The organism is Paenibacillus sp. 01T443 (assembly GCF_056398325.1).
On the sequence record NZ_JBFTPE010000010.1, the window covers coordinates 230,686 to 288,356 of the forward strand.

Consider the following 57,671-nt stretch of genomic DNA (forward strand, 5'->3'; position numbering starts at 1 on the left):
GTCTGCCAATGGCTGTTAAATTTGTCTATGTCTTGATATTTGTCCTTCAGCCTATTAACCAAACGCCCTTTGATCGCTGCTTTGCTAGCCTTCAGCTTCGGAACATGGGAATAAAACTTATGGTACTCGTATTCGTTGTCGATGAAGTACCCGATCAGCAGCGGATCATCCTTGTTTGGCTTGAGTACATTTGCTAACGTCTTATCGAGCTTTGCTTCCGCATCCGGCGCAAAAATGTCGAATATCGAAATCCCGCCAATATCAGCCCAGTTCATGCTCGTAAGCGGAAGCATCCGCACGTAAGGCAATTTGGTTTCATTGCTGTATTTTTCAGGCGAATAGCCACCCGCACTGTTAAAACCCCATTTTCTGATGCGCTCGGCCGCTTCCGAATAGATAGCATGCTCGGTTGGAACTTCCCCTGTTTTCCGGTATTTGTTCGCCAGATAGAACGAGAAGTTATCTGACCCCATAAATGCCGATTTATATTCCTCTTGATTAGAAGGCATCGATTCGAACAGTTCCTCCCGACCCTTTACCATCGTATAGGTTTCATTGGCTGTAAGACCGTTCACCCCTAAGCTGAAAAAGAGATTGCCTCCCGGAGTTGTCATCACTTTGCGGCTTCCTATCTGTTGAATTGTAAAAAATCCCGTTTTTTTCAACCCGTATTTTGCCGCGCTGCCTTCCAGGCCACCGTATTGGTCACGGTCCGAAGGCGGTGTTAAACCGCTGTAATAGGAGGCGTCTGCCGCGGCATCCGCTTCAAGCTGCTGTTCATTTGTCACCTTCCCGGAAAAATTCGCCGAGGTCAATTGACCGAACCTGTCCACTTTAATTAGGTTGCTTGCGTTGAGCGTATATTTGCGGATGGGGCTTGGCTCCATACCATCCTTGACCGCATAGGTTTCCAGCACGTTATAACCTGTGAGTTGAAGCGGTTCGGAATAGGGCTTGAAGCCGAACCCATTATTCAAACGGTAAAAAACCTTTGCCTCGCCCGGAGCCGATAACTGCACATCGTGCAATGTTTCGGCGCTTCTGGTTGACTTAATGTCCACGGAAGAGGTGCTTCGATTTAAAATCACATTTGAAACTTGAGGCGACCAAGACGCAGCCGATCCGTGCAGCTCGATTTTCAAATACCTCGTACCCGCCGGCAGTGACGAAGCTTCGTAAGCATAATTCTGCCAATTGCCTACTGGATGGCCTACCGAATAGGCTTTAGCAGAAATTTCGGAATATTCCTTTCCATTCTCCGAAACGAAGATCCGATTTTTCTCAATGGCCTTTCCAGTAAAAAAGTAGCTGTAGACCATAAAGGAAGAAATATCGTAATCCGTATGATAAATGATGCTCCCCGGCTTATTTGAAGTACGCACCATACGGTTTGAATCGTTGCCGAATAAATAGGGATTACTTCTCAAAATATAAATACCCGATTTGCTGTAAAGCTGTTTAAAATTTTCGAGCGTGTCATTCATTCCGACTGTCGTATCCAAAGAGCCATCCGGCACATACCGGTAGGTGGAAACCCTGCTGGCCGCTGATTTGCCCGATGCCGAATGGTTTACGGCGGAAATCTTTATCAGAAGTTCATTCACCAATTTGATCGGTGAAGTATAAAGCTTGCGTGTAAGAGATGTTCTGGGGTCGCTGCCGTCCGTAGTGTAATACACGGTATCGCCAGCAGTTGCTCTTTCCAACATGACCATACTGCCGTAAGGGACGGACCCCGAAGGCAGGTTGGACCTTACGCCCAATGAACCATTCAGCACCGCTTTCCCAATTACCGGTGATTTAGCGATATCGCTGCCAGTGTATTGTATTTTCAAATATCTTGCATCACCACGAAAGTTCCGTACTTCATATACGACAAAATTCATGTTATCCGCGTCTTTGTAAATTTGCGGAGTCACTTCCTCGTATTCTTGTCCATCGTGGGAAACATAAAAATTCGGATGATTGTAAGGCCCTTTGTCCGCACGATAGTACGTGTATAAGGAAAAATTCCTGAGAGGACCATCCGACCGGTACGTCATGTATTCGTTAGATCGAAAGCTTCGAATCACCCGGGTAGGATCATCGGTAGCCTCAGATACTTGTAGAGAAAGAGTATCCGAATGTTTGTAAACGTGACTCCAATCCACAAGATCATCAACTACTATTTCAGCAGAAGTAGAGTTGTCTGCAAAAACGTGTATCGGCACAAGGGTTATAAGTAAACTTAAAATCAAAAGAAAATAAAGCGATGTACTATTTTTCTTTATGTTTGCTATCCACTCCACCACTTTTCTCCTTTCTCTAAATGTCTAGTTATAGGTTCGCAATACACCGCTGATTAAACCGTTATTGTATATAATTTTGCTGATATTACGGAAAATCCGATGCTTATCGAAGAAAAAAATGATCGTCAACAGCAGAAACACCGGAATCTTCAGGACGGATTTGACGATAATGCCTTTTTTCCTCTCCGAGCTGACTGCACTGCTCACACCCTGCCAATAAATCCTTCGCAGCAGCCATTTTCTGCTAACTCTGCTGCGCGGAATTTTGTGCCGCACCCAGGCATGAGGTGTGTAATAGACGGTATAGCGGCTGCGGATTCGGTCAATGAGCTCGGCTTCCTCGCTTGAAAGCAGGTTACTTCCCACTCTGCCCAGATCCTCGCGAAAGGGTTTAAGCGAATTGAAGACGGATTTGCGGAAAGCCACATTGGCTCCGAATGGTATGGCCGGCTTTTGCATTTCTACAATTTCATTGGAATAATCCAAAATGGTATAGAGCGTCCGGTTTTCCGGCAAAAGCCAGGTCGGCTCCGCCCCTTCCCAAGCGGGTTCGATTCTGCCGCCTACGCAGCCGATCCGGCGATCGGTCTCAAATAAGGAGACAATTCCACTGATCCATTCCTTGGAAGCCATTGCATCATCGTCTAAGAACAGCACATACTCGCCCTTCGCTTCGCGAATCGCACGATTCCGGGCTACGGAGAGCCCCAGCCGTTCTTCATAAACATATATAATCGGGATGCTTGTCATCTGATTGACTTCTTGAACAACCTGTTTGGTATTGTCGGTGGACCTGTTGTCAACCACAATCACCTCAAAAGCATCCGTAAAGTTTTGCCGTAAGAGACTTAAAAGCGCTTCTCTCACATCCTCAGCTCTGTTATGGGTGCAAATCGCTACCGTCGCTTTCATGCATTCACCTCGTACCGTTTTGTTCCGGTGTAAACTTTTATCATTTTCCCGGCTATCCCCTGCCAGTCCAGTTCTGCCAATTTTTTTGAAATGTGCTTCTCTACCTCGTTCATATTCATGTTGACCGACATCGCCAGCGCCTTGCGTAAGCCGTCCGGGTCAGCAGGATCGTATAAGATTCCGCATCCATCGGAAACATATTCGCTGAGCGAACCGAGCTTGGGCGCAATGACCGGCTTATAATGAGAGAGAGCCAGAATCGCGCTTCCGGAAGTCGTAATCTGGTTATAAGGCAGCACCATAACATTACCCGCCCGTAAGTAGTCGACAAGTTCGTGATCATCCACAAAATGAGGATAAACTTTGATTCTGCCGTCATTAATCGGATCGATGTAATCCAGTTTATAACCGTCATCCACTTTTCCGGCTATCAGCAGTCCAGCCGACTCCAGCTTCAGCGATAAAAAAGCTTCGACTAGCTTTTCAACTCCTTTATAAGAGTTGATTCTGCCGATAAATAAGAAAAGGAACTGTTCCGGCGGAATGCCGAACCGCTTACGGATATCCGTCCCTTTGCCGACATAGGCATCTAAGTAATGGCCATGCAGTGTGACGATCAGCTTATCAGCGCTCATCCCGAACGTTTCGATAACTTCTCGTTTTACCGCTTCACTCATGACGAATCCTTTGTTGCAGACTGACAAAATAAACTTTCGCATCATATAATCCCATTTCGTTTTGCCCGTCGAATGCGGCCAAACATTGTGAACGGTCCAAAATAACCGTACACCCCGGACTTTCAAAAACAATAGAAGTCCGGCAAATAACAGAGACTTCACAATCGTTAAGGGGAAATTGGATGACTGATAGGAGTAACTGGGCCAATGCATATGGACAATGTCTCCCTTTGCAGGTTTAAGGGTGTTCTTTGTATCGTAATGTTCTACCTGCAGACCATTATCCTCGATGGACTTTGTCAGCAATTCGGAGTATTTGTTATATTCGCTAACTTTTGGCCACATATATACTGTTGGGTTACCCATCCATTCCACCTGCTCTTCCAGCTCTTTTAATGATGTTTTTTTCTCTCAGACGTTCGATCAAAAAGCGGAAATCGTCTTTATCAAAAAGCATGCCGGCGAACCGCACCTTAAATACGACCCGCATCGCGGCTATCGTGATCAGCATTCTCACCAGCGCACCGATTAATAAAGCAAGGGCAATTCCGTTTAGACCGTATAAAGGAGTAAATACAAAAAATAGCCCGATCGTAATCGCAAGTGCTATAACTTGCCGGATTAGCACGAGACCAGGACGACCCAATGCGTTAAACGAAGCTGCTAGAATCCATGAGCCGCCCCCGAGAATGCATTCAAAAGAAAGAAGATAAAAAGCGGTGCTGGCCTCCAGAAAATCCTTACCGAATAAAATACCCATCAGGAATCTGCCGATGAATATACTCGGTACAACCACAATCGTCATCAGGATAAGCGACAATCGGAAAGCCCTGCCAACCGTTGAGATAATCTTGTCCTTGTCCAGCCCTGTCAATTTCGGAAAGATGACATTCGAGATGGCCATCTGAACCGTATTGAACACGCGGGACAGCGCATAAACGACGCTATAGAGACCGAAATCCCGCGGCGTGAGCATCGACAAGATAATGATTTTGTCAAACTGCGAATACAAGGTTCCCAGCAGCTCAACGCCAAATACTCTGCTTCCGTAACCGAACAATGATTTTGCCGCTGCCCAATCAACCATACTTTTTAACCAATCGATTTTCAGCTCGCTCCTCAATTGGAACAAAGACAAAATGACGACCAGCAGCGTCGTGATCAGGTAAACGAACGAAGCAGCGTGGATATTCAGCACTCCAGTCATAAAGAGTACTAAGATGCCCGCCAAATTAAAAAGCGGAACAAACAACCTCACACCGTTATAGATTTTGAAGTTGTCCGTGCTTTGCGCAAGCGCCGCAATCAGATTGACCGCAAGCAGCAGCGGCAGCGTAAGCACTGTGTACCATCGGGCGGTCTGAATGACGTCTACAGAATAGTTGTCCAGCCAAGCCGGAAGATAAATCCATGAAATCACGCCGACAATTATGCTGACCGAGAGTTGGAACAGAAAGCCTGCCCTGATGTATTCCGCTCCTTTGCCGGCAAGCTGCTTCATGTTGTAAATAAGGGAAGTGGAAAGTCCGAATCCAACAATCCCTACTAAGAAGGTCGGCCAGAACAGAACCGCTGAAAATTCCCCTTTGCCGGCGACGCCGAACATTCTTGCCGTCACGATGGAGGTCAGCGTGGTGATGACCATCACCATAAAATTGGTTGCGCTTGTGCGCATAATCGTTTGAACAAGACCATTCCCTTTTAATACTTTACGGATTGCCAATTGTGCCATAGACTACCTTCCCACATCGGCCTTTATTTTTTTTCCATTTGAAAAAGTCTTCTCCGATTGTGCAGTACCGATTACCTGAGTCAGTACCGATTTATATAATTCCGTATACCGTTCAAGTTGCGATTGTTTGGTGAAATTGCGGCTATGTTCCAGACATTGTCTTTGAATCGTTCGTTTTTCTTCAGCCGAGAAGGAATAATATTCCTTCAACTTATCTTGAATCGCTCCTGAACTTCCCGGTGCAAACAGATGACTGCGATTCAATACGACGTCCGGAATTCCTCCTACTGCAGAGGCGTATACGAGCGTGCCGACTTGATAGGATTCGATGATGACCCGCCCGAAAGGCTCTTCCCAAATAGAGGGAACCACTGTGACATCTACCTGGGCCATAAGCTCCCGCGCCTCTTTCGGCTTCACTTTACCGGTGAACACGATGCGGCCGTCATTCCGGCACGATTCCGAAAGCTCCTCTTTCAGCTTGCCTTCCCCGCATACATATAGCCGCTCAACCATCTCTTTCGGTAACGAGCGGACAGCATCGATTATTTCACGAACACCCTTCTCCGGTTCGATTCTGCCGAAATAGCCAATACGCAGCGCCTTACGCTCGTAATCTTTCTCTCCCGCGGCGATGTCGCCATCCACTACGTTCGGAATGACCAGCTTTTGAGCATTCGGAAACAATCCCGCCGCTTCCGTATGACGCTTTAAAATATGTGAAGATATACCGACAACCGCGGATACCCGTTTGCTGAATCCAAGAGAAGTCAGCTTGTATAACCCCGCAATCAGTGGATTGGATATCGGCGAGCTGACAGGCGAGATGAGCGAGTAATCTCTTAATGTATGAACGATCGGTACACCCGCTTTGAAGAAAGCAGTCCATATCCCAGCCCCGAAACCGGACAAATTCTGAGTATGAACCAAATCAGGTTTGATTTCCTTCAATAGCTTCGTCACAGTCGCGATTTGCACAGGATTATAAAAATCGAGAAGTCTGCGAGCCACTTTATGCAACGTGCCGTGGTTTTCCGAATCGCCGATCCAATACAAATTGTTGTAAGGAACACGATGAACCGTAACCCCATTAATCAACTCAGACGTTATACCGGCGTTTCTCTTTTGCCCTCCAGTCGTAAGCACGTGCACATCAGCTACTGTATTAAGCGTTTCGGCTAAGATTTGAGTCGATATTTCCGCACCGCCAATAATATGAGGGCTGTACAAACTATTTACAATAACGATCTTCATGCCTTTCGTCTCCATTCGCTATAGATGGGTCTAGCCGGAATTATCGGACCTTTACCCCTAACGGGCATACGCACAGGCATTCCGGTACGTATGGTTTCCGTTTCGAACCCCCCCCCGCGGATGAACCCGAACAACAACCAGAAATCCAGAAAAGCATATGAATCAAAATTCATTACGAGTGCGATGCATAACGCAAAAGCGAATTTCGAATACGAATTTGCCCCACAGCTGCGAAAAATCGAAACCAGAAATCCTCCAAAAAGGATAACCCCGATAAGGCCTTCCTCAGCGAACACCTTCGACACCATATTTCTTGACGTTGCGTCATAGGGATTAATAAATACCAGATCATGCACTTCACTGAATTTCAATCCGCTGCTGAAATACTGCTGTAGGAGGGAGGCAAATTCCGTATAATAAAAGCCGCCGCCTACTCCAAAAATCGGATGTCTGGCAAATTCTAAAAAACCGATGGCCGGAAACACCAGCCTGATAAAAAATGAATTATCATTATTTATTAATTGTTTGAAATCGAACTGAAACCGCTGCGTAAAATAGCCGCTTACCTTGAACGTTTCGATCAGATAAGGCACGCCTACAACAACAACAAAGGCGCAGACTGACAGAACGACCAGCATCCGTCCCCTGTTCTTGTTCGTTACCAGTACATAAATAACCAGCGCAGTCAGAAGCACGGTGTAAGCGTAAGCGGAGAAGGATAGTACCATAAGCAGCACAACAGCGATAAGCAGATACATCTGCTTTCGGAATCCCTGTTTATACAAGAAGAACATGATTAGCCCGCCGCTCAGCATATGGATCGCCGCCCATGAAGGCTCGCCCGACAGCATCTGAATTCTCCGGAGGTACACTTTATCCGCGAATAGTCCCGTAAAGGCTCCGGAAAATCCGTTGCGGATGAAAAATGCATCGACTAGCTGCAGAAAACCGGCTGCAAGCGGAGGAATAAAGGCTATAGCAATACTTTTAGCGATGCCGCTTCTAATCTCCGGATCTTCTTTCGCTTGTTCAGCGACATATACCGTTACCCGGTACATAGACAAACCAAACAGAAGCGTGATAATATGCGACGCACTGCTGGCGATATCACCGTTTCTCGTTGCCACAAGCAAAGAATGCCCAATGCTGTACATCACGAATATGAGTAAGAATGCATCCCCCTTCTTGAACCTGAAGTCGGTAAACAAGAGGAGGACGGAAGCAAGGAACATCGGAAACATGGATACAGGCCTATAGACCGAGAATGGGATATATGGCAAGCTGTCGTACGTCAAGAGCATCAGGGATAACATAAATAGCGCAATAACAAGATTTCGAATAACCAACACCTGCTCTTTGCGCAATTGCCCTACGATAGAATCAACTCCAGATTTTTACGGGTCACGGAGCTGCTGAAATGATGGGTCACGTAACGGATCGAATTGCGCGATACTTTTTCGTTTATCTCATCGTTGTCCAATAATAGGAGTACATTTTGTACCATCTCCTCATCCGTTTCACAGACGAACAGATCCTCATGATTGATTGCATTGATGCCTTCACTGCCGATCGGATTGGTTACGACTGGTACTCCCCAAGACATAGCCTCGACGATCTTCGTTTTAATTCCTGTGCCAAAAAGCAGCGGAGCGATCATTAGAGCGGCATCGCTTACGACCCGCTTAACGTTATCCACTTCGCCGGTTACGATAATGTCAGGATAGTCCTGCTGCAGCTTAAGCACTTCGGCAGACGGACTTTTTCCGACGATATAGAACTTTGCTTTCGGTGCCTGCTGCTTTATCCTGGGCCATATCTTCTCACAGAAATAAACGACGGCGGAGCTATTGTGCGGGATGTCCATTTTCCCTACAAAGACGATCTTGTTCCTGTCGTACGATCGAGGATTCCCCGTCATTTTCCTATCCGGGTCGAATCTCATCGGGATGCCAAGACAAGAGCGATGACTGACAATTTGCCGGAAGGTCTCCGCTTCTTTGGGAGAAGTAAAGATAAGATGTTCGAAATTTTGGGCTGCATGTTTCTCGTACTTGTGCAGCAGCTTGCTTTCGAAAGCGACAAGCCATTTTTGAATGAACTTCAAATTTGCAAACCGCTTGATACCGGATGGGAGCTTGTCCGAGAAGCCGCCGAATACGGACGGAATGTACTGAAACCATTGAAGCTGCCGTTCATAGCGCAATGACAGAAGATCATCGTAGCTGAGCACCTTTTGTCCGATTCCGTCCGTAACGTATTCCGCTACACGCACCATATCGTAAAAGATGAATTCCGGCTGCTCTTCCTTGATCATTTCCTTGATCAGCCGATGTGTTCTCCGGGAGTAATAAACGGATACTTGCAGCGGCCACCTACGCATTAACAAGGAATAGACCAGGACATTGAACAGTTTTTCGGCCATACCGGGCAGTTGCAGACATACCAAGCGAGAAATCGCATCCGGCTGATCCTTCAGGTACTTCTTGTCATCAACAAAAGACAAGTTCACGATCTGACATTCGGGATAAATATCTTTGATTTGATAAATGTATTGCTGAAGCAGGTTTTTTCTGCCGTCCGTATTTGGAAATGGCAGCCGGTTCGTAATAAACATCATCTTTTTCATTCATTTTCCGCCTTAGAAAGCATCTTTTGCCCCAAGGAGCACTTTGAATGTCTTGAATATGATTTTCAAGTCAAACCCAACGCTCCGATTTTGGATGTACTTCAAGTCCAGCTCAACCATTTCTTTAAAACTTAATTCATTACGGCCGCTTACCTGCCAAAGTCCTGTACAACCAGGTTTAACCGTTAAACGCAGCTTGTCGTAATCTGTATACTCCGCAACTTCCCTTACAAGAGGAGGTCTTGGGCCAACCAAGGACATTTCGCCCCGGAGCACGTTGATCAGCTGCGGGAGCTCATCAATGCTTGTTTTCCGTATGAACTTCCCGATTTTAGTAATGCGCGGATCGTTCTTCATCTTGAACATAGCGCCTTCAATTTCATTCTGAGCGAGCAGATATTTAAGCTTTTCTTCCGCATTGCTAACCATGGAGCGGAATTTATACATCCGGAACGGCTTCTCGTTCTTGCCGATCCTTGTTTGATAGAATAATACGGAGCCTTTCGGATCCTCAAATTTAATCAAAATAGCAATGATAACAAACAGCGGACTTAACAGAATCAATCCAAACAGCGAACCGGTTACATCAATGGTACGTTTGAACACCGAATTCAGGGAAAACCTATAGTCATTAGGAGTGTTCAATACCACTTCATCGCGATACTGCGGATGCATGGTTATTCACCTCCTATGCCTATTAATTGTTTCCCAAGCTCCCGTTCCAACAATTCTCCAAGCTCGCTTAAGAGCTGATGCCGAAGTTCGTTATTCCGGAGCGCAAAATCGACATTTGTCATAATAAAGCCGAGTCTTTCACCCACATCATAGCGCTTGCCTTGGAAGTCATAAGCGTAAACGCCTTGATCCATATTCAGCTTTTGAATCGCATCGGTCAGCTGAATTTCTCCGCCTGCGCCAATCTCTTGCTGCCCTAAATAATTGAATATTTCCGGAGTCAGAACATAGCGGCCCATAATAGCCAAGTTCGATGGAGCCTGTCCTTTCGGCGGCTTCTCCACAAAACGGTTCACTTGATAAAGACGGTCTATCGTCTCGCCAGGATCGACAATACCGTACCGGTCTGTCTGATCCGCATGAACGGTTTGAACGCCAATGACCGAACGTCCGGTACGCTCATACTGCTCGATCAGCTGCCTTGTGCATGGAACGTCGGCCTCTACGATATCATCGCCAAGCAGAACAGCGAACGGTTCGTCTCCGATAAAATTACGGGCGCACCATACGGCGTGACCGAGCCCTTTCGCTTCTTTTTGCCTTATATAATGTATATTTACATTGGAGGATTTTCTGACTTTTTCTAAAATATCAAGCTTCCCTTTACTCTCGAGCGTATATTCCAGCTCAAACGCAATATCAAAGTGATCTTCGATCGCACGTTTACCTTTACCAGTCACAACGATGATGTCTTCTACCCCTGATTCAATGGCTTCCTCTACGATGTACTGAATGGTGGGCTTATCAACGATTGGAAGCATTTCTTTCGGCATCGCTTTCGTCGCCGGCAAAAACCGGGTACCAAGTCCTGCAGCAGGAATAATGGCTTTTCTCACTTTTTTCATTTGATTTCACCCTATCCTATTTTTTTTTTTATTCGCATTGTACCGAGATGCTAAAAATGCGAGCTATGCTTTCCTTGTCTGAGAGCATAGCTCGGATTTTTAGAAAAAAACCCGAGGTAAAATAAAGATTGCTAGGGCATTTAACCCTTCCTCACGTCACGCTCTTGACGATAAACGTCTAAGGTCCTTTGACCCACAGCATGACCGAGTGCCTCCGGTGATAGAGGTGCAGGAGGCATTACCTTCCAAACCAACTAGCTATTATTCGGTATAATGCCGTTAAGCCTCGTTGCTAGCTCCGTAATAGTAGGAATAGGAATCCGAATGATTTCGGTTAATGTTATTGAGAACAACGCCGATAAGATTGGCTTGCACATGCTCGAGAGAGGTCTTCGCCTTGAGCGCAACTTCTTTTTTCACTTTTCCCGAATCGATGACAAGAACGACGCCATCGCTTTGGGTCGCAACGATTTGAGCGTCCGTTACGGACATGATCGACGGTGTATCGATGATGATCACGTCATAGGTTTCCCTCAACTTCTCAAGCAGCGCCCCCATATGATCCGACGATAGCAGCTCTGATGGATTAGGCGGATTCGGGCCTGCGGCAATGACCGACAGATTCTCCGTATTCGAATGCTGGATGACATCCTTCAGCTCTTGTTGATGGAACAAGGCGGACGTCAAGCCTTTATGGTTGGATAGTCCAAAAATGTGATGCTGCGCCGGTTTTCGCAAATCCGCATCGATCACCAGCACCCGTTTGTTTGCATGAGCGAAAGAAACCGCCATATTGGCGCATGTTATGCTTTTCCCTTCGCCCGGTTGGGATGAGGTGACCATAATGATCTGCAGTTTATGGTCGATCGTCGAAAACTCGATGTTGGTCCGCAGCATCCGATAACCTTCGGATATTGGCGAATTTGGATTTCTTTCCGCAATAAGGTTCCATTTACGTATCAAGCGAGACATTGCTTCCCCTCCCGGATCTTGGTGTTAGCGTGGCTTTGCTGCCCCGATCTATGGCATCACTCTCTTTAAACTTCGGAATCGATGTCAGTACCGGAACCCCCAGCAGCATCTCGATGTCTTCTTCGTTCTTGATCGTGTCATCCAAATATTCCAGAAGGAAGGAAATGCCTACGCCCGCCATTAAAGACAATATGAATGCGACGGCAATATTCATAATCGGATTCGGAGCCATCGGGCCATGCGTCTCTTTCGGATCGGCTTTGTCCAAGACGGAAACATTGTCAACCTTCATCAGCTCAGGAACCGATTTTTGAAATACGATCGCAACGGCGTTGGCGATATTGGCTGCCTTCTCATAGGAGTCTTCCCGGGCGGTTATGGTCATGATCTGCGTTTCATTAGCCGAGCCGACGGTTACCTTGCCAGCGAGCTCTCCGTACGTCTTAGCAAGTTCCGGATACTCATTGATGACTTTTTTCATCATACGTGGCGTTTTAATGATTTCTTTGTAGGTTTTGATGAGTCCGATCGTGGAGTTAATGGAGCCTACGTCTATGCTTGGTTGCATCGAACTGCTGCCCTTGTAATCGTTGACGATAAGTGTAGCGGAAGCTTGATACTGCGGTTCGATGAAGTTGAAGGAGTAAATGCCGATGGTCAGACAACTTACTGAAATAATTAAAGCAATCCATAAAAGTCTTCTTTTGATGATCATCCAATATCGTTTTAATTCCAACTTGGTTCCTCCGTTACTAGTTAAGTCATTTTGCCATTTATGTTTGTGATAAATTATTCCTAGTGAATACTAATGTTTTTAAGTTATTCAAAACGCGAACTTTTGGGCACGGTTAATTCAGAGAAGCACCCAGTCCGATGCTTCCAATCATGTTTATGTAACTCTGCTATGTAACTGCTTATCTACTTATATTCATAAACTCATCGACCGTTCCGCCATTCATGACGTGCTCCATCATATCTTCCGAGCAAGCCTCATGTCCCACCTTCTTGAGCAACAGCGATACAAGTTCAGCCATGTCAACGGGTTTGTTCCTTGGCGTATATCCAGTAACCATAAGAAGCTCAGCTAACGATCTCGAATCCTCTTGTCTCTCCTGATTCATTAGAGAAGGATCTTCAGATAGTATTTTCAAAAATTGCTTCAGCCGTACTCGCTTCTGCTCCACATTCGAAACATTCATCTTTGACACCCTCCATTTTTCAACCCTCTCGTTCACTTAAGATTGCTACAAATCGACAAATAACACAAGCTTCATTAAGAGGTTTTAATATTAGTAAAATATAATTTTTGCTATAGCATTTGATTTTTCGCCTAACTGGTTTCAGGAGTCATGTTAGCCTTGCTTCCACCGTGAATCTAAGTATGACACAGATTTTTGATATTCTTGAGGGAATAAAGACATGTTGTCGGTTAGACATTCCTGCTCATTTTCAAAATGGTTTTCATAAGCACGGACTCCTAATTTATCGAATTAGGCAATTTTAACTTTTCTCATTATCAGTGCCTGAATAGATGAATTTGTCATTTGGAAGCGCTTTATGTATGTTTACAAATATTACTTCTTCAGACTCATTCAGTTTATAGTTAAACTAACTCTTTTCCTTGTAAAATAAAGGTTTTTGACTGTTCATCACTATGTCTTTCATTCAAATTTCATTAATAATTACGCTCTATTTTTAATAAAATAAGGGACTATTGACCAGTGTCCTAGAAAAGTAGGACCCAAAAACACCATTCGACAACATTCGCATTTGCTTGTTTCATGATCATTTTTGTACATGAAAACGTCTTTTTTATCTCTATGTAATAAAAAAACAAGCATTTCCGCAAAAAACGGATCTGCTTGTTTCCAAAAATTTCCTTATTGATGTTCGAAAAAGGTCTTTTTAGCTTCTCTTCCACGCATTACTTATTTTGAAAATAGGAAAATAGACGACTCCATACCCCCCGGGATGAAAGCGCTTCGACAAGCCTCCTGCCGAAAGTCTTATTTCCGATTACGTACTGCGCATTGTTTAGAAAAAAACTCACCCACGCCTCTCCCATACTCTCATGGATAGCATCATAGACCTCGCGCAGCCGAGATCCTCTGCGCTCCAGATGATGCGCGTCCGACGAAACGATGTGAATGATAACCCGATACTCGCTGGTTACCATCTGCTCATCGTCTTCATATTCGTAGGGAAACACTTGGTGTTCTAGATGTTTTACTGCTCGTTTTGTTTTAAAATAACGATGCATATCAAGTTTTTCATGCATACTGTCTTCTTTCAGGTAGCTAATGCGATTGATCACATAAACTTCATCATTTTTTGAAAAGAGAAAGTTACAAATGCTGTACGAGCGTTGCATTACTTCATTAAAGTATGCTTTTTCCTCAAGGCCGCTTATTCCAAGTTCAAATCTTATCCAGTATTTTTGCTTGAACAATTGATTAACTACATTGGTTTTCATGTGCTGTCCCTTCACTAACAACGTCGATGTCAGGGTTAAAATGTGGAAGGTCGCCCAACCCGCAATAGATGGTAAAATTCATGTTTTCCGGGGCTAATCCGATGATCGCATATTTAAAATTGCCTTTTCAATTTGAACATACAGAGATTTGTTTTGTTGCAGCATCCAAATGAAAAGGATGAAGGAAATAAAAATTAAGAGAATTATGATGGTTGGGTAAAGAGCCTTATTAGTCTTCATTTTCTCCTCTTTTACAGGGAATAGTAATCTGTTGAAACGTTGCTGACTGAAAGCATACAATCGAAGCGTTCCACTCCCGGATACTTTTCCCCCAAACTCGTATCGAGAAACCATTTTTTCTATAGAAACCAACAGCATCTTTATCGGTTTCCGCCTTTATTCTTACGATTCTTTTCGTTTTTATAAGTTCATTTATCATTTCACTGCCTATACCCTTACAGCGGTAATCGGTTTTAATTGCAATATGCTTTATCACTACTTAGTTATGTGATTCGTATATGAATCCAATTAATCCTACCAGCTCATTATTTTTGAAACTTCCTATTATCCCGCCCTCGCGCAGGTCGTCGACCCTAAGCTCGGAGAACCATTTCGCCAGCTTATCTTTCTCCGTCAACGAAGACCATGGTCTGGTCGTGGTGCAAAGCTCTTAGATTCATGATAACATGATTAAAATAAAGTCGGGGATGGGGCAATTACTTTATAAAAGGAACAGATTTTTTAAGTGGAAGCAGTATGAATTAGAGATAATCTTGCTAATAGTAATTGGGCCTAAACTAGGAGGAAAGAGATGGAGGGAAATAATAAGTTCATAATCAGCCGGAGAAAGCTGTTGGCGGGAATGGCAGCAATAGGCCTCAGTTTTATGAGCGGGGGTGTTATTAACCGCCTTTCCGACAAGAGCTCGAATACAGGAGTAAGTGTAAGAGATTACGGAGCCGCCGGCAATGGAGTGAAAGATGATACGGCAGCATTCCAGAAAGCAATCAACGATTGTGTAGCCAAAGGTTATAAACTATATGTTCCCGCAGGTAAGTATCTCATCAAGGGAACTCTCGATAATTTTGACAATCTGATTATGGAAGGTGTTTCGAATAATAAATCCTACTGGTCACAGACCGATTATGACGATTTCGAAAAGGGGTCCGTTCTGCATGGTTCCGGGGATAATGTACTGATCGGAGGAAGCATAAAAAGGGCTCAATTTTCAAATTTATGTTTTGAAAATTTTGATCTGGTCGCCGGTGTATCCAGTCCCAGATATGTCCTTTTTGATTCCTGCAGCTTTAAGGAGATTCGTCGAGTACTCAGCGCACCAGGCAACAAGAAGGGTGCCTATCATAATTACAAATTCAGATACTGCTCGTTTACGGTTTATGATACAGACGTGCTGTTTGAGGGCAGAATCATTGACAGTTCATGGGATCAGTGTGTCTTTGTAGGAGCAAAACCGTTTGATTGGGTACAGGCGATTGCCAATCAGGTGACAAACTGCCGGTTCGAATGGATTGACAGGGATGCCGCGATATCCATGTATGCCTGCCGCATGATTCAAATCTCCAACAATTTCTTTGACAGAGTTAGAGGAGCGGCTATTGAAATCAAGCAGAAAAATAGCGGAATTGTCATTTCTGCCAATCAATTCAACCGGTGCGGCAGCGGCAAAAATTCAGCCGGCGGCGGTACGAACATGAAGGAATTGTATAAATCTTTTGTGGTGGTGTATGGTGACTTCTCGGATGTGAACATCATTCAAAATACGTTTCTGAAGAGTCAAAGCAACGACCGATCGGGTGAATTATGTCCCCAATATGTGATCGCCAAGCGTGCAGCCATAACGAACTGCCAATTCAAATTCCAAGGAAACGTCGTAGTTAATGGATTTGTCTCCTCATTGATTTTCGATGAAGATCAAACCTATGAAAATATTAAAATCGATGTGGATTATGTATTTCCCTCCCTTGCCGATTATGTGGTCAACTTGGCCCAGTGTGCTTCTCACGAAATTCAAACGTCCTGCGATACGGATACGATCGTGGAAGAAATACCGGCGCAGCTGACGGTTCGGAATAAGGCGAACATCCAAATTGCCGGGGAACAAAAGGGAGCGGTATTCGGCGGCAAGGTTAACGGTTTTATGCGTTATGACCGTGGAGAAGTCATTTTTGAAGATTACGCGTATCATAAAATCGTATCATTAAGTATGGATTGGAATAAATCTTATGACATCCCGCTGTCGCACATGGTGAAAGGAGTTTATTTGCACCTTTCCATTTTGTATTCGACGAGCGGAAATCCGGACGGTGGAGTGACTGTTTCCATGTCTGGATCTTCTACGTTAAGCTTGCCGAAACTTCCATTAAGCGGCTTTGAGAAAAAATTATACACGGCTAAATTTTATATTCCTTTCCAGTCATCAAGTGACTCAGCCCGAATAAACGTATTTGCGGACGGTTCTTCGAACGGGACGGGATCCATTTTTATTCATGCACTCAGTGCGACTTACACATCTTTTACACCAAAACAGATGTATGATTTAATGGGTTAATATATTCTCGCTCGATGCCCACGATGATCCCGGTCAGAGTCGGAAATACGTGTGGTATAAACTGGACAGATGCACACAAAAAGTGCCTGTTTCCGAAAGGAAACAGGCACTTCTCCTTTATCAGTTGGTTACTACAGTCAGCACCGGCGCATTACTTCCATTTTAAGACACCGGCGAGATACAACCAGCCTTCCTCAGTAGGAATATACGTAATGTCAGACAGCCATTTCTCATTAGGTTTACTTGCCTCAAAATTCTGGTTCACAAGATTTTCTGCGACAGGTAGGTTGTGGTTGGAGTTTGTTGATGCTTTGTATTTCTTAACCACTTTAGATCTGATCCCTTTCGCTCTCATCAATCGAGCCACGCGACCTCGACTAGCCTTTTATCCCGGCGGTAAATTCTTTGTGATCTGAGGCTATCCGTAAATCCTATGACTGCTTGTATGAATGTCTCTGAACGTTTTCAATAACGCCCGATTCTCTACACTACGCTTGCTTTCTGGACGATTGATGTAAGCATAATAGCCGCTTCTTAATCAATTTCGTTATCTTGCTATTCCATTCCCAAATGCGTACATACGTTCACTTTCGGGGTTATACTAGTGGTGGAGGTGAACCTGCATGGTAAATCAAAGCAAGCACAACCTGAACCAGCCATTTTTTGTTTCTCAATCATCAGCAGATACACCGCCCTTAGAATTGGGGCTTGAGGAAAAGTGGAATGCTGTCCTCGGCAATGATGCTTCCTATAATGAAACATTTCTTTATGCAGTCAAGACAACGGGAATTTTTTGCCGGCCATCCTGTAAATCAAGACCGCCGAACCCCGATAATATCACTTACTTCGATACGGCCGAGCAAGCAGTGTCCGCCGGGTTTCGTCCATGCAAACGCTGTAAGCCAACCGGCCAACGGCTGCCCGATGACGAATGGATCGCTTCCGTGACTGACTATATCGACCATAACTATAGAAATGCCCTAACCTTAGAGCTGCTCGCAGAGATTTGTCACGGCAGCCCTTACCACCTGCATCGGACTTTTAGGAAGTTGAAGCAAATGACCCCCGTTGCCTATATCCAGCATCAAAGGATTGAAAAGGCGAAGGAGCTGCTGCTTTCTTCGGATCATTCCGTTTCAGATATTGGTGTTCAAGTGGGCCTAACCAATACGCCTTATTTTATAACCCTTTTCAAAAAATTAACCGGACACACGCCGGCAAGCTTTCGGAAAGAACAAACTATAAAATGAACGGAGGCTTCATCCAATGGAAAACAAGRCAATCCCCCAATTGTATTGGACGCTTTTAACGCATGAAGGTTGGAATATTCACCTTGCCGCTACCCCTGCGGGCCTTTGCTTCGCCGGCTCTCAAAACCAATCGATGGAAGAACTTGCTCTATGGGCGAAAACAAAGCTTCCGGGCAGCGTCTTGATTCAAAATGACCAGCTGCTGCAGCCGTACAAAGACGAGCTGATCGAATATTTTCAAGGCAAGCGCACAAGCTTCACTGTCCCGTTCGATTATCATGGCACCGACTTTCAGCTTGAAGTATGGCGCGCGCTGAACGACATTCCTTATGGCCAAACCAAATCCTATTCGGATATCGCCAATCACATTCAACGGCCGGCCGCGGTCCGTGCAGTAGGCACCGCGATCGGCGCAAATCCGATCCTCATTACGATTCCCTGCCACCGCGTGATCGGGAAAAACGGCTCCCTAACCGGCTATCGCGGCGGCATGGAGATGAAAAAGAAGCTGCTACATTTGGAGAGCGAAGCGGTCAGCAGGGAAGGAGTCGAATCCTTTGCTTGAGCGCCTCAACCAACGTATCGCGAAGCTGGACTTCGCAGCGCTTCAGCAATCATTAGAAGAGCACGGATTTGCGAAGCTGCCCGTCTTATTAGACCATTCGGAATGCCAGGAAATGATTGGCACCTATGAGAACGAAGCGCTTTTCCGCAGCACTGTCAATATGGCGAGATATCGGTTCGGAATCGGAGAATATAAGTATTACAGCTCTCCGCTTCCCTCCATGCTGCAGCTGCTGCGTGAAGGCTTATACCCCGGTCTTGCAGTCACGGCTAACCGCTGGCTTGAACAATTAGGTAAAGAAGCCGCTTATCCGCCGGCCTTCAATGATTTTCTGGCTCATTGCCACAACGAGGAACAGAGGCGTTCTACCCCGTTAATATTGAAATACGAAGCCGGCKGATATAACTGCCTCCATCAGGATTTGTATGGAAAAGTGTACTTCCCGTTTCAGGTCGTATTTGCATTGAACCAGAAGGAGAGCGACTTTACGGGCGGTGAATTTCTGCTCGTCGAGCAGCGCCCGCGAGCGCAGAGCCGTGGACATGTCATTACGCTTGAGCAAGGCGAAGGCCTTATTTTCCCCACCCATCATCGTCCGGTCTTAGGTACGCGCGGCTATTACAAGACGACTCTTCGGCATGGCGTAAGCACCGTTACCTCAGGCACGAGGTACAGTCTCGGCATTATTTTCCATGATGCAACGTAAACGCAGTCCCACATTCAAGGAGGTTTATCTCATGGCAATCATTACAAAGCTTATTCTCACGCAGGTATCCAAATGAAAACCGAGTATTTATACAAGCAGCCTAAGACACTTCTGAATAAGGGAACTGGTTTTCTGACGGGCTACAGCCATTCGCTGAATCCTTATACCGGCTGTTCTTTTGGCTGCTCCTACTGCTATGTGCGGAAAATGCCGGTATCCCTGTTCAGAAACAAGGTATGGGGTACCTGGGTCGATATCAAGAAGGATGCCGCGGAGGTTTTTCGGAAGGAGCTGCTCAGAGCCCGCGCCAAAGGACCGGTCACGATCTTTATGTCCTCCAGTACCGATCCTTACCAACCTATTGAGCATACAGAACGGATTACCCGCTCCTTGTTGGAGGTCATGGTAGAGAATCCGCCCGACTTTCTGCTCGTTCAAACGCGCAGCCCGCTTGTCCGCAGAGATATCGATCTTTTCCAGCAGCTTGGAGAGAAGGTCCGTGTCAGCATGACGGTGGAGACCGATCTGGATGAGATCCGCAAGCATTTTTCGCCGCAAGCCCCTCCGATTCAGGCTAGGCTTAAGACTCTGCAATTGTTGGCCGAGGCCGGCGTTCCTGCACAAGCCGCAATCGCTCCGGTACTGCCAAGCAGCGAGGCTTTCCCGGACAAGCTGCAGCCGCTTGTTGACCGAATTTGCATAGATGATTATTTTATGGGCGACGGCAGCAGCGGAAAACGAACCAAGCAAATGGGCATTCATAAATGGTATGAGCCGCTGGGGCTTGAAGAATGGCATGATCCTTCTGCTTATCAAATCGTTTATGAACGGATGAAGCGCGTTTTCTCCGAGGAGCAAATCTATATTAGCCAGCAAGGCTTTGAGCCCTAATCGAAAGCCTGCTTCTCGCAAAAAAGAAATATTAAACCATATGGTTGAATATTTCTATTTTTTCGTTTATAGTTAACCGTATGGTTAAACAAGAAAGCGATAAGCTCGATGATATTTTTCACGCTCTCTCCGATCCGACGCGAAGAGAAATGGTCAGGCTCATGTCTCTCCATGAGCGAACGGTATCGGAGCTCGCAGCCCCCTTTGAAATGTCGCTTGCCGCTGCCTCCAAGCATATTAAGGTGCTGGAGCAGACAGGTCTTCTTCACCGGACGGTTACCGGACGGACCCATATTTGCTCCCTCGATCGGCAAAGCTTGGCTGCGGCCAGCAAATGGCTGCATTTTTACGAGCAATTTTGGAGTAATCAATTTGATGCACTTGAACGCGAACTTAAAAAAGAGGAAAAGGAGAAGCACTAACGAGCAGTATAACCGTTTCCTGCAGTCTAACCCGGCTGACTCTATCGTAAAATTCATTCAGAAGAGGATGTTTACAAATGGCTAACGTATCCCAAACCACCTTAGTAATGGTGCGTCAATTCGACGTACCGGCCGAAAGAGTATTTGATGCATGGATTAACCCTGTCATGATGAGAAGATGGCTGATGACTAATGAAGGTACCAATAAATTAGCGGTCAATGAGCCGGTCGTCGGCGGAAAATGGACGATCGTTGACCATCGCAATGGCAACGATTATACAGCCACAGGCGAATATCTGGAACTTAACCGCCCGAATCGTTTGGTCTTTACTTTTCAAATGCCGCAATTCAGCGAATTGACTGACCGCCTGACCGTTGAGCTAAAAGCGCTTGATAAAGGCTGCGAAATGACGTTTACGCAAGTCATCAACGTGCCTCATGAAGAAAACTGGACGCAAGCCGATATCGAAAAAGCGCTTAGCGAGTACCGCAGCAGCTCCGAGCATGGCTGGAATTTAATGTTCGGCGGCTTAAAGGATATCCTGTCCTTATATTCGCTGCTTCAACAAATCGGTTCAGAGCAAATCGCAGCGATGAACGATCAAGCTCTTAAGCACGCTGGCGAAGACTTTTTCAAAAAGAATGAGCAAGCTGTATTCAGTCTCCGCTATTTAGGCTACGTGGAGCAAGAAACCTCCGTCTTCACGGATGCAGGCCTGCAATTGTTAAGACAGCTCTCACTAGACATGGCATAGCCGCTGGCTAGCGCTTTCGTTTCATGCCGCGGATCCGGTTTTTCGTTTCCGGATCTACGCGGTATGATTCCGTTATTTTTTGCAAAGCTTTGTTGTATGTGAAATCGTCCAGAGAGCTGCTCGCCAAATAGGCTTGCGTGATCTCTGGCAGCTTCACATAACAAATTGAAATCGCCCAAGCCACCGCCATCTTGACATAGTAGCTGCTGCGGTCGGTCTCGTCTAGCAGCCTCAGTACACGGTGAATGTAACCTTCTTCGATATAATAATCAAGAAGCATAACGACACCGAAGCGTATTTCATACTCTTTATCTGAAACAAGATAAGGCTGTAAAAAATCCCACATGGTATCCTTATTCGTTTTCGTGATTTTCATCCCGATGCAGAAGCTGTCGCACACCGACCAATTGTCCATTTTCGGCACAAAATCAGCGATATAGGGCAAAACTTTCCCGATGTCGGCCTGAATATATCCGATCACCATTCCCTGCAGCATGATTTCCTCGAAATACTCGCTTTCGGCATGTTCCAAATAATGCTGCCAATCGCCCTTCGCAATGGTCTTCGCCAGCTTGCGCAAATGGGGCAGCCGGACTCCTAATACGTTATTAATGTTCGGAATAAGCGCAGCAGAAAATTTCCGGTAGTCCTCCTCCGCCCAAGCAAGCAGCTGTTCTTTTACGGTTGTTTCCATGTCCTTGCTCCTTTTTCCTTAATCAAATGAAAGGTCCCATAAATAAATAGAAGCTATTGACCCATATGGTGAATACTGAAGACTATAGCCATCGAATTGCTCTTTTGTTATCGAATCAAGACCATACAATTTCATCATTCCGCGGCGTACGGCGATATCCCCCCAACTGATGATATCTGGACGCTCCAGCGCATGAATGAGCAGCATTTCGGCCGTCCACTTTCCGACTCCCTTTAGGGTCATCAGCCTCTTAATGACTTCAGCATCCGGAAGCTGTTTCAGTTCTTCCAATTGAAAGTCACCCAGCGCGATCGTCTGTGCGATAGTTTTAATACATACGGCCTTTTTCATTGTCATGCCGCAGCCTTGAATATCTTCGACAGACTGCGCAGCCAGATTGGCCGGCGTTATCTCACCGAGCCTCTCCTGCATTCTCTCCCATATGGTGCGGGCTGCCTTAGCTGAAATAAGCTGGCCGACAATTGCATTCATGAGTGCCGTGAACAGCTCCGGCATGATGACCCGTTCAATCTTGCCAAGGCGCAGCATCGCTTCACCCAGCACAGGATCAACGCTTTTTAAATAATCGATTTCCTTTTGTCCATACTCAAAATACTTCGTTATTACGGCCGGCATTCTGCATACCCTCCTCTTCAACAATCATCGGCTCCCGATAGCTTATGAGCAATCGATGCCTATTTTATTTACGCTTGTCCTCTTACTATACATCACTAGGCGACGTCCGGCCGAATATGCGAATAGAATAGCAAGATAACGAAGTTTTTGCAGCAAGATGAAAGGAGCTGAGCTATGAAAAAGCAGCCTTCCCGATAGTCAAGGAACGCTGCTTTTTTATTCGTATAAGCTTAGTATATGCGGTGTTTCCAGCCGTTCAGCTTTGCAACAGCCTCAATGTAATAATAATCACCATAGATTAAGGAGCCTTCAGCGTTGGCCGATACGCTGCTCGAGCCATGTAGAAGAATAGCCTCATGCTCTGGGTTTTCCCAGGTTGCGTAATTTTCAGTAAGCGAACGCAAAATGCGCTCGGCTGCTCCCGCATACAGTCCTTTTTCACCTGCCGGAACAACCTCTGCAATCTCAAGCAGGCCTGAAGCTGCTATCGCCGCCGCAGAGCTGTCGCGGAATCGGCCTTCCACTGATTCAAATCGGAAATCAGAATAAGGAACATAATCCTCTGGCGAGGCCGCAATAAAATAATGCGCGATTCGTTTGGCCGTTTGCAGGAAACGCTCATCACCGGTATTGCGATACGCATTAATGAAGCCGTACAGCCCCCAAGAAGTACCACGGCTCCATGAGGATTCAGCTGAAAGACCTTGGCCGCCAAAGTTTTCAATATAGGCGCCTGTCTCCGCGTCAAAGGAAAGAATATGCTTCGTTGAACCGTCTTCGCGAATACCGTACTTCATCGTCGTTTCCGCATGGGCAGTCGCCATATGCTTATAGCGAGGATCACCCGTCACCTTGCTCGCCCAGAAGAGAAGCGAAATATTTAGCATGCAGTCGATGATTACCCAGCCATACTTGTCTTCATTCCAGGCACGAATAAATCGGCCTACAGGATTGTATCTTGCCGCCAGAAAGTTCGCTGCTTCGATACCGCGGCGAAAAGCATCCTCGTCGCCAGTAATCGTATGCTTGATGACCGCTGTGGACAAAAATTGAAAGCCAACATCATGATGCATCTCTACCGTCGGTTTAATGAACCATTGCTCAAGTTCCTCATCCCAGCGCCATGCCGCCTCTTTGTAATGCTCCTTGCCCGTCATGTCATGCATAATCCAGAGCATGCCTGGCCAGAAACCGGTTGTCCACCAGTCCGTGCCAATATCATCGAATTTTCCGTCTTCTTTCGCAAAATGAGGACATTTATCGCCCATCTGCCCAATCGTCCGCKTCACTTTTTTATCGAGTCTGTCCATAATTTCCTGCCAATATGCTGTGCTCATCTAATCAACCTCCACCGTTTTTCTTGATTATAGCCGGATGAAAGCGCTAAATGTATTGCATTAATGCTTAAAAATGTTGATATCTTGTTGTATTTAGCGTTGTGGCCGCTGCGCGAGCAAATCATTCTTCCGATCGCTGTTGCAGCCAGATTTTTTGATTTTCTTATCCCCTACAGGGTAAGAATCCGGCTGCAAAGGCGAACACTTCGTTTCTCCAAAACGATCTTCTCGCTTCGCTTCTACCAACATGTTAAATTTCACAATCCTTTACATTGTTCTTCAAGACATGGTATATATAAATAAATTGATCCAATTCTAACAAAGAAGGTGAACGGGATTTCTACGAATCCGGAAGTTACCGCATTTATCGAAAGTATGGGCCAACCCTGGCAAATCAAGATTAGCAATGAGCTCCGTCAAATGATTCATCAATCTATCCCGGATGCTGCAGAGCGGATTCAATACAAGAAGCCGCATTTTCTCAAAAACGGGAAATACGCGGCCGTTATCTCTCCTTCCAAAGATGCGTTAAGCTTTATGATTTTTAATACGGCTGAACTTGAGCTGCCCGCTGGCGTTGTTTTCGAAGGACCGCCTGAACGAAAATGGATCAAAATTCGCGAGGGACAAGCGCCGGACTACGCTATGCTTAGTAACCTCCTGATTCAAGCATCAAGCTCGCTTTAAGGGATCAAACAGAATAGGATACAAAAAAACATCGCGAAGCTCGCGATGTTTTTTCATTTATTATAGACTGCAATCTATTATTTCTTATATTTCGCAGTTCTTGCGTCTTGGATCGTTCCGCTCCAGTTCAAGCCGAAAGCGAAATCATAAACGTTATTCTCGGAATCCACATGACAATCCATATCATGCGCAACATCCTCCAGTTGCTCTTCGACTGTCTTCATATTAGCCGGCATTTGCATAGGTAGAAGGCCGGACGGCTCTATGTTCCCGGTCAAAACCTCCATGATCGCCTGGTCCTGCACGCCAAAATTAGCAATGATCGCATCAACCGCCGCTTCAAACTCCTCGACGACAGCCGGATTAGCCAGAAGAAGTGAAACAACGACAGGCTTACCTTTCATTTTCTCCTTTGTATCCAGTACCGCATCTAAATCACTCGTATTGTGAGCCGTTACGCTTTTGCCTTTATAGGAACGATTAAGCACATCGCCTTCTCGCGCATCGCCTGCCAAACTGTGCTCACGGGCATGCTCAGCTGTGTAAGTCTTATACTGGAGACTGATAGGCATGTATCCGTTACCGCCCTGATCAGTATCCTCTTGGCTGTAACCAACGCCAGACTTTGGATTGCTGATGAATACGAGAGCAAAATCAGCCGCATCAGGGTCCTCCGTTACGTTAAAGTATTTGCGGACGATATCGAGATTAACAGGATACTCCAGCGTTTCCGGCGTAGGAAAGCCGAACCAGTCCTTCCCTGCCGGGGTATATCTCTTCGGAATATATACCGTGCTTTTCAATGGCAGAGGCAGCAGCTGCGCTTTGTTTTTGAGCAGTACAATCGATTTCAGCTGGGCTTCATAGCCTTCTCTCATAAAGGCAGGACTGCCCACAATTTGCGCACTCTCTTCCACCTGCAGGTACGGATTCTCGAACAGCCCAAGGCGGAAAATATTTTTCAGCAAGCGTACCGCCGATTGCTCAAAGCGGCTGCGCATAAAGGCTTCGCCATGCTCTGCCACTCCCATTTGGTAAGCTTCCAGCACGGGCGCAATTTCATTGTTTCCGCCAAATTGGTCGACGCCGGCCATTAGCAGCTTATAATGGCGCTCCGCTACGGATAGGCCTTCCACTCCCCACGGCTTTCCGCTTAAAAAGGAGTCCTTGCTTGGCGTTTCATCAGCCGTAATTAACCAATCCGTGCAGACGACGCCGTCATAGCCGTACTTGCCGCGAAGCAGATCCTGAATAAGATACGTATTGTAGGAGTTACCCACGTTCTCGCCGTTTACGCCATCCTGATCAACCGAAATCGTATAGTATGGCATAACTGCCGAGGCTTTGCCTGTCTTGCCATCCAGCTTAAATGCCCCATCTACGAATGGAATTAGATGCTCTTCAAAATTCCCCCCCGGATATACGGCATATTTGCCGCAGCCATAGTGCGCATCCCGTCCCGCTTCACCGGAGCCGCCGCCCGGCCAGTGCTTCACCATCGCGTTTACGCTCTCGTAGCCCCAGCCGTCTGCAATTTCATTGTCACCGGCTGAATTCTGAAATCCATCCACATATGCACGCGCCATATCCGCGGAGAGCCTGGAATCCTCGCCGAAGGTGCCGTTAAAGCGGAACCAGCGAGGGTCGGTCGCGATATCAATTTGCGGGGAGAGTGCGGTGGCAATGCCTAATGCGCGATATTCCTTTGCCGCTATTTCTCCGAATTTCTCAGTTACCTTCGGATCAAAGGTTGCAGCCAGCCCCAGAGTCTCTGGCCACATTGAAATGTGACCGCCCGAGCCTGCGTTAAATTCCGAGCTGGAATCCGAGCCATGTCTAGGGTCTGAGCTGTTATTTGCGGGAATGCCAAGACCCGTTCCTTCCGCAAAGGACTGTACCGCATTGTTCCATTTCGCCGCTGTCTCCGGGGATTGCACCGTAGTAATCAATACATGCCTAAGGTGATCCCTAGCTAGAAATTGCAGCTGCTCATCCGTAAGCTCCCAAGGCTTTGCTCCGCTTTCTTCAAAGCTTTTGCCGCCATACGTACTCGAGAACCAGCCATGGGATGCCGCAGGAATTGATTGATGCCTGCTGTACAGCATCAGCCCCGCGATCTGCTCGACCGACATTTGGGAGGCCAGGTCCTTCGCCCGCTCCTCTGAAGGCAGACGCCAATCCTCATATTTGTCCAGCGATCCATTTTGATTCAAATCCTTAAAGAACAAACCGTCCTGCTCCACAATCTTCACGCCGGAAGCAAGGGAGTAACCAAGCGTTGGTCCTCCGTCATTGCGAACATAACGTATGCCATCTTGGAGCTTTTCTTTGGTCATATCCTGTATCATCGCTGAAATCCTCCCATTTATGTAGCCATATTTACTTTTTCATGTATTCAATGATAACGTTTACAAGCCTATTATAAGCAAAACTGCCTTTATCAAATAGGCAGCGGCTTGTCGACTTTTATAGTCATTTTTAATGTGTTTTTGTAAGCCTTTCAATCAGGCTTATTATTCGAGGTTAAAAAATGACCCATTCGCTGAAGGTTTGCTTAATAGAGGGGAGTCAGCTCAACCAGCGCCACCTCATGCGGCTCCAGCACCGTATGATAAGTAAAACCATACTCTATTTCGACCGTTTGCACCGATCTTTGAGGAACGGAAGCCGTCTTTATATAATTGATATCCTCTGCCGATAACGGCTCTGGGGCCCCCATTTCCACCCATTTATCATAGGAGCTGCCATGTTTTCGATTAATCCGATGCGTGATCATGCGATACTTCCCATTCGGAATAGCCTTTAGCTCAAAGGTCATCTTCAATACTTTCTCGTCCTTAAAGCCATTGTAGCGATTCGTCTCATCAATAAAGGACGTATCTCCGAGCGCATACAAATCATCAAAGTGACAATAGTTATACACGAGCACCTGGTACTCTTTGCTGCCGGTGGCTGTCACGACATAACCTTCCCCGCGTGCAAGCAGCTTATCGCCTAGCTTGGCGAGTAAATCATAGGCATACATGGCTGCCTTCGGAATCCCATGCTGGGCGATTAGACCAAGGCCGCCGTGAAACAGCTGCGGCGATGCAACGGTTTCTTCGATATTGTCACTCAGCACCCAATAGCCAAAGCCTTGAATATAATCGAGATTATCTACAAGATTTTTCACGATATACGCGGCTTTATACAAGGTATCATTCGTCAATTCCCTGTGATACGCCGTTGAGTTCCATTCCGTCAAATAAACCTCCCGGTCGGCGAGACCTTGCTCCTGCAGTAATCCAACCTCATGAATGAGCTTCTCCTTCAGATAGTTCGGATTAGGGGAGATCCGCCGGAAATGATCCTGCAATTGACGGTACGAGGGCAGCTGAAGCAGGTGGTTATCCAGTTCGTCCATCATGTCCTCAATATGCTCATGCGGGTAAAAATGCAGCGGTATAAAGTCCGGCAAGCAATCGTTTTGTTTGCAGAAAGCGAAAAAGGCTTCACTAAACTCGAATGTGCCCAGGGTGATTATTCGGCCCGGCGCCCCCATTTGGAGCTCGGTGGAAATGCTTTTGATCGCTTGGTAGGTTCGTTTGTACATCTGCATATATTCCGCGTCAGTAGCAGGCCAGAATGCCGAAAACTCCGGTTCATTCCAAAATTCAAATTTCCAGCCTTTCACTTGCGCTGCTCCGTAGCGATTCATGCAGTGGCGTACGAATTGACTAACCATGTCACACCATCGGTCCAGTGATTTGGGCGGACTCGTATAGCTGACCTTAGAGAAAACCGTCTTGCTTGGATCAGCCGCCAGCTTTGAGGGCATAAAACCTAATTCTACAAACGGCTTTAAGCCAATGGACAGCAAAAAATCAAACAACTGGTCTACAAATCGAAAATTATAGCGAGGTTCTCCGGCCTCATCCTCGTCATAGATCATCATGGCATCATCAAAGATACCGTGAAATCTGATATTCGAAAAAGGGCATCGCCGCTGTAAGTCACGCAGCTGCCGCTGTACATCGGCATGCAGACCTTCTTTTGCTTTCCCGATCGTTATGACCGTTTTCCAAGTATGCTTAATCGGCTTGCCGCTTGCTTGCATATCCACTTGATGCGTCACCGATTGCAGCGGCTGCGCGGGCTCTTGATTAAAGGAATGCCCCCGCTGCAAGTATTGATTAATAATGCCCAACGCGCTCGATTGATTGAACGCCAAATAATTGGAGGACCACTTCTCCTTCTGCTCATAAATGTCAGGCCGGTACTGTTTGCGGTATTCAGTTGGCGTCATCTCATACCGGTTTTTAAAAGCTGCATAAAAGGACTTGGCATTGGGAAAACCATGCTGCATTGCCAAATCGGCAATCGGTGTCTCTACATGGTGCAATAACGCTTCTACCGTATTTTTCAGCCGTATATTCGTCAAATAGGATTGAAAGTTCAGTCCGATATTTTCACTAAAGAACTTGGATAAATAAGGTACCGACAAAAACTCGCGCTCTGCCATATCAAGAAGAGAGACCGGCTCTCTGTAATGTTCATCAATATAGGTAATGATGCGCATCATGCGTTCCATATATTTTTCATTCATGGCACCGCTCACCGCTTCTGCCTTGAATTGCTTCATTAATATAGATAAGACACCCAGCATTCTTACTTGCATGTCCAGCTCATACGATTCGCCCTTCTTATGAATCAGCTGTACCATTTCGGCAAGCAGTTTACGCATGCGGTCCAAAGCTTCTCTTTTGTTAGGCCCCATTAGGCTGGAATGACAATCAAATTGAATCTGCTCCAGCCCGCTGATATAGGTTTTAAGAAAGGAGACCGGGATCTGGTAGGTTGCAATGATGTTGAGATCGCGGCCAATGACCTCATGGACATGCCATGAATTGATCACCAGCACATCACCCTCGGATAACGTGGTTTTCTCGGCTCCTACGGTAACCTCCAGCTTTCCGCGCAGCACAAAAATAATTTCAACGCTGTTATGCCAATGGCTGGGTACATAATTCACGCTATGCAGCGAAACGTCGAACTGCAGCTTTGTGCCTGTCTCTACCAGCTCGTACATGGAACTACCCATCTTATGGCTCCTTTCGATCTTTCCCCTCTAAAAATGCACCGATTTATGGTTAATTATAACTCATATCCTTGCCTTTGCTCCTATTCTCAAACCGATATTGGAAAAAGCCAGCAAGATCATTAAGATGATCTTGCTGGCTTTGGTTATTCCCTATTATTGCTCTTGTTATTTGGATACCGACTTGAACCATTCATTCACTTCGGTCGTAATTTGGTCTCCGCCGTTGGCTTTCCAATTAGTCACGAAGCTGTCAAAAGCATCGATCGGCAATTTGCCGTAAATGATTTTGTTGAACGTCTCCAGCTCGGATTGACGCAGCAGGCTCCATTTTGAAATCATCGTTGGTGTCGCCGCGCCTGTGAAGAAGTTTTGCTTGCGGATATCGATCTGCGACATCACGACTTTTGCGGAATACCAGTTCTCCGGTTTACGGAATTCAGCAGTCTGCTTCTCATAAGGCGTTTCCGGTGCCGCGCCGTCTGCAAGCTTAACCAGTGTTTTCATATAAAGGTCTGGGATACGAGCCGGACCGGTAATAAAGGCAAACTCATTGTTAAAGTCTTTGATTTTGTCTTTGTTGTTGGTCGGTTGTCCATCCACTTCATCCCAGTCATACCCTTTGGCAAAACCGTATTCGAATTTGCTTCCGGCTGCAGGGTTAGCCAAATTATCGAGCAGGTAATTGTAATACAGGAAGAACGCTTCCGGATGCTCGGCATCCTTGTTAATCATAAAGCTGCTGTTTACGCCTGAATTTTGCCATTTCGTACCGATGAGGCCATCTGGACCTGCCGGGATCGGATATGCTTTGTATTTAGAGCCTTTTACGTTTTTGAGCAGATCCGGTGCCGGCCAGTCAGGAACCCAGTTCGCGCCTGGCAGAACGCCCGCTTTTCCGTTTGTCCAAATTTCAGCTGTTTTTCCTTCGTCCCACAAAGCTGCATCCGGATGAATATAACCTTTTTCCATCCATTCTTTCAGCTTGGCGAGCGCTTGCTTCGCTCCCGGGTTAACAGAACCGTACTCAAGATTGCCGTTTGCGTCCTTGTTCCATTGCTCTTCCACCGCGCCATATGCGCCATAAAGCCAGTCGAGCGAGCCCATCCACGTATTCGTGTTGTTCTTCAAAGAAATCGCGAGCGGATACACGTCCTTAGCAGCGAGTCCGTCTGGATTCTGATTTTTAAATTTGTCCAAAATATTATCGAGGTCCGCAATCGTTTTAGGAGCTTCCAGGTTCAGCTTCTCCATCCAATCCTCGCGCAGCCACAAGAGCGTGTCATCATTATCGGTATATTCTAGAATCGGTACATTCCACTTCTTGCCGTCCTTCGTGAAGGGATACCATAATTCCGGATGCTGCGCGGCATGGTCTTTCCATGTTTGGTTCGCATATTTATCAAACAGCTCGCCAATCGGCAAAAATTGTCCGGAATCGATAAGCTGATTCGTCAAGATCGGGTCGGTCGGCACAAAGACGAAATCCGGAAGTTTCTCGCCAGAGGCAATCGCGAGCTGAAGCTTCTGCTTGTATTGGTCGTTTCCTGCCGGATACCAAGTATCCTTATGCTTCATACCGAACTGCTCCAGCATCCAGCGGTCATGCACATTGTTTTCCTTGGTGTCGCCATTGGTATACTTTCTCGGCATAATGACCGTGCTGATTTCAATCGGCGGATCATATTTGCCTTTTGCAAACGCGGTATCAGACTCTGACTCAGCGGCTGTATTCGTCGCTGTATTCGTCGCGGTATTCTCTGTGCCTTTATTCTCGTTCTTGCCGGTATTTCCGCTGCAAGCACTTACGATGAAGGCCATAGCGATGAGCAACACCCATGCTTTTCTAAGTTTATTCATGTTTCAGTCCCCTTTGAAGTAAGATGATCACATAAGCTACTTTACCAAGCAGCAGGGGAGGGCATCTATATGACTTTGTTAGTTTCCATAGGACTCTGTCATGTTGTTAGGAGCCGATCCGATAATCCTGCGGCGTCACGCCAAACTGGCGTTTGAACACCTTGATGAAGTAAGCCGGCTCCAAATATCCGATTTCCGCGCTGATTTCATATACCTTTTTGTCGGTCGTTTTCAGCAGATGGCAGGCCCGTTCCATACGAAGCCGGGACACGTAATCGCTAATTCCTTCGCCGGTTTCGATTTTATAAATTTTGGATAAATGCGTCGTATGCAGGTTCACATGATCGGCTAGCGCGCGCAATGACACATCCAGGTGAAGATTTTTTTCAGTAAACGCCTGAACCTTCTTCACATAATGGGAACGGATGTCGTTCACCTCATTGGCTGTTCCCACTTTCAGCTTGCCAAGTCCCATCATAGACCAATTACGCAGCTTGCTGATGGAGCTGAAAGCTTCCCCCCTCTGTAATAGTTCCATGTCCTCTCCTAAAAGCTTGGCCAGCGAATACCCGTTTCGATGCGCGTAGTGCGTAAATGCCGACGCGATCAGAAAACCGGCCTCCATGCAGTGCTCCCAGGAATCGGACCATTTGTGATCAAGCTCCGTGAAAACTAGCCGCAGCTTTTCTTCCACCGCGTCCCAGCGCCCGGCTTCCAGCAGATTGTTCAAAGACGGCGGGCTGTGGATCGCATCCAAAGCGCCCTCGGATACCGTTTGCTCCAGGTCGCTGACACGCATGACGAATTCACGTTCATCCCCGACAATTTGGCGAAAGGAAGCGGCAGCCTTCCGGTAAACATCCGCAAGCTGCTCGGGAAAACGGAACGGCTCCGTGATGACAATCGAGAGTGAACCTTTCAAAAACTGTTTGACCTTCGCCTGCAGCTGCACGGCAAGCTTCTCCAGCAGCATTTCCTTCCTGATTGCTGGATCGTCTCCCTTGAACTGAAGCAGGAAAGCCAAATAGCCATGCTCCTCCCTGACTCCCCAAACCTCCGTAAATTCGCCGAAAATTTCTTCCGCAATGTTGATTATCGCATATTCCATCAGCTGCTGGCCGTTGTTGCGGTACTGCCCGAACTCCTCCTCCAAACGGACGAGTAGCAGCGCGCAATCCCCGAACCGGATCGGCAAATGGTAATTTTCCAGCTTTCTGCTCCACTCGTCGGCGGGAAACCTCGTTCCGCGCAGCGCATCAAGCAGCAGCTGTCCCCGCAGCAGCGGAAGGTTCTCCCGCAGCGTATATTCCGTACGTTCATGAGAGCTGATGCTCTCCCATTCCGCTTTCAGTTGTTCGATCGCCTTCTTGACTGCTCCGAACAATTCTTGATCGGTCGGCGGTTTCAGCAAGTATTCAATGGCTTGATGCCGCACGGCCTCCTTCGCATATTCAAAATCCGAATGCCCGGATAAAATAATGCATTTGATTCTCTTATCGCTGGCTCGGATTTTCTCTATGAGCTCTATCCCTGTCATTTCAGGCATTAAAATATCAGATATGATAATATCAATCGGCTGGGTCGCTATAATTTGCAGCGCTTCCTGCGCGGAATAAGCTTTATGAACCTGTTCAATACCGAGCGTATGCCAAGGCTTGTGCATCGATAAATTATCTACCCAGTGGGCTTCATCATCTACTATGATCATTTGCATGTAATGGATCTCCTTGTATGTTGGGATGATGTCACAGCTCTTCTTCGAGGGGCATCTGCCAGATGATTTCGGTTCGAAATCCCCCTAAAATTGATTTGGTAAAATAGAGATAAGACCCTTCTCCAAACTGATGCATAATTCTTTGATTGGTATTCCAAAGGCCGCAGCCCATCTCCTCCTGCAGCGGCTCCTTCATTTTCCGGTTAAGCGCGTCCTGCTGCTCCGGGTTCATGCCGGGACCGTCGTCGTCGATATATATTTTGCATAAACCTCCCGAAACCTCGCCCCGAATACGAATTTCACCCGAAGAATAGGTTTTGCCAACGCCATGAATGACGGCATTTTCCACAACGGGCTGGATCAGCAAACGAGGAACCTGCTGCTTTAGCAGCTCATCCGGTATATCGATCGTATAGTAAATTCTTTCGTTGCGCAGCTTCTGAATGTCCAAATAATTGACGATCAGCTTGATTTCTTCCTCCACGGAGCCGGTTTGCCGTTCCATTCGAGTCGTATAGCGGTAATAAGCGCTTAAATTATAAGCCATCGATACGACCGCCTCCTCCTCTTTCATCTGTGCCATATTAATAATATAGCCCAGGCAGTTATAGAGAAAATGGGGATTGATCTGCGCCTGCAGCTGCTTCAGCGTCGCTTCCCTTGCCCTCAGCTTCTCGCCGAGCACCTTCTCGACCAGATCCTGAATTTGCCGCGACATTTCATTGAACCGGTAAAAGAGAAAGGCAAACTCGTTGTTGACATTCTCTTTGATCTGTACCGAGAAATCTCCGCGCTGCACGCTCTGCAAGCCGCGAATCAGCTTGATGATCGGACGCTGCACGTTCCTGTAAAGCAGTACGGATGCGGATATCCCGATCGCGAACAGCAAAGCCATCGACAAATAAAAGAGATTCCGGCTGAACGATATCGGTCCGAGCATCTGGTCCAGCGGCACGATGTCGACCAAATACCAATTGAGCTGCGGCGATTTCACCGCGCTTACCAAATAGTTTTTACCGTCCAAACGGACAATCTCCTGCTCGGTTGCATCAAGCTGCCTTCCATCGAGAAAACGAACCAGTTCTCCTGCAAGCTCCTTGGAAGCGCTGCGGTTCAGGATCGGCGGTTTGCCTTTGCGGTAAAAGATCGGATCCCCTTGTCCCCCCGCTTTATAAGTATCCAGCATATTCTCGATATTCTCATGGCCAAAGCTCGCTTGTACGACTAGATTGCTGCCTTTAAGCGCGCCTTGATGACCAAAGGAATCGGTATAAAACCAATGGAACGATTTTTGGTCGTCCGGCACGCTCTCCCTGCCGTCGCCGTATGTCCATTCTCCCGTCATATTGTTGTTCAAATAAGCCTCGTCGTATTTGATCGTATCCTTATTGTTGGATATCGCTTCTTTGTTTTGCTGTGAATAAACCGTATACGTAACCGGCCAAATATTCGCTATGCCCGACTGCAGCATCATCTTCTCCTGCACGACATATCTCGTCTGCATCCGGTCATAGAGATCGTCCCAAATGTTTAACCCGTTGAATTTCTCGACATTCGGGTCCCTTGAGAACGTAATGACGAAATCGACCGTTTGATCGATCCGCGAATCGATTTGGCTGGACAGAAAGGAAAGCTGCTTCATGTTGGAAGCCCGCAGCTCCTTGCTGATAATATTCGTTGCGATTTCGTTGGAATAAGCGAACAGAATGATGATCGGAATAAAAAGGACCAGAATCAAAATATTCATTTTGGCAAAAAGGCTGTACCTCGGCCCCATCTTCTTTTTTACAAACGCTGCGCTTTGGCGTAGTACCATTTTTCGATCCCCCCGGCTGATCTGCCTAACAAAAACCTATGAATCCTAACATTGTCTTATAGTTTCGTGCGGATGGACTTTGTTACTATTTATATCAGGGTTTCAAGTGTTACACAAATATGATTTTACGGAAAGGGAGAATTATGGACTCTAATACCCTATTGCAACTAAACCCTAAAGCTGCCCAGAAAATGAAAAAAAACAGCGGCTATAAGCAGCCATGGATGCTTCATTTGATGGTGCTGCCAGCCGTGCTGCTGGTCTTCATTTTTGCTTATCTTCCCATGTCCGGGCTTGTCATGGCGTTTCAGGATTATAAGGCCGGGCTCGGTATATCCGGCTCGCCATGGGTCGGACTTAAACATTTCCGTTACATGCTCGAGAATGAATATTTTCTGCAAATTACGTGGAATACGTTATTTTTCGCCTGCTCCAAGATCATTATGAACTTGATCATTCCGTTTATTTTTGCCTTGCTGCTTAACGAGGTACGGAATATGGGGCTCAAAAGATCGATCCAAACGCTCGTCTATTTGCCACACTTTCTTTCTTGGGTTACGCTCTCCGGCATTCTGATCGATGTGCTTGCCCAGACCGGGCTTATCAACCAGTTCCTCTCGAATGTATTTGGCATAAAGCCGATTTTCTTCCTGGGTGACGGTTTCTGGTTCCGGTTCACGATTATTTTCAGCGATGTATGGAAGGAATTTGGCTTTAATACGATTATCATCCTCGCGGCGCTTGCTGGCATAAATCCGGCATTGTACGAAGCGGCCGAGGTCGACGGAGCGAACCGGATCAAGCAAACGATGCATATTACGATACCTGCGCTTATCCCGATTCTCATCGTTGTCGCTACGCTCGCGCTCGGCAACGTGCTTAACGCCAACTTCGACCAAGTGTTCAACCTTTACAGCCCGCTCATCTATCAGCAAGGCGATATTATTGACACATTCGTGTACCGTGAAGGCTTGCTTAGCGGACAATTCAGCTTTGCGACGGCTGTCGGCTTCTTCAAATCCTTGATCAGCTTAATCCTGATCGTTATCTCCTACCGTCTTGCCTATAAATTCGCCGGCTACAGGATCTTCTAGAAAGGGTGACTGCTCATGTATCACAAAACCATGTCTTACCGCATATTCAGCCTCTTCAACAATGTGCTGCTCACCGTCATCTCGGTTATCTGTTTGCTGCCGTTGTATCATTTGCTGATGGTGTCCTTAAGCTCGTCCGCTCCGGCTAATGCCGGACTTGTTACTTTTTGGCCGGTTGGCTTCACCTTCGAGGCTTACTCCAAAACCTTCGAGAACGCCAACTTTTTGTCTTCCCTTTGGGTATCGGTGCAGCGGACCATTCTCGGTACGGCGCTTGCCATGGCCGTGAACGCCGTGGCCGCCTATGCCCTATCCAAAGAAACCCGCATCTTCCGGGCGCGGAACATTTATTTATGGTATTTCGTCGTAACGATGCTCTTCAGCGGCGGATTGATTCCAGGTTATATTCTCATTCTCAAGCTTGGACTTATGAACACGCTTATGGCGCTTATTCTTCCAGTCACGGTATCGGTATATAACGTTATTCTGCTGCTCAACTTCTTCCGCACCGTGCCGAAAGAGCTTGAAGAAGCTGCTTTCATTGACGGCGCCAGCCACTTGAGAAGCTTTGTCTCGATTTACCTTCCGATCTCCATGCCGGCGATTGCGACGATCTCGTTGTTCACGATGGTTATGCATTGGAACGCTTATTTCGACGGCTTGATCTATATCAAGGAATCGATGGATCTTCCGCTTGCAAGCTTCCTGCAGACCGTAATCGTACAGGCGGATATGAGCAAGTTCGATCCGTCAATCGTTGCGAACAAATCCCAGCGCACGCTTCGGGCATCGCAAATTTTCATCGGCGCCCTGCCCATCCTGCTCGTCTATCCAATCCTGCAGCGCTACTTTGTCAAAGGGATTGTCATTGGCGCGGTAAAGGAATAACGGCAGACTGTAGGAGCAGCAGCTTCACTTTAACAGGAATAGCAGCTCCGCTACTAACACTCCGACCTCACTCATTACAGCGATGCGGCGGCTTCACCGCCTTTGTCGGACCGAACAGCCGGCGGACGACTATGCTGGCATTCAAATTAGTGAAAGAGCAGGAAACAAAAACAACCAACATGCCTTTGCGGCATGTTGGTTGTTTTATTTTTGCATCTATCGTTTGAATTCAAGATGATTATGTTTCATATTGCTTGACTTCTACTTCTTTGCTTATACTGCTTTGATTCTACTGCTTTGCTTATACTGCTTTGATTCTACTGCTTCGCTTTTGCCGCATAGCTTCTACTTCTTAGCTCTACTTGTCTTGTTTCTACTGCTTTACTTACGTAATTTCTACTGCTTAACTTTTTCTCCTTAATCTCTACTACTTAACTTCTACTGCTTAATCTACTCCTTAACCCCTACTCCTTAACTGCTACTCTTTAACTGCTACTCCTTAACTGCTACTCTTTAACCTCTTCTTCTTAACTTCTACTCCTTAACTGCTACTCCTTAACCTCTTCTTCTTAACTTCTACTCCTTAAATTCTACTCTTCAACTKCTACTCCTTAACTKCTACTCCTTAACCTCTTCTTCTTAACTTCTACTTCTTAACTTCTACTCTTCAACTGCTACTCCTTAACTGCTACTCCTTAACCACTACTCCTTAACCGCTACTCTTTAACTGCTACTCCTTAACTTCTACTCCTTAACAACTTCTACTCTTCAACTGCTACTCCTTAACTGCTACTCCTTAACCACTACTCCTTAACCACTACTCTTTAACTGCTACTCCTTAACTTCTACTCCTTAACTGCTACTCCTTAACCACTACTCCTTAACCACTACTCCTTAACCRCTACTCTTTAACTGCTACTCCTTAACTTCTACTCCTWAACYKCTACTCYTTAACTGCTACTCCTTAACCTCTTCTTCTTAACTTCTACTYCTTAACTTCTACTCTTCAACTGCTACTCCTTAACTGCTACTCCTTAAYCWCTACTCCTTAACCGCTACTCTTTAACTGCTACTCCTTAACTGCGACTCCTTAATCTCTACTCCTTAACCCCTACTCCTTAACCCCTACTCCTTAACCGCTACTCCTTAACTGCTACTCCCTAACCTCTACTCCGTTGCTTCTTACCGCTTGCTTCTCCGTCCAATCGATTAGCTGGAATTTCTCCAGTTAAATGACCGCGTTTCAGTCCACAAATCAGATTAGATGGAATTTCTCCTGTTAATTCAGTGGTTTTCACCATATTCTATTGTTTCCTTAGAATTAGATGGAGAAATTCCATCTAATTGATTAAATTCGCCGCTTCTCATCATTTTAAAGGGAGAAATTCCATCTAAATAAAAAAAGAATAGAACAAGACGAAAGAACGAAGGTGAGAAGTCGAACCAGAGGAGACAGCATTCGCTTTAGAGACATTTCGAACAGGAGAAGCTTCAGCATTCGCCTTTGTCTCCCTATTACTTCCGCAAGCATCAAAATTGACCGGAAGCCCCAATCTTCTCCACAGTTACAGCAGTGGCTTTAGCTTTATACCGCTTCCGCTTTTCCCTTCTTTTCATACACCCGGTACAAAACCAGACCAAACAGCATACCGGCAAAAGACATCCCCGCTATCGTTAGGTATAGCGTTTTGGCACCGAATAGGCCATAGATGGAGCCTCCTAAATAGGAGGCTAGAATGCCCGATACGCCGAAGAAGAGCAGCGCCAGCACCGTTTGACCCGTAGCCCGCCATTCCACCGGTACGATTCGGTACAGATATTGAATCGCTGCGGAATAAAAGACCGGGAACGTCAGCAGCTGCAAAATTTGTAAATACGCTAACATATGCGGATCGGTGATCCACGCCGAAATGAAAAACCGAATAAAGAAAAACGCAGCAGAGATTGATATTAGCAGCATTTCTTTACCCTTGCGCAGCCACCAGAAGCTTAGAGCAAATACCAAGATCTCGCTACCCGCCGCCAGAAAAAAAGCCTGTCCGACCAGCTCGGGGGTTCCTCCCAGCTCCCGGATGTAAATGCCGAGAAACGTATCGTTCATCCGTGCCGGGACCGAACATACAAATATTAGCACGAGAAACATAAGCGTTTCTTTATTGCCAATGAATTGCTTCAGGGAGCTCAACGTAACCGGCTTGCCTGTAACGGGAACATCCGGCATCAGCCAGCTTACGGCAAAGCTAATAACGCCAATGGCAGCAAATAGCAAAGCAAGACTGTTCGCTCCGAAATAAGACATCACATAGCCCGTGAGCAGCGAGGTGACAGCGTAACCCAAGGCACCATACGTACGGATCGAGCCATAGCTGACGCCCGAAGCCTCGGATACCGAGAAGTTAAGGCTTTCCGTCAATGGATCAATCGGCATTAGGAAAAAATACATCAGCATCGCAAACAAAATAAGCAATATAAAATGGCTGGAGCTGTAGAGCGCATAACCAATAATGCTGGATAGTACAAGCAGCAGCAGCAATATTTTGCGAATCGTCTTCGTTCTATCGCTAATAATTCCCCACAGCGGCTGGGTGATTATCGTAACAAAGCCTCCCGTACCAATGATGAAGCCAATTTGCGCCGGTCTTAAGCCCTGTTCATCTAGATAGACAGGCAAAAACGTAATAAACATGGAGAGTAAAGCAAAGTACAGAAAGTTAAAGCTTCGTAATAATCTTAAGGCTTGCATCAACTTGAAAGCTCCTCGCATTTTATTGAATCAGCAGTGACCTTTAAATTTATTCCAATGAGGACACTGATTAATTTTGTTTAGTATAACAGATTAGCCGCCAATCCCTAACTGTTCGCAGGCAGCAAGAAGTCAAGCGCAGTTGCATTGAGACACTTACCATATTATGTTACTGTAAATCTATGAATAGCCAATGGTATTCGGATACTAGGAGGCGGACTTTTGAAAAACACAATTACGCCGCAGCCGGCTCAAAAGCAGGCGGCTGTATCGCAACAAGACCATTCTTCACCAGCGTCTCATCCTATGCAGCTTGCATCCGCTTCTAATGGAGGTTATACAGCGGCACAGCTCATTCAACTACAGCGAACCATCGGGAACGGCGCCGCGCGGCAGCTGATGAAAGCCGATGCTTCAGCGAAACCGATTCAGAGAATGACCGAAGCTGATGTTCCTAAAACAGATACTAAAAAATTCAAGAAATTGCGGGAGCTATACGGAAGCAAGCTTGGTGTACATTCTCAGTTATATCACTACCACGATGAGAGCTTTGATCGGTTATTAGAACTTGCCGACGATCTCACTGTATTGGAAAGCAGTATTAATGCTCTCGTTATTAAAGCGGAGAAAACGAAAGAGATTCGAACAGCAAAAGCCGCAGAAGAAGCCTCCGCCCCTAAACCCGAACCAAAAAAAGCGGAAGAATCAAAAACTGAAGCCGTAGCAACGCCGAAAAAAGAAAAGAAGAAAAAACCGCCTAAGGTTAATCTTGCTGCTACCCTATTCACCGGGGCACCGAAGACAGTTCAACAGGCTGTCGACATTGAAAAGGTAGCTACCAATCCCATCATTAAAGCCTGGATTAAAGGAAAACCAGCCTCTGCGACCATAACGGAGGGAAGCATAGAAGTAAAAGCGGATACCGTATATATTTACGCCACGGTGAGAATCTCAGACAATTCCGTTCCGGGCATGCCGCAAATACACGTCTACCCTATTGAAATCCATTACCATCCGGTGCCAACCTCTACCAATTTTCTTCATGTTAAGAGAAGCGCAGGCTCCGATGCCGGAAATAAGGTTACCAATGGCTCATGGTTGATCCCGAGAGGCAATAACACGCTTCGCGACGCTGTAGCCGCATGGAATGCAGCAAAACCTGACAATCAATCCACTCATGCTTGGTAGCCTTCTAAACAATCAGCATAAGAAGTGCCTAAGCGTAAACGGCTGATGCCGTCCTAATCGGCAAAAGCTCGTTCCGCGGACATATGGAAACAGACTTATAAGTATATAAGTAATAATTTATAAATTCTTATAATTTTAAAAAGATGATTCTTGCGGCTTAGCGACGCCTCTCAGAGTCATCTTCTTTGTTTTGCTGCCCTCATGAATTATTTTTCTCATTTCTCCATTATTGAAGGCAATGCGGCAAACAACTCAGTAGCACTTGCGCTAAATTCTAATGCATAAAGTACAACAGAATTCTCACATGGGGCCCCAGTCGAGAGGCTACGTTGCAGAAAATACAACAGAAATCACCTCCTAACCGGTAAAAGAGCCCCAATTGAACGATTCTATTGTAAAAACTACAATGTAGAGTGGATTATACTGCTTCAGACGGATTTCCGTTGTACAAACTACACTGTACCTGCAACTGTTGTTCAAACTACACTGTATCTGCATCTGTTGTTCAAACCATACGGTATCTGCAACTGTTGTTCAAACTACACGGTATCTGCATCTGTTGTTCAAACCACACGGTATCTGCAACTGTTGTTCAAACTACTGTACCTGCATCTGTTGTTCAAACCACACTGTACCTGCATCTGTTGTTCAAACTACACTGTATCGGCAACTGTTGTAAAACTACACTGTACCTGCATCTGTTGTTCAAACCACACTGTATCGGCAACAGTTGTTCAAACTACGCGGTATCTGCATCTGTTGTTCAAACCACACTGTACCTGCAACTGTTGTTCAAACTACACTGTATCTGCATCTGTTGTATAAACTTCACTGTATTTGCATCTGTTTTAAAAGACTACGACTAGCATTCCGGGCGATAAGCCACGTTCTCTCCGAGCAGATATAAGTCGTTCTGATGACGCCATTCGCTCAAGCAGGTCTGACCACTTTGGGGATAGCGGTCCTAATCATACTTATTTTTTTTAGTAAGCTGAGGCTAATGGCAGGAATGGATTAGCATACAAAAAAAACAGCCGCTCTACAAGGAGCAGGCTGCTTTCTCTGAATTCTGTTTCTCACACCGCTGAACCGGATCATCGTGTTTGAGCATGAACTTATAGATGAATGGCTGTTTTCGATTCACTTGCCCTGACAATGGCGTCCAATATCTGTTGGTTGCGGTAGCCGTCCATAAATGTCGGCAGTCCATCGGGTATGTTCCCCTCGAGCAATGCGGTGAAATCGGCGTATTGCGTTACTTTACAATGCTTTGGCACTTCGATCACGGTCTTAGCGAGCTGTCCGGGCGCTTCCTCGCGAACCCAATCCAAGTGATCCGGACGCAGCGTTGAAGCATGAATCGTACCGGAATCCCCGTAGATGGAAACTTCGTGCTGATTACCCGACCCGATGGCATTGCGTGTCGTCTGGAATACGCCCATGGCATCACCCGACATCCGGGCCTGGAAGCTTGCAAAGTCGTCGACCTCGATTTTGACCCTGTTCCCGCTTGCCGGATCCTGGCGTTCGGCAATTATGGTATGCAGCTGCGCCGTCAGCTCCTCGAATTCACCAAAGAGAAAGCGCGCCATATCGATCATATGCGAACCTAAATCGCCAAGCGTGCCCGTACCGGTTATCTCTTTGTTAAACCGCCATATATAGGGAACATTGTTTGGTGCCGCGCCCCATCCCTGTAAATACTGAATAGAGAAGCTGCGAACGGCACCAATTTTCCCTTCCCGCACGAGTTCCCTTGCATACCGGAAAGCCGGCGTGTAGCGGTACGTAAAGGCGAGCATCGCCGGAATCGGCTGCTGTTCGTACAATTCCAGCAGCTGCACGGCTTCTTCAAATACGCGGGTAAACGGTTTTTCTGCCATGAACGGCTTCCGCGCCTGAAGGCAAGCACGGACAATTTCCGCATGGACGTTGTTTGGCGTTACCGAAACTACGGCGTCAACGTCCGTGTCTTCAATCAGGCGGTTATAGTCGGAATATCTCTTGTCGGGAGCGACTGCGAGCTGTTCCCCCACTTTGGAGAGCGCTTCTTCATATACGTCGCTCACGGCAACAATCTCAAAACGGCCTTCGGCGTTCATCCACCTTATATGCTCTTGGGCCATTCCCCCCAAACCAATCAAACCGATCCGGAACTTTCTCATCTTTCTCTCTCCTCTCTTAAGCCTTCGGCCGAATCGGTTCCAGCGGAGACGCATTGCCGTAAACGGGTTCGCAGGTATGACTTGGCGCTGCCCAGCGTACGCCGTTGATGATTACCTTTTGAATCTCCTTATTGTGGTAGGTCGGGTACGTCTCATGGCCCGGACGGAAATAGAAGATTTTCCCTTGCCCCCGGTGGTACGTAACGCCGCTGCGAAACACTTCGCCGCCTTCAAACCAAGAGATGAATACCAACTGGTCAGGTGACGGTATATTGAAATGCTCGCCGTACATCTCTTCCTGGGGAAGCACGATATATTCGCCAAGCCCTGAAGCGATCGGATGGGCCGGATCAATCACCCATATTCGTTCCTTTTCGTCTGCTTCACGCCACTTCAATTGACCTGTCGGCGTACCAAGCAGTTTTGCGAAAATTTTCGACGCATGTCCGGAGTGCAGAACAATGAGTCCCATCCCCTTCAACACCCGTCCATAAATCTTCTCGACGATGGCCTCATCAACCTCATGATGCGCCAAGTGCCCCCACCAAATGAGTACATCTGTCCGATTTAAAACCTCATCCGTCAAACCGTGCTCCGGATCATCGAGCGTAGCCGTTCCCGCTTCATAACCGGCTTCCGCTAAAAATCCGGCAATCGTGCCATGAATGCCATCCGGATATATTTCACCTACGAGCGGATTAGTCCGCTCGTGGCGATTTTCATTCCATACCGTTACCTTTACCATCGCTAGCATGCTCCTTCATGATTATTACTTGACGTCTAAGTAACGCTGATAAGCGTCGGTACGAATCTCTACAAGCCGTTTAAGTCCCATTGCATTAAGCTGTTTGATATACGCGTCCCATTCTTCGTCGATATTGCCTTTCGTTATCCACTGGGCGCGGGTCGTCTTAACATAGCTGTCGATATCCGTAGTAAGCGTAGGCAGCTCCTGGAATTCTTCCGCGCTGTACATAACATTCGGGAATGGCTCGGTCACATACTCATTGCTGAGCTTATCAATCACGAGCTTCAGTCCGTCACCGGTCTTCTCGTCTAGAATGATATTTTTCTCGAAGCTAGGGCTTACGTATTTCGGGCCAAAATCCCGTAAGGATTGATCCCAGTACCAAGCATCCGCGCTTGTGCCTTCCGGCGGAGACATTAGTGCGTAAGTGCCGTCGTCATTTTTCTGGATAACCGTGCCGATTGCACCCCAGAAATTTTGAATGCTTGCTTCATTGGTGTAGAACTGGTCCGCCCAACGTGCCGCAACTTCTGGATGTTTGCTGGAGGTCGTGATCAACAGCTCGTTACGTCTCAAGCTTAAGCCTACCGGATCCCCCGTTTGGTAACGGTTACCGTCCGGACCTGCAATTGACGGAATTGTCGCATATTCATCCTTCCATTTGCCGAAGACGGCATCTGGTATCCACTGATTGGAGAAACCGATGAGGGCAGCATCTGGATTTTGCTGCTTCGCCGAAGACATGGTGTTGTCCTGCGTGAACAGCTCCTGATCGATCAAGCCTTCCGAATACAATTTATGCGCCCATTTGAGCCCCTCTTTGTATTCGTTTGCAGCGGGATAGAATGTAGGCTCGCCATCCTTAAGCATCATGCTGTTTCCGTTCAAGTCCGTTATGCCGAAAGGGTTCAGAAAATCCATGCTGATGTCTACCGAACCGCTAAAAGGAATTTCATCCGCTTTTCCGTTTTGGTTCGGGTCTTTTTCTTTGAACGCTTTGAACACATTGTAAAGTTCCTCGATATTGCTCGGCACTTCTAAACCCAGGCGATCAAGCCATGCTTTATTGATGACAGGCTGCATCGTAGTCATAGGCCGCGAAGGCAGTCTTGCGGGCAGCGAATACATCTTCCCGTCCGGAAACGTGCTGATTTTCTTCATCTCCGGCGTTTCTAACAAAGCAGCTTTAAGATTAGGCATATACTCATCGATATAATCATCAAGCGGAAGGAAATAGGATAAGTTGTTTACGATATCGGAATCCGAAAATACGTTATCGCCAAGTATGATATCCGGAAGCGTTCCGCTGGCCAGCATGATGGACTTTTGCTCGCCCCAGTCATTGGAGGACATCACCTGCCAATTGATTTTTACGTTGCTCTCTTTTTCAAGATCCTGCAGCCATTTATTACTTTTGAACGTATCCCCCATATTGCCCCAACGAACGGTCAACACGTCCAGCGTGACAGGAGCCGTTACGATCGGCAGTCCTTCTTTGTTAAAATCGGAGCCTTTGTCTGCCGGAGCATTCTCCTCTTTGCCGGCGCAGCCGATAAGACTGAATAGCATGATCAAGCTCAAAAGCAATATAACCAAACGTCTTTTTCCCATTGTTTTCGATTGGATACCCATTCAAAAATTCCCCCTCAACCTATTTTGATCTTCAAATGGCAGGTTTACTTCACGGCGCCAATCATCACCCCCTGGTTGAAATATTTTTGTACGAACGGATACATGCACATAATTGGCAGCGTAGAGACGATGATGACGGAGTAGCGCATCAGGTTGGCCAGACGCAGGGCAACGACCGCCGCTTCGCCCGTCCCCATGCTCGACTGCATCTGGTTCGTAATCAGGATGTTCCGCAGAACAAGCTGCAGGGGATACAGATCCTGATCCTTCAAATAAATCAGCGCGTTAAAATAGGAATTCCAATACCCTACGGCCGTCCAAAGCGCCAAAACCGAAAGGATCGCTTTGGACAGCGGCAAAACGATTTGAACATAATATTTCAGGTTGCCGCAGCCGTCGAGCTGCGCGGCTTCCCACAAATCGCCGGGAATACTGGACTGGAAAAATGTACGCGCCACGATGATATTGAATACGGCAACAGAGAAAGGCAGTACCATGACGAGAAACGTGTCATACATATGAAAGTCTCGGATCGTCAGGAAGGTAGGGATCAAGCCGCCGTTAAAAAACATCGTAAAGATAAAAAACATCGTAATGGCTTTGCGGCCGACAAGGTCCTTTCTGGAGAGCGCATACGCAGCCGAGACATTGATCGCCAAGCTGATTAACGTCCCTGCGGCCGTATACAGAATCGTATTTTTGTAGCCTATCCAAATGTTAGAATGTTTTAGCAGCTCCTGATAGCCATCGAGCGTAAAGCCTTTCGGAAAAAACCACATCTGGCCGTTTGCGACTGCAGACGGATCGCTGAATGACGCCATCACGATAAAGTAAATCGGATAAACGATGATGATCAGCATCAGTCCCGCAAACAAGTATATCAACATTTCCATGACGTCCAGGGTACGCCTTTTTCCCTTCTGTACGACCGGTTTCGCCGCCGCTTCCAGTGCATTCATCATGATCCTTCCTTTCTGTTACCACAGGCTGTTTTCGCTGTATTTTTTCGCCATTTGGTTGACTAGAATCAGCAATATGAAATTAATGATTGTATTGAACAGATTGATGGCCGAGGAAAAGCTGTACTGGCTGCTGAGCATCCCGATTTTATATACATAGGTCGCAATGACCTCGCTGGAGGAAATGTTCAGATTGTTCTGCATGAGATACACCTTTTCAAATCCAACGCCAAGCAGTCCCCCGATCCGAAGGATCAGCAAAGTGATAGCCGTCGGGAGCAGCATGGGCAAATCAATATACCGAATTCTCTGCCAGCGGCTCGCTCCATCCACCTTTGCCGCTTCGTAAAGGCTCGGATCGACTGCCGATAGGGCTGCAATATAAATGATGCTGTCCCAACCGGTATGCTGCCAAACATCCGTCCAAACGTAAACACTGGTGAACAATTGGGCCGATCCCATCAGGTTAGGGGCTTCTGCTCCAAATAGTCGATAAATATTTCCGAGGAGACCGTTGCCAGGCGAAAATAAGATCAGGATCAGACCGACCATGACTACAGTAGAAATGAAATGCGGCATGTAGGTAACGGTCTGGAACACTTGCTTAAAACGGTTTACGCGCATTTGATTGATCATCAGCGCAAGCATAATCGGGATCGGAAAGGTGGCTATGCTGTAAAGGCTAATGATCAGCGTATTTTTAATCGTGATCGAAAATTGATAGGAGTTGAAAAATTTCTCGAAATACTTGAATCCCGCCCAAGGGCTTTCCATTATTCCTAAAGCAGGACTGTAATCTTTAAAAGCAATCAGCACGCCGTACATCGGCTTATACGAAAATAGCAGAAGCAGCACTGCGGCAGGCAGCAGCAGGATGTACAAGCCCCAGTTCTTTCTTATCCGGCCGATTGTATGCAGCATATTGATGTTTAATTGGCTGGTTTTCAAAGCGTTTACCCCCATCCTTCTTCTTTCTCGGTCCATGTTTTCCAATCGCTCTCTCTACCTCTTTATTATAGATCCTTCTTTTTTAACAATGCGGACTTCACTAAACGGTTATTCGGACTTTTATGCGGATATAGGGGGATAGGCTTATCCTGCAAATCGTGATGATAACCTTGACGATAACACTATCCAGACTTTCTATGTTTCTTTTCGGACTTTGGATCAAAAACCGGAGAATCGATATGTCTAATTGCTCTGCATTAGCTTTATAATAGGATTTACGAACAGATATAGCCGCTTTTTCAGCTAATCCGGAATGAAAGGACTCGAAATGAGACATATGAAAAAACCAACGGCGGGCAAATCCTATCCGATTAGGCACTATGTAAAAGTGATGCTCTTGATATTAATCTCTGTATTGGTATTGGATTGTCTGATCAGCATTTCGGCGATTTCAATCGTTAAGCAGCAAACCACCCGATTTTTGCAGGATACGGCTAATATGTACATCGATCGCATCAATCTTGATTTCTCCAATATCAACCAATATATGGGCTGGACGCTTGCAAACGATGACAACGTAAAAACCATGAATAAGCACCGTCCCGACGATACCGAGTTTATTAAGGCAAATACAGAGCTGTATAAGCGTTTTTCCGAGCTTCAAAAAAATTATAATCAAAAATACAATTTCTTTGTCTACTTAAAAGACCAGCAATATTTTTTGAATTCCGCGCCAACAAGCCTTATCTATCCCGATTATCTGGAATTAAAAAAACAGGTTTTCACCTATGTTCAAGATAAAAACCTGTTAGAAAAGTTTTATTCCAATTGGTCTCCAATTCTCATAAATGATCAGTATTTTGTCATTAATATCGTGCCTTATTATGAAAGCTACATGATTTGCCTGATTTCCGCTGATAACCTAATCCGTCCCTTGCAGCAGATCGATCAAGAAAGCAACGGCCTTGTTTCCTTGGTAGATCAGAACGGAGACATCATCGTTAACCCGAAAAATGAGGAAGAAGCGGCGGCCCGGAAGGACGCGGAAAAGAAGTCCCTTCTGGACTTTACGCAAACCAAAACCACCGTCAGCGGACAATTTGCAAATGCGACCTTCGGCGTGAAGATGCTCATGAAATTCGGTGCATTTGAAAAAATAATGATCGCCCAGCTGCTCATTATGCTCTTGGCTGCCATTGTCGCTTGTTCCATATGCGGGCTTATGGTCTATTTCAATATTCTAATCCTAAGGCCCCTAAAAAAGTTTTCATATAATTTGACGCAGTTTAACGAGGACAGCAAGCCGCTCGATCTCAAAATGAACAAAATCGTCGAGCTGGAATATGCGAACAAGCTGTTTAAAAATCTGCTCGAGCAAATTAAAATTTTTAAAATCGATATTTACGAGCATAAACTGGAGAAACAAAGAATTCAGCTAGAATATATGAAATTGCAGATCAAGCCCCACTTTTTTCTGAACTGCTTAACGAATATTTATAGTATGGCCCAAATGCAAATGTACGAGGAAATTCAGAGCATGAGCATTTCCACATCGAATTATTTCCGTTATATCTTTCAGAACGGGCAGGATTTCGTGAAGCTGGAAGATGAGATTAACCATGTCCGCATTTATTTGGAAATTCAAAAACACCGTTACCGGGATGCGTTCACGTTCCGCATTGACCAAGCTGACGGTACGGGCCATATGAAAATCCCGCCGCTTGTCCTCCAAACTTTTATCGAGAACTCGGTGAAATACGCCGTTTCTCGGGTAACTGAGGTGCAAATCCAGCTGGCTGTCGAGCTGAAAACGGATTCGGAGGAAGAGCTGGCTGTCATCCGTATCTCCGATACCGGCCCCGGGTTTACCCGGGAAATATTGGAGCGGCTGGAGAACGGTATGCCTTTGGATCAGTCAGACGGTAATCATATCGGTATCATGAACACGCTGGAGCGAATGGATTACTTGTATCACAGCAAGGCGAGAATCCAATTTTCCAATGCGGTTTCCGGCGGCGCTTGCGTTACGTTATACCTTCCTCATCCCCCGCAGGAAAAGCTGTGAAAGGAGCAAAGCCTAATGAACGTACTGCTTGTAGATGACGACTACTTTGTCGTAACCGCTCTGGAGAAGAAGATTAATTGGCAAGCGTTGTCGATCGAGCAAGTCTATACTGCTTTTAACATCGCCCAAGCGCAGGAGCAGCTGAGGCAGAATAAGATCCAAATTTTAATATGCGATATCGAGATGCCGCAGGGTAGCGGTCTGGAGCTGCTCGCTTGGATCAGGGAGGAGCAGTACGACATACAAACCATATTCCTGACCAATTACGCCGACTTCAACTACGCACAGAAAGCGATTGAACTGCAGAGCTTTGACTATTTCTTAAAACCGATCGAGTTCGACAAGCTGTCGCTCATTATCCAGAAAGCGGTCGTAAAAGCCAATGAACAGCAAGATCATGCCAAAGCAATTAAGGAAGGCTACTACTGGAAAAAAAATCAGAAAAACGTTCACGAGCATTTTTGGCGTAAACTCATATCGGGGAAAACCTCCTACGCCAACCCCGCGAACATTTCGAATTTGATAGCGGAGCAAAATCTTTCTTATGGATTAGCGGATATCATGTTGCCTTTGCATATTCATATATTCCCATACGAGGAAAGCCTGGGAAAAAAAGATAAGGACCTGTTCGATTTTGCGCTGCTGAACGTTATGCATGAATTGTTCCAGGACGCCCGTTTTACGGTCGAAGCCATATTGGAATTCAAGGAATACAATTGGATCGCCATCCTGAAATGGCGTGACAATCCGGACTCCGGTATCGTCGAAGGCATTTGCGCAACCTTCATTCAAAGAGCGAATAAATACCTCAAATGCGATGCATGCTGCAATATTGCGGCCGCAGGAAAGCTTGGGGACATCCATCAGGTGATGAAAGACCTGCTCAGCATGAATGAGAAGATTATCAACTACCGCAATCAGACCTTTTTGCTGGAGCATTACCAGCAGCAGGAAGCCTTTTATACACCGCCGAATTTGTCGCTTCTGGAAGAGCTGCTCGAGCAAAACAAACCGCTTGCTTTTCTTGAGGAAACGAATAAATATTTGCAATCGATCGCGCACACGCAGATGCTGAATGCCTCTGTACTCAGCTTGTTCCGGCTCGATATGGTTCAGCTGGTATACGCTTATCTCAGAAGCAAAGAGATACAGGCGCACAAAATGTATACGGGTAGAACCAACGACCAATTGTTTATGCAATCCTTGAACTCGATCGAGGACATGGAGAAATATTTGCGGTATTTGGTAAACACCGCAACGGAATACCGGGATTTCACGGAACAGCCGAAGTCCGTTGTCGAAGAAATAAAGCATCATATCCGCACCCATTGCGGCGATGAGCTGACAAGAACCAGCCTTGCGGAAATCGTCTATCTCAATCCGGATTATTTGGCAAGGTTATTTAAGAAAGAAACGGGAATCTCATTAGGAAACTATATTATTCAAGCCCGTATCAAGGTTGCCAAGCATTTGCTCGAAACCACTCCGTTATCCGTGAATGCCATTGCTGCCAAAATCGGCTACGCGAATTACTCCTATTTTATTAAGCTTTTCAAACAGGAAATCGGTTGTACGCCTGTGGAGTACAGGAAGATCGGTAAAGCTTGATTGATGAGCGGTATATGAAAAGCAAAGCCCGGAATGATCAAGGTGATTGATCACATCCGGGCTTATTTTTAATTGCATGGGTCTTTGTACCGCTTTAGGTCCTTCATTTATTTTCTTATGTAATATAATTGATACACTGCATAAACCATAAGCAAAAATAGAGAATAAATAACAACGACAACCATCCATGCCGTGGAGCCCGAACGCATATTGGACCCAACATAAGCAAATACGAGCATAACGGGAATTTTTCCAAGGAGTGTCGACAGTATAAATATTTTAAAGGGCAAGCCAAACACGCCTGCATACGAATTGATAAGCGCCGCAGGCATAACAGGAATAATACGTGCAATGAGCAGCGCCCAGAATGTATGGTGTTTGATGAATTCATGCATACGTCGAAATGAGGTATTTCTCTTAACTAATGCCGTTCCCAGGCTGTTCAGCAGATAACGGAATAAGAAGTAAACGAACGCAGCAGCCAGCGTTGAGGCGGTTATGTTCATCACGCTGCCCCATAATAAACCATACTTCGCTCCAATCAGTCCACCAACTAATCCAAACGGAATGCCTGGTACAGCGGCTAACAAAATAACAAGAACAAAGACAACGATGAAGTCATTATTCTCTTTCGCATCTATCCAATTGATTAATACATCCATATTCAAAAAGATGACTACCATAACAACGATGTTAAGGGATGCAATAATCCATTTGATCATTTTCAAACCCACGTTCCTTTCCACAGAGCCTGCAATCCTCCTAACTCTATCATTAAATTATGGATAATAGTTTATACAATCACGACATCTATCAGAATACTGAAAAAAAAAAAGAGTTTATGAAGCAGATTCTGTTTCAATTTTTAGTGAAATGGTTAATTAATATGGTTACATACATTATCCAATCCTAGAATGGCGAAAGAATAAAGCGCTCTCACGTTGGACAAAAAAATAAGCCAAATAAAAAAACATATGGAGGCCAACCGTGCATCGAGTTAATCTAGACCCTCATTCTTTTAATGAACAGGTATTTAAGTATGCTTCCTTTGGAATTGCTCTTGTAGCAGTTGATGGATCTATCCTCGCTGTGAATCCTGCTGTCACTAAAATTTTAGGTTACTCCGAAAAGGAATGTCTTAACCTTAAATTTGGCCAGCTATCCCATCCCGAAGATACCATCCAGGGAATCGAAGATGTTAAACATTTATTTTGGGACGTAAACTCAGAAATACAGATCGAGAATCGGATCATCGGTAAGCACGGCAAAATCCTGTGGGCTCACTTATCCATCCGGGCTTTCAGGGACGAAGCCGGCGAACCGCTGTACTATCTCTTACAACTCAGTGATATTTCTAGTCAAAAAGAATCGGAGCAGAAGCTGCAAGAATCGGTAGAACGATATACTTCTCTCAAAAAGTATAATCATGATGCCGTCATCTCGCTAAACCTGCAAGGCAGAATTATTAACGCCAACAACATGGCCGAAAAGCTTACGCGCTATAACGTCCAATCCGAATTAATCGGTATGAAACTCGCATACTTAATCGGTCAAGCCAATGTCACCAGGATTATCGAGGATGCGCTGCACGATAACACGGTAGAACAAGATATTACCTTTTTGATGATCAAGGGAGGCGAAACGGTCGAAGTGCTTACCAGTATCGCTCCTATTTTCGTGAACAGGCAAAACATCGGCTTTTACTTGATATGCAAAGATATTACGGAACAAAAGCAGTTACTCATCGCCAAGGAAACAGCGGAAAATACCAACAAAGCTAAAAGCGAGTTTTTGGCCATGATGAGCCATGAAATCCGAACCCCGATGAACGGTGTAATCGGGATGACGGATTTATTACTCGAGACGACCGACTTGGATGAAGAGCAGCGGAGCTACGTTGAGATTATTCGAACAAGCGGAGATACGCTTCTTGGCATCATTAACGACATCCTGGACCTGTCTAAAATCGAAGCAGGAAAGAGCGAATTACAAGAAAAGACTTTTGAGCTTCGCAACTGTATTAGAGACACCTTTGCGGTTGTCTCCCCAAAAGCTGTTGTAAAGAACCTGGAATTAACCTATACGATCGGGCACGATGTACCTGAATTCATCTATGCAGATTCGGATCGGCTCAAGCAGGTCCTTCTCAATCTGGTCGGTAATGCTGTGAAGTTCACACCAAATGGCTCTGTCTCGGTGTCCGTTAGAAAAGTAATCAAGGATTTTCAGACTCCCTTTCTCGCATTTACCATAACAGACACCGGAATCGGAATCCCTCCGGAGAAGTTAGGTGATATCTTTGAACCCTTTACCCAACTCGATCATTTTATGACCCGGAAGCACGAAGGAACAGGACTGGGTCTTGCCATTAGCAAAAGAATTGTTGATCTTATGGGCGGTGAGATTCTTGCGGAAAGCGACGGCAAGAGCGGTGCTACCTTTACGTTCCAGGTTAGGTACGGAACGCAAGCCAGGGATCAGCATCGCATCGCTTTAAATCCGTTGATAGACAGTAATCAGCATGCGAAGATCCTGTTAGCGGAAGATAACCCAACCAATCAATTGGTGCTTACCAAAATGATTGAGAGCCTCGGACATTCCGTAACGATTGTTGAGAACGGAATGCATGCGGTCGACGCCGCTGTTCATAACCACTTTGATTTAATCCTTATGGATCTCCATATGCCGGTAATGAATGGAGTAGACGCTGCCAGAGCCATCAAAAAAACACTTCATCCAAAAAAGACGCCGCCAATTATCGCAATAACCGCAAATGCCCTGAAGGGTGATCGGGAAAAATGTCTGGAGGCAGGGATGGACGATTACATCAGCAAACCTGTAAGAAGAGATGTCATTATTAAACTGCTAACCCAATATCTCAGCAGCAGTAACAACTAACTTTCAAAGATGAAGGCTCGGGTATGTTTACCCGAGCCTTCTGCTTGTCGTTTACATGAGTCTGATCAAAGAACCACTGATTGCTAATAAGATTACGATGATGTCATTCCATAATCAAGGGGTTCTGAAAATTCCATTGCAGAAAGTACAATAGAAAGCTTACATAACACTCATCCGTATAGGCTACACTGCAGAAAATACAACAGAAACAGCCTTCAACGCCGAAATGAGCCCGAAGCCGGGGATTCTATTGCACAAACTACAACGTAGCTTAGATACTCGCTCGCTCTGAGGGTCTACGTTGCAGAAACTGCAATGCAGCTGGGTTGCTCGCTCTTACTGAGGGTCTACGTTGTACAAACTACAACGTAGCTTAGATACTTGCTCGCTCTGAGGGTCTACGTTGTACAAACTACAACGTAGCTTAGATACTCGCTCGCTCTGAGGGTCTACGTTGCACAAACTACAACGTAGCTTAGTTACTCACTCTTACTGAGGGTCTACGTTGTACAAACTACAACGTAGTTTAGTTACTCACTCTTACTGAGGGTCTACGTTGCACAAACTGCAATGCAGCTGGATTGCTCGCAATTCGTGTGCGATATAACCGTGGGAACTAAAATGTTACTTGATCGGGGCGAGAGCGAGCGAACCGTACGCCTTTGTTGAAACATACTTTGGTGCGGTAATAAAAACCGGTTCTCGTAATGGTTCCCAAACCCTCAAACCGAATCCGCCGTTCTTGTTAGTGTTTTTTCTTTTTTCATTATGGTCTGTTCATATCTATCAATTTTATTATCCAGACGTTCCAACGTTTTCTTCATCTCTTCGATTCTGGTATTGAGCTGCATACGCTGCTCGACTAAGAGCTCTTTTCTTGCCTCATTGGTTTCATCGCCCTGTTGAAACAGTCCGACATACTCAATCAATACTTCTACAGGAAGACCTGCGCTTTGTCGCATACATTTGATAAAATCGACCCACTTACAGTCTTCTTCCGTATACTTCCTGATTCCGCTTTTGTTGCGGTTTACAGGAGGAATCAGTCCGATGCGTTCATAATAACGGAGTGTATCCTGTGAAAGCTCAAATTTTTCGCTTACTTCAGTAATCGTCATCAACATGCCGTTCACCTCCTGTTTTCCGATAGTATTGTGCTTGGAGCCGTGTTGGATAAAGCTACATAGAAGATTTTACAGTCTGGAGTTAACTCCAAGTCAATAGGAAATCTATTAAAATTGACCTGTCCAGGTTGTACATGGGTTGTATTTAGGTCTCACTTTTAATACAATTCTATTCTAATCCCTACTACAATTAAACATTGATGTATTACTAAACTTCTGTCTATAATTTTAAACAGATACAGAACGCATGCAATTGCTAATTTAGAGCGATTTGTTAATTAGTGAACAAATGCTTCATCATTGTTTATTATTTTCAGAAAGTACGGTGAACCTCCAATGACTAAAGTGGATAGACGAATACTCAAAACACAAGAAGCGTTAAAAAAAGCGGTTCTTGAATTGATGGCTGAAAAAAAGTTTGATGATATTACGATCCAAGATCTTTCCGACAGGGCAAATGTCAGCCGGGGAACAATTTATCTTCATTATATGGATAAGTACGATTTACTAGATAAGCTCATCGAATCCCATATCAATGAACTTCGAGAAAGGTGCGAAGCCGCAGCTGACATGGACTTTATAAGCGGGTCACTGATATGGACCGAATACTTTGAACACAATTATTCGTTCTTCTCGATGATGTTAGCGAGTAAAGGAGCCCCTTATTTTCGGACTCGGTTCCTCGACTTTCTTCTCGAAGAGTTTAGGGATGAGGTGGATGTGACCAAAGGAAAAAACCAGGGCTTAAGTCAAGATCTTACCGTTAGGTTTGTTGCAACGGCCTACGTAGGGGTAGTGGAATGGTGGTTTACAAACGACAAGCCAATTCCCCATCAAACTTTAGCAGAACAATTGGGGACATTGTTAGAGAGAAATTGCAATTAGAATAACACTAGCATTTAACGACGAATAATAGTTTATACTACCACCTTATACGGCCATTATTTTTTCTATTTTGCTAATATAGAAAAAAACCTCCCGAACCGAAGTCTGGGAGGTTTTTGAATTATTGAGATTACTCGACTGGAACCAGGCTGTCAAGAATAGCACGAAGACTAAGTTCACAGCCAGCCATAGACGTATCCGCGACACCGTAGTACATCTTCACGATATCACCTTCAACGAGAGCGCCACAGGCAAAAACGACGTCGCCGAAAAAGCCCTTTTTCTCATACTCGGCTACTGGTTCTAAAATCGGATTTTCAGATCGGGCGAGAACCTTGGACGGATCGTTCAGATCTAACAGCACAGCGCCCATGCAATACCGATGCTCCGCTGTTGCACCATGGTACAGCTCCAGCCAGCCGCGGTCGGTCTTAATCGGCACACAGCCGCCGCCCATACGGCCACCGTCCCACATTCCTTGTCGCAATCCGATCAAATGCTTGTGATTTCCCCAATATAGCAGATTGTCTGACTCTGCGATCCACATCTCAGGATTTCCCGTGCTCTTTGTCGTCGGACGGTGTAATGCGTAATATTTTCCATTCACTTTCTCTGGGAAAATGAGAACATCTTTGTTATCCGGCCCAAAAATCATACCATGATATGTCACATTCACAAAGTCGGTCGTCGACACCATCGACTCACCAACGCCTACTGGGCTGACAGCTGAGTAGTAAATGTAATACGTGTCGCCAATTTGGGTGATCCGTGGATCTTCGATTCCGAACGTCTCCAGATTATGCGATGGATAGAGAAAAGGCTTCTCATCTACTGTAAAATGATGTCCGTCCTTGCTGCGGGCAATCCGCAAATACGAAATTGATGTTAAATATTCGAAAGTAGCGCTCTGCGATTTATTCCGAATGACTCGCGGATCAGAGAAGTCGTATCGCTCGTCGTCGAGTCGCAGCTCGATTAGATCAAGATCCTTCTTCTCGATATTGAATACAGGCGCAAGCACGACATTTGGATCCGGGCTAATCGGCCGCTCCGCCACGCGAAGCAGCATGATGACTTCATCACCGTAAGCCGCGATGCCTGCATTAAAAGCACCAATCACTTCGAACTGATCACGGTGTGGCTTGACATCAGCAGGAGTAATCAACGGATTTTCTTCATAACGATAAACATTCATAACGGATTCTATAACTCCCTTTTTTCAAACATTTAATT

46 protein-coding genes and 1 pseudogene (2 of these 47 only partly in view) are annotated in these 57,671 nt (G+C 46.0%); 15 read left to right on the forward strand and 32 right to left on the reverse strand.

The window, feature by feature from the left end:
• The 14 genes from AC1DLI_RS20625 to AC1DLI_RS20690 all read right to left on the reverse strand — a co-directional run.
• A protein-coding gene (locus tag AC1DLI_RS20625; protein ID WP_477605921.1) for a chitobiase/beta-hexosaminidase C-terminal domain-containing protein crosses the window boundary here: on the reverse strand, positions 1 to 2,288 show its 5' portion. 670 nt of this gene lie to the left of the window's left edge; 2,288 of the gene's 2,958 nt are visible here — the first part of the coding sequence; its start codon is at positions 2,286 to 2,288; its stop codon lies off the left edge, out of view.
• Positions 2,289 to 2,312: 24 nt separating this feature from the next.
• Entirely contained in the window at positions 2,313 to 3,200 is an 888-nt protein-coding gene (locus AC1DLI_RS20630) for a glycosyltransferase (protein WP_477605923.1), read from the reverse strand.
• Positions 3,197 to 4,243, reverse strand: a complete 1,047-nt coding sequence (locus tag AC1DLI_RS20635; RefSeq protein WP_477605925.1) for a glycosyltransferase family 4 protein — start codon at positions 4,241 to 4,243, stop codon at positions 3,197 to 3,199. The genes AC1DLI_RS20630 and AC1DLI_RS20635 overlap by 4 nt, the downstream gene beginning before the upstream one ends.
• Positions 4,236 to 5,609, reverse strand: a complete 1,374-nt coding sequence (locus tag AC1DLI_RS20640; RefSeq protein ID WP_477605927.1) for an oligosaccharide flippase family protein — start codon at positions 5,607 to 5,609, stop codon at positions 4,236 to 4,238. The genes AC1DLI_RS20635 and AC1DLI_RS20640 overlap by 8 nt, the downstream gene beginning before the upstream one ends.
• A 3-nt stretch (positions 5,610 to 5,612) precedes the next feature.
• Positions 5,613 to 6,863, reverse strand: a complete 1,251-nt coding sequence (locus AC1DLI_RS20645; protein WP_477605929.1) for a glycosyltransferase family 4 protein — start codon at positions 6,861 to 6,863, stop codon at positions 5,613 to 5,615.
• Positions 6,860 to 8,209 (reverse strand): O-antigen ligase family protein, encoded by a 1,350-nt coding sequence (locus AC1DLI_RS20650; RefSeq protein ID WP_477605931.1) that lies wholly within the window; start codon positions 8,207 to 8,209, stop codon positions 6,860 to 6,862. Before AC1DLI_RS20650 ends, AC1DLI_RS20645 begins: the two co-directional genes overlap by 4 nt.
• 23 nt (positions 8,210 to 8,232) lie before the next feature.
• On the reverse strand, positions 8,233 to 9,489 hold the full coding sequence (locus AC1DLI_RS20655; RefSeq protein ID WP_477605933.1) for a glycosyltransferase family 4 protein: 1,257 nt from the start codon (positions 9,487 to 9,489) through the stop codon (positions 8,233 to 8,235).
• A 12-nt stretch (positions 9,490 to 9,501) separates the two neighbouring features.
• Entirely contained in the window at positions 9,502 to 10,164 is a 663-nt protein-coding gene (locus AC1DLI_RS20660; RefSeq protein WP_477605935.1) for a sugar transferase, read from the reverse strand.
• Positions 10,165 to 10,166: 2 nt separating this feature from the next.
• Positions 10,167 to 11,069 carry a UTP--glucose-1-phosphate uridylyltransferase GalU gene (gene galU / locus AC1DLI_RS20665; RefSeq protein ID WP_477605937.1) on the reverse strand — a complete coding sequence of 301 codons (903 nt, stop codon included), beginning with the start codon at positions 11,067 to 11,069 and terminating at the stop codon, positions 10,167 to 10,169.
• A 279-nt stretch (positions 11,070 to 11,348) separates the two neighbouring features.
• Entirely contained in the window at positions 11,349 to 12,041 is a 693-nt protein-coding gene (locus tag AC1DLI_RS20670; RefSeq protein ID WP_308998139.1) for a CpsD/CapB family tyrosine-protein kinase, read from the reverse strand.
• The gene (locus tag AC1DLI_RS20675) at positions 12,022 to 12,777 is read right to left on the reverse strand and encodes a YveK family protein (protein ID WP_477605939.1); all 756 of its coding nucleotides are present in this window, start codon (positions 12,775 to 12,777) and stop codon (positions 12,022 to 12,024) included. The genes AC1DLI_RS20670 and AC1DLI_RS20675 overlap by 20 nt, the downstream gene beginning before the upstream one ends.
• Positions 12,778 to 12,955: 178 nt before the next feature.
• The gene (locus tag AC1DLI_RS20680; protein ID WP_477605941.1) at positions 12,956 to 13,240 is read right to left on the reverse strand and encodes a hypothetical protein; all 285 of its coding nucleotides are present in this window, start codon (positions 13,238 to 13,240) and stop codon (positions 12,956 to 12,958) included.
• A 725-nt stretch (positions 13,241 to 13,965) separates the two neighbouring features.
• The gene (locus tag AC1DLI_RS20685; RefSeq protein WP_477605943.1) at positions 13,966 to 14,514 is read right to left on the reverse strand and encodes a DUF3885 domain-containing protein; all 549 of its coding nucleotides are present in this window, start codon (positions 14,512 to 14,514) and stop codon (positions 13,966 to 13,968) included.
• A gap of 229 nt (positions 14,515 to 14,743) precedes the next feature.
• The gene (locus AC1DLI_RS20690; RefSeq protein ID WP_477605945.1) at positions 14,744 to 15,010 is read right to left on the reverse strand and encodes a GNAT family N-acetyltransferase; all 267 of its coding nucleotides are present in this window, start codon (positions 15,008 to 15,010) and stop codon (positions 14,744 to 14,746) included.
• 315 nt (positions 15,011 to 15,325) lie between these two features.
• On the opposite strand from AC1DLI_RS20690, the gene AC1DLI_RS20695 reads away from it, so the two are divergent.
• The 7 genes and pseudogenes from AC1DLI_RS20695 to AC1DLI_RS20725 form a co-directional block, all read left to right on the forward strand.
• Complete coding sequence (locus AC1DLI_RS20695; RefSeq protein ID WP_477605947.1) at positions 15,326 to 17,083, forward strand: glycosyl hydrolase family 28-related protein; 1,758 nt, start codon at positions 15,326 to 15,328, stop codon at positions 17,081 to 17,083.
• 623 nt (positions 17,084 to 17,706) lie between these two features.
• Positions 17,707 to 18,333 carry a bifunctional transcriptional activator/DNA repair enzyme AdaA gene (locus tag AC1DLI_RS20700; RefSeq protein ID WP_477605949.1) on the forward strand — a complete coding sequence of 209 codons (627 nt, stop codon included), beginning with the start codon at positions 17,707 to 17,709 and terminating at the stop codon, positions 18,331 to 18,333.
• 16 nt (positions 18,334 to 18,349) lie between these two features.
• Positions 18,350 to 18,898: a methylated-DNA--[protein]-cysteine S-methyltransferase gene (locus tag AC1DLI_RS20705; RefSeq protein ID WP_477605951.1), complete on the forward strand. Its 549-nt coding sequence runs from the start codon at positions 18,350 to 18,352 to the stop codon at positions 18,896 to 18,898.
• Positions 18,891 to 19,604 (forward strand): 2OG-Fe(II) oxygenase, encoded by a 714-nt coding sequence (locus AC1DLI_RS20710; protein WP_477605953.1) that lies wholly within the window; start codon positions 18,891 to 18,893, stop codon positions 19,602 to 19,604. Before AC1DLI_RS20705 ends, AC1DLI_RS20710 begins: the two co-directional genes overlap by 8 nt.
• Positions 19,605 to 19,676: 72 nt before the next feature.
• A complete protein-coding gene (locus AC1DLI_RS20715) occupies positions 19,677 to 20,495 on the forward strand; it encodes an SPL family radical SAM protein (protein ID WP_477605955.1) in 819 nt (272 codons plus the stop codon).
• A gap of 80 nt (positions 20,496 to 20,575) precedes the next feature.
• Positions 20,576 to 20,917: an ArsR/SmtB family transcription factor gene (locus AC1DLI_RS20720; protein WP_477605957.1), complete on the forward strand. Its 342-nt coding sequence runs from the start codon at positions 20,576 to 20,578 to the stop codon at positions 20,915 to 20,917.
• Between the two features lie 77 nt (positions 20,918 to 20,994).
• Positions 20,995 to 21,462, forward strand: a pseudogene (locus AC1DLI_RS20725) (SRPBCC family protein); the annotation flags it as partial.
• A gap of 217 nt (positions 21,463 to 21,679) precedes the next feature.
• On the opposite strand, the gene AC1DLI_RS20730 reads toward AC1DLI_RS20725, so the two are convergent.
• From AC1DLI_RS20730 to AC1DLI_RS20740, 3 genes are all read right to left on the reverse strand, one after another.
• Complete coding sequence (locus AC1DLI_RS20730) at positions 21,680 to 22,366, reverse strand: DNA alkylation repair protein (RefSeq protein WP_477605959.1); 687 nt, start codon at positions 22,364 to 22,366, stop codon at positions 21,680 to 21,682.
• Between the two features lie 18 nt (positions 22,367 to 22,384).
• Positions 22,385 to 23,002, reverse strand: a complete 618-nt coding sequence (locus tag AC1DLI_RS20735) for a DNA-3-methyladenine glycosylase family protein (RefSeq protein ID WP_477605961.1) — start codon at positions 23,000 to 23,002, stop codon at positions 22,385 to 22,387.
• Between the two features lie 230 nt (positions 23,003 to 23,232).
• Positions 23,233 to 24,339 (reverse strand): glycoside hydrolase family 88 protein, encoded by a 1,107-nt coding sequence (locus AC1DLI_RS20740; RefSeq protein WP_477605963.1) that lies wholly within the window; start codon positions 24,337 to 24,339, stop codon positions 23,233 to 23,235.
• A 375-nt stretch (positions 24,340 to 24,714) separates the two neighbouring features.
• On the opposite strand from AC1DLI_RS20740, the gene AC1DLI_RS20745 reads away from it, so the two are divergent.
• The gene (locus AC1DLI_RS20745) at positions 24,715 to 25,026 is read left to right on the forward strand and encodes a DUF1801 domain-containing protein (RefSeq protein ID WP_477606124.1); all 312 of its coding nucleotides are present in this window, start codon (positions 24,715 to 24,717) and stop codon (positions 25,024 to 25,026) included.
• Between the two features lie 77 nt (positions 25,027 to 25,103).
• Here the strand turns inward: AC1DLI_RS20745 and AC1DLI_RS20750 are convergent, their stop codons facing one another.
• The 5 genes from AC1DLI_RS20750 to AC1DLI_RS20770 all read right to left on the reverse strand — a co-directional run bounded on the left by AC1DLI_RS20750 (position 25,104) and on the right by AC1DLI_RS20770 (position 35,493).
• Positions 25,104 to 27,374: a glycoside hydrolase family 3 protein gene (locus AC1DLI_RS20750; protein ID WP_477605965.1), complete on the reverse strand. Its 2,271-nt coding sequence runs from the start codon at positions 27,372 to 27,374 to the stop codon at positions 25,104 to 25,106.
• A gap of 206 nt (positions 27,375 to 27,580) precedes the next feature.
• A complete protein-coding gene (locus AC1DLI_RS20755; protein ID WP_477605967.1) occupies positions 27,581 to 30,106 on the reverse strand; it encodes a GH39 family glycosyl hydrolase in 2,526 nt (841 codons plus the stop codon).
• A gap of 165 nt (positions 30,107 to 30,271) precedes the next feature.
• Positions 30,272 to 31,963: a type 2 periplasmic-binding domain-containing protein gene (locus AC1DLI_RS20760; protein ID WP_477605969.1), complete on the reverse strand. Its 1,692-nt coding sequence runs from the start codon at positions 31,961 to 31,963 to the stop codon at positions 30,272 to 30,274.
• A 106-nt stretch (positions 31,964 to 32,069) separates the two neighbouring features.
• Positions 32,070 to 33,677 (reverse strand): response regulator, encoded by a 1,608-nt coding sequence (locus tag AC1DLI_RS20765; RefSeq protein WP_477605971.1) that lies wholly within the window; start codon positions 33,675 to 33,677, stop codon positions 32,070 to 32,072.
• Between the two features lie 31 nt (positions 33,678 to 33,708).
• Entirely contained in the window at positions 33,709 to 35,493 is a 1,785-nt protein-coding gene (locus tag AC1DLI_RS20770) for a sensor histidine kinase (RefSeq protein ID WP_477605973.1), read from the reverse strand.
• 191 nt (positions 35,494 to 35,684) lie between these two features.
• Between AC1DLI_RS20770 and AC1DLI_RS20775 the strand changes: the two genes are divergently transcribed.
• Complete coding sequence (locus tag AC1DLI_RS20775) at positions 35,685 to 36,587, forward strand: ABC transporter permease (RefSeq protein WP_477605975.1); 903 nt, start codon at positions 35,685 to 35,687, stop codon at positions 36,585 to 36,587.
• 15 nt (positions 36,588 to 36,602) lie between these two features.
• On the forward strand, positions 36,603 to 37,475 hold the full coding sequence (locus tag AC1DLI_RS20780; RefSeq protein WP_477605977.1) for a carbohydrate ABC transporter permease: 873 nt from the start codon (positions 36,603 to 36,605) through the stop codon (positions 37,473 to 37,475).
• Positions 37,476 to 39,060: 1,585 nt separating this feature from the next.
• Here the strand turns inward: AC1DLI_RS20780 and AC1DLI_RS20785 are convergent.
• Positions 39,061 to 40,218: an MFS transporter gene (locus AC1DLI_RS20785; RefSeq protein ID WP_477605979.1), complete on the reverse strand. Its 1,158-nt coding sequence runs from the start codon at positions 40,216 to 40,218 to the stop codon at positions 39,061 to 39,063.
• Positions 40,219 to 40,440: 222 nt separating this feature from the next.
• On the opposite strand from AC1DLI_RS20785, the gene AC1DLI_RS20790 reads away from it, so the two are divergent.
• The gene (locus AC1DLI_RS20790; protein WP_477605981.1) at positions 40,441 to 41,406 is read left to right on the forward strand and encodes a hypothetical protein; all 966 of its coding nucleotides are present in this window, start codon (positions 40,441 to 40,443) and stop codon (positions 41,404 to 41,406) included.
• 1,115 nt (positions 41,407 to 42,521) lie between these two features.
• Here the strand turns inward: AC1DLI_RS20790 and AC1DLI_RS20795 are convergent.
• The 5 genes from AC1DLI_RS20795 to AC1DLI_RS20815 all read right to left on the reverse strand — a co-directional run bounded on the left by AC1DLI_RS20795 (position 42,522) and on the right by AC1DLI_RS20815 (position 47,858).
• Entirely contained in the window at positions 42,522 to 43,571 is a 1,050-nt protein-coding gene (locus tag AC1DLI_RS20795) for a Gfo/Idh/MocA family protein (protein WP_477605983.1), read from the reverse strand.
• A gap of 16 nt (positions 43,572 to 43,587) precedes the next feature.
• Positions 43,588 to 44,316, reverse strand: coding sequence for a ThuA domain-containing protein (locus AC1DLI_RS20800; protein WP_477605985.1), 729 nt, complete (start codon positions 44,314 to 44,316; stop codon positions 43,588 to 43,590).
• A gap of 24 nt (positions 44,317 to 44,340) precedes the next feature.
• A complete protein-coding gene (locus AC1DLI_RS20805) occupies positions 44,341 to 45,930 on the reverse strand; it encodes an extracellular solute-binding protein (protein ID WP_477606126.1) in 1,590 nt (529 codons plus the stop codon).
• 65 nt (positions 45,931 to 45,995) lie between these two features.
• Positions 45,996 to 46,844 carry a carbohydrate ABC transporter permease gene (locus AC1DLI_RS20810; RefSeq protein WP_374992207.1) on the reverse strand — a complete coding sequence of 283 codons (849 nt, stop codon included), beginning with the start codon at positions 46,842 to 46,844 and terminating at the stop codon, positions 45,996 to 45,998.
• Between the two features lie 84 nt (positions 46,845 to 46,928).
• Positions 46,929 to 47,858, reverse strand: coding sequence for an ABC transporter permease (locus tag AC1DLI_RS20815; protein WP_477605987.1), 930 nt, complete (start codon positions 47,856 to 47,858; stop codon positions 46,929 to 46,931).
• Positions 47,859 to 48,186: 328 nt separating this feature from the next.
• Here AC1DLI_RS20815 and AC1DLI_RS20820 point away from each other — a divergent pair, with 328 nt between their 5' ends.
• Together AC1DLI_RS20820 and AC1DLI_RS20825 are read left to right on the forward strand one after the other, a co-directional pair.
• Positions 48,187 to 49,923, forward strand: a complete 1,737-nt coding sequence (locus AC1DLI_RS20820) for a sensor histidine kinase (RefSeq protein WP_477605989.1) — start codon at positions 48,187 to 48,189, stop codon at positions 49,921 to 49,923.
• A 15-nt stretch (positions 49,924 to 49,938) separates the two neighbouring features.
• Positions 49,939 to 51,531 (forward strand): response regulator transcription factor, encoded by a 1,593-nt coding sequence (locus tag AC1DLI_RS20825; protein WP_477605991.1) that lies wholly within the window; start codon positions 49,939 to 49,941, stop codon positions 51,529 to 51,531.
• A 107-nt stretch (positions 51,532 to 51,638) separates the two neighbouring features.
• Here the strand turns inward: AC1DLI_RS20825 and AC1DLI_RS20830 are convergent, their stop codons facing one another.
• Positions 51,639 to 52,277 (reverse strand): TVP38/TMEM64 family protein, encoded by a 639-nt coding sequence (locus tag AC1DLI_RS20830; protein ID WP_477605993.1) that lies wholly within the window; start codon positions 52,275 to 52,277, stop codon positions 51,639 to 51,641.
• A gap of 241 nt (positions 52,278 to 52,518) precedes the next feature.
• Between AC1DLI_RS20830 and AC1DLI_RS20835 the strand changes: the two genes are divergently transcribed.
• Positions 52,519 to 54,429, forward strand: coding sequence for a PAS domain S-box protein (locus tag AC1DLI_RS20835; protein ID WP_477605995.1), 1,911 nt, complete (start codon positions 52,519 to 52,521; stop codon positions 54,427 to 54,429).
• Between the two features lie 722 nt (positions 54,430 to 55,151).
• Here the strand turns inward: AC1DLI_RS20835 and AC1DLI_RS20840 are convergent.
• A complete protein-coding gene (locus AC1DLI_RS20840; RefSeq protein WP_477605997.1) occupies positions 55,152 to 55,553 on the reverse strand; it encodes a MerR family transcriptional regulator in 402 nt (133 codons plus the stop codon).
• 336 nt (positions 55,554 to 55,889) lie between these two features.
• Between AC1DLI_RS20840 and AC1DLI_RS20845 the strand changes: the two genes are divergently transcribed.
• The gene (locus AC1DLI_RS20845; RefSeq protein WP_477605999.1) at positions 55,890 to 56,438 is read left to right on the forward strand and encodes a TetR/AcrR family transcriptional regulator; all 549 of its coding nucleotides are present in this window, start codon (positions 55,890 to 55,892) and stop codon (positions 56,436 to 56,438) included.
• 130 nt (positions 56,439 to 56,568) lie between these two features.
• On the opposite strand, the gene AC1DLI_RS20850 is transcribed toward AC1DLI_RS20845, so the two are convergent.
• Together AC1DLI_RS20850 and AC1DLI_RS20855 are read right to left on the reverse strand one after the other, a co-directional pair.
• Positions 56,569 to 57,633, reverse strand: a complete 1,065-nt coding sequence (locus tag AC1DLI_RS20850; RefSeq protein ID WP_477606001.1) for a BtaManbiosPhlase — start codon at positions 57,631 to 57,633, stop codon at positions 56,569 to 56,571.
• Positions 57,634 to 57,665: 32 nt separating this feature from the next.
• On the reverse strand, positions 57,666 to 57,671 hold the final stretch of the coding sequence (locus tag AC1DLI_RS20855) for an MTP-1 family protein (RefSeq protein WP_477606003.1). Its footprint extends 948 nt past the window's final position; 6 of the gene's 954 nt are visible here — the last part of the coding sequence; the start codon falls outside the window, past its right edge; the stop codon is at positions 57,666 to 57,668.

Bases quoted from the DNA above. Each gene is read 5' to 3' on its own strand.
- AC1DLI_RS20630 (WP_477605923.1), bottom strand. From the start codon at position 3,200: ATGAAAGCGACGGTAGCGATTTGCACCCATAACAGAGCTGAGGATGTG.
- AC1DLI_RS20635 (WP_477605925.1), bottom strand. From the start codon at position 4,243: ATGGGTAACCCAACAGTATATATGTGGCCAAAAGTTAGCGAATATAAC.
- AC1DLI_RS20640 (WP_477605927.1), bottom strand. From the start codon at position 5,609: ATGGCACAATTGGCAATCCGTAAAGTATTAAAAGGGAATGGTCTTGTT.
- AC1DLI_RS20645 (WP_477605929.1), bottom strand. From the start codon at position 6,863: ATGAAGATCGTTATTGTAAATAGTTTGTACAGCCCTCATATTATTGGC.
- AC1DLI_RS20655 (WP_477605933.1), bottom strand. From the start codon at position 9,489: ATGAAAAAGATGATGTTTATTACGAACCGGCTGCCATTTCCAAATACG.
- AC1DLI_RS20660 (WP_477605935.1), bottom strand. From the start codon at position 10,164: ATGCATCCGCAGTATCGCGATGAAGTGGTATTGAACACTCCTAATGAC.
- galU (WP_477605937.1), bottom strand. From the start codon at position 11,069: ATGAAAAAAGTGAGAAAAGCCATTATTCCTGCTGCAGGACTTGGTACC.
- AC1DLI_RS20670 (WP_308998139.1), bottom strand. From the start codon at position 12,041: ATGTCTCGCTTGATACGTAAATGGAACCTTATTGCGGAAAGAAATCCA.
- AC1DLI_RS20680 (WP_477605941.1), bottom strand. From the start codon at position 13,240: ATGAATGTTTCGAATGTGGAGCAGAAGCGAGTACGGCTGAAGCAATTT.
- AC1DLI_RS20685 (WP_477605943.1), bottom strand. From the start codon at position 14,514: ATGAAAACCAATGTAGTTAATCAATTGTTCAAGCAAAAATACTGGATA.
- AC1DLI_RS20695 (WP_477605947.1), top strand. From the start codon at position 15,326: ATGGAGGGAAATAATAAGTTCATAATCAGCCGGAGAAAGCTGTTGGCG.
- AC1DLI_RS20700 (WP_477605949.1), top strand. From the start codon at position 17,707: ATGGTAAATCAAAGCAAGCACAACCTGAACCAGCCATTTTTTGTTTCT.
- AC1DLI_RS20715 (WP_477605955.1), top strand. From the start codon at position 19,677: ATGAAAACCGAGTATTTATACAAGCAGCCTAAGACACTTCTGAATAAG.
- AC1DLI_RS20720 (WP_477605957.1), top strand. From the start codon at position 20,576: ATGGTTAAACAAGAAAGCGATAAGCTCGATGATATTTTTCACGCTCTC.
- AC1DLI_RS20730 (WP_477605959.1), bottom strand. From the start codon at position 22,366: ATGGAAACAACCGTAAAAGAACAGCTGCTTGCTTGGGCGGAGGAGGAC.
- AC1DLI_RS20735 (WP_477605961.1), bottom strand. From the start codon at position 23,002: ATGCCGGCCGTAATAACGAAGTATTTTGAGTATGGACAAAAGGAAATC.
- AC1DLI_RS20745 (WP_477606124.1), top strand. From the start codon at position 24,715: ATGGGCCAACCCTGGCAAATCAAGATTAGCAATGAGCTCCGTCAAATG.
- AC1DLI_RS20750 (WP_477605965.1), bottom strand. From the start codon at position 27,374: ATGATACAGGATATGACCAAAGAAAAGCTCCAAGATGGCATACGTTAT.
- AC1DLI_RS20755 (WP_477605967.1), bottom strand. From the start codon at position 30,106: ATGGGTAGTTCCATGTACGAGCTGGTAGAGACAGGCACAAAGCTGCAG.
- AC1DLI_RS20760 (WP_477605969.1), bottom strand. From the start codon at position 31,963: ATGAATAAACTTAGAAAAGCATGGGTGTTGCTCATCGCTATGGCCTTC.
- AC1DLI_RS20765 (WP_477605971.1), bottom strand. From the start codon at position 33,677: ATGCAAATGATCATAGTAGATGATGAAGCCCACTGGGTAGATAATTTA.
- AC1DLI_RS20770 (WP_477605973.1), bottom strand. From the start codon at position 35,493: ATGGTACTACGCCAAAGCGCAGCGTTTGTAAAAAAGAAGATGGGGCCG.
- AC1DLI_RS20775 (WP_477605975.1), top strand. From the start codon at position 35,685: ATGAAAAAAAACAGCGGCTATAAGCAGCCATGGATGCTTCATTTGATG.
- AC1DLI_RS20780 (WP_477605977.1), top strand. From the start codon at position 36,603: ATGTATCACAAAACCATGTCTTACCGCATATTCAGCCTCTTCAACAAT.
- AC1DLI_RS20785 (WP_477605979.1), bottom strand. From the start codon at position 40,218: ATGCAAGCCTTAAGATTATTACGAAGCTTTAACTTTCTGTACTTTGCT.
- AC1DLI_RS20795 (WP_477605983.1), bottom strand. From the start codon at position 43,571: ATGAGAAAGTTCCGGATCGGTTTGATTGGTTTGGGGGGAATGGCCCAA.
- AC1DLI_RS20800 (WP_477605985.1), bottom strand. From the start codon at position 44,316: ATGGTAAAGGTAACGGTATGGAATGAAAATCGCCACGAGCGGACTAAT.
- AC1DLI_RS20805 (WP_477606126.1), bottom strand. From the start codon at position 45,930: ATGGGAAAAAGACGTTTGGTTATATTGCTTTTGAGCTTGATCATGCTA.
- AC1DLI_RS20810 (WP_374992207.1), bottom strand. From the start codon at position 46,844: ATGGAAATGTTGATATACTTGTTTGCGGGACTGATGCTGATCATCATC.
- AC1DLI_RS20820 (WP_477605989.1), top strand. From the start codon at position 48,187: ATGAGACATATGAAAAAACCAACGGCGGGCAAATCCTATCCGATTAGG.
- AC1DLI_RS20825 (WP_477605991.1), top strand. From the start codon at position 49,939: ATGAACGTACTGCTTGTAGATGACGACTACTTTGTCGTAACCGCTCTG.
- AC1DLI_RS20840 (WP_477605997.1), bottom strand. From the start codon at position 55,553: ATGTTGATGACGATTACTGAAGTAAGCGAAAAATTTGAGCTTTCACAG.
- AC1DLI_RS20845 (WP_477605999.1), top strand. From the start codon at position 55,890: ATGACTAAAGTGGATAGACGAATACTCAAAACACAAGAAGCGTTAAAA.
- AC1DLI_RS20850 (WP_477606001.1), bottom strand. From the start codon at position 57,633: ATGAATGTTTATCGTTATGAAGAAAATCCGTTGATTACTCCTGCTGAT.